This is a genomic window from Streptomyces sp. NPDC002032 (assembly GCF_042890765.1).
Lineage (GTDB): Bacteria > Actinomycetota > Actinomycetes > Streptomycetales > Streptomycetaceae > Streptomyces.
This window is the reverse complement of record NZ_JBIASM010000002.1, coordinates 113205-168172: the sequence shown is the minus strand read 5'-3', so window position 1 is coordinate 168172 and position 54968 is coordinate 113205. Positions and strand designations below refer to the sequence as shown.

59 protein-coding genes (2 of these 59 cut by a window edge) are annotated in these 54968 nt (G+C 72.0%); 24 read left to right on the top strand and 35 right to left on the bottom strand.

Features of this window, described 5'->3' with window-relative positions:
• From ACFYYT_RS04930 to ACFYYT_RS04915, 4 genes are all read right to left on the bottom strand, one after another.
• Nucleotides 1–837: the 5' portion of an AI-2E family transporter gene (locus ACFYYT_RS04930; RefSeq protein ID WP_351820273.1), read on the bottom strand. Its footprint begins 522 nt before the window's first position; only the first 837 of its 1359 coding nucleotides appear in the window; the start codon lies at nucleotides 835–837; the stop codon falls past the left edge of the window.
• A gap of 118 nt (nucleotides 838–955) precedes the next feature.
• Nucleotides 956–1678, bottom strand: a complete 723-nt coding sequence (locus ACFYYT_RS04925) for a transglycosylase SLT domain-containing protein (RefSeq protein ID WP_351820270.1) — start codon at nucleotides 1676–1678, stop codon at nucleotides 956–958.
• A gap of 433 nt (nucleotides 1679–2111) precedes the next feature.
• Nucleotides 2112–3428 (bottom strand): PhoH family protein, encoded by a 1317-nt coding sequence (locus ACFYYT_RS04920; protein WP_351820267.1) that lies wholly within the window; start codon nucleotides 3426–3428, stop codon nucleotides 2112–2114.
• Between the two features lie 317 nt (nucleotides 3429–3745).
• Entirely contained in the window at nucleotides 3746–4507 is a 762-nt protein-coding gene (locus tag ACFYYT_RS04915) for an isoprenyl transferase (protein WP_351820264.1), read from the bottom strand.
• 127 nt (nucleotides 4508–4634) lie between these two features.
• Between ACFYYT_RS04915 and mgrA the strand changes: the two genes are divergently transcribed.
• On the top strand, nucleotides 4635–5672 hold the full coding sequence (mgrA, locus tag ACFYYT_RS04910) for an L-glyceraldehyde 3-phosphate reductase (protein WP_351820261.1): 1038 nt from the start codon (nucleotides 4635–4637) through the stop codon (nucleotides 5670–5672).
• A 133-nt stretch (nucleotides 5673–5805) separates the two neighbouring features.
• Here the strand turns inward: mgrA and ACFYYT_RS04905 are convergent, their stop codons facing one another.
• Nucleotides 5806–6522 (bottom strand): A24 family peptidase, encoded by a 717-nt coding sequence (locus ACFYYT_RS04905; RefSeq protein WP_351820258.1) that lies wholly within the window; start codon nucleotides 6520–6522, stop codon nucleotides 5806–5808.
• A gap of 107 nt (nucleotides 6523–6629) precedes the next feature.
• Between ACFYYT_RS04905 and ACFYYT_RS04900 the strand changes: the two genes are divergently transcribed.
• From ACFYYT_RS04900 to ACFYYT_RS04890, 3 genes are all read left to right on the top strand, one after another.
• Nucleotides 6630–6980 carry a DUF192 domain-containing protein gene (locus ACFYYT_RS04900; protein ID WP_351820255.1) on the top strand — a complete coding sequence of 117 codons (351 nt, stop codon included), beginning with the start codon at nucleotides 6630–6632 and terminating at the stop codon, nucleotides 6978–6980.
• A gap of 126 nt (nucleotides 6981–7106) precedes the next feature.
• Nucleotides 7107–7724 carry an SMI1/KNR4 family protein gene (locus ACFYYT_RS04895; RefSeq protein WP_351820252.1) on the top strand — a complete coding sequence of 206 codons (618 nt, stop codon included), beginning with the start codon at nucleotides 7107–7109 and terminating at the stop codon, nucleotides 7722–7724.
• 295 nt (nucleotides 7725–8019) lie between these two features.
• Nucleotides 8020–9291 carry an extracellular solute-binding protein gene (locus tag ACFYYT_RS04890; RefSeq protein WP_351820318.1) on the top strand — a complete coding sequence of 424 codons (1272 nt, stop codon included), beginning with the start codon at nucleotides 8020–8022 and terminating at the stop codon, nucleotides 9289–9291.
• Between the two features lie 153 nt (nucleotides 9292–9444).
• On the opposite strand, the gene ACFYYT_RS04885 is transcribed toward ACFYYT_RS04890, so the two are convergent.
• From ACFYYT_RS04885 to ACFYYT_RS04870, 4 genes are all read right to left on the bottom strand, one after another.
• A complete protein-coding gene (locus ACFYYT_RS04885; RefSeq protein WP_351820249.1) occupies nucleotides 9445–10077 on the bottom strand; it encodes a hypothetical protein in 633 nt (210 codons plus the stop codon).
• A gap of 170 nt (nucleotides 10078–10247) precedes the next feature.
• Nucleotides 10248–10571: a nuclear transport factor 2 family protein gene (locus ACFYYT_RS04880; RefSeq protein ID WP_351820246.1), complete on the bottom strand. Its 324-nt coding sequence runs from the start codon at nucleotides 10569–10571 to the stop codon at nucleotides 10248–10250.
• 131 nt (nucleotides 10572–10702) lie between these two features.
• Nucleotides 10703–11521: a polysaccharide deacetylase family protein gene (locus ACFYYT_RS04875; RefSeq protein ID WP_351820243.1), complete on the bottom strand. Its 819-nt coding sequence runs from the start codon at nucleotides 11519–11521 to the stop codon at nucleotides 10703–10705.
• 289 nt (nucleotides 11522–11810) lie between these two features.
• The gene (locus ACFYYT_RS04870; protein WP_351820240.1) at nucleotides 11811–13391 is read right to left on the bottom strand and encodes an MDR family MFS transporter; all 1581 of its coding nucleotides are present in this window, start codon (nucleotides 13389–13391) and stop codon (nucleotides 11811–11813) included.
• A gap of 143 nt (nucleotides 13392–13534) precedes the next feature.
• Between ACFYYT_RS04870 and ACFYYT_RS04865 the strand changes: the two genes are divergently transcribed.
• Nucleotides 13535–14125: a helix-turn-helix domain-containing protein gene (locus ACFYYT_RS04865; RefSeq protein ID WP_351820237.1), complete on the top strand. Its 591-nt coding sequence runs from the start codon at nucleotides 13535–13537 to the stop codon at nucleotides 14123–14125.
• Between the two features lie 446 nt (nucleotides 14126–14571).
• Here ACFYYT_RS04865 and ACFYYT_RS04860 read toward each other — a convergent pair whose 3' ends face one another.
• On the bottom strand, nucleotides 14572–15066 hold the full coding sequence (locus ACFYYT_RS04860; protein ID WP_351820234.1) for an ATP-binding protein: 495 nt from the start codon (nucleotides 15064–15066) through the stop codon (nucleotides 14572–14574).
• Nucleotides 15067–15309: 243 nt separating this feature from the next.
• Between ACFYYT_RS04860 and ACFYYT_RS04855 the strand changes: the two genes are divergently transcribed.
• Both ACFYYT_RS04855 and ACFYYT_RS04850 read left to right on the top strand, forming a co-directional pair.
• The gene (locus tag ACFYYT_RS04855; RefSeq protein WP_351820231.1) at nucleotides 15310–16152 is read left to right on the top strand and encodes a helix-turn-helix transcriptional regulator; all 843 of its coding nucleotides are present in this window, start codon (nucleotides 15310–15312) and stop codon (nucleotides 16150–16152) included.
• Between the two features lie 11 nt (nucleotides 16153–16163).
• Nucleotides 16164–16361 carry a hypothetical protein gene (locus ACFYYT_RS04850; protein WP_351820228.1) on the top strand — a complete coding sequence of 66 codons (198 nt, stop codon included), beginning with the start codon at nucleotides 16164–16166 and terminating at the stop codon, nucleotides 16359–16361.
• Here the strand turns inward: ACFYYT_RS04850 and ACFYYT_RS04845 are convergent.
• Together ACFYYT_RS04845 and ACFYYT_RS04840 are read right to left on the bottom strand one after the other, a co-directional pair.
• A complete protein-coding gene (locus ACFYYT_RS04845; RefSeq protein WP_388606948.1) occupies nucleotides 16277–16522 on the bottom strand; it encodes an agmatine deiminase family protein in 246 nt (81 codons plus the stop codon). The genes ACFYYT_RS04850 and ACFYYT_RS04845 overlap by 85 nt on opposite strands.
• 22 nt (nucleotides 16523–16544) lie before the next feature.
• Nucleotides 16545–16952 (bottom strand): nuclear transport factor 2 family protein, encoded by a 408-nt coding sequence (locus ACFYYT_RS04840; RefSeq protein WP_351820225.1) that lies wholly within the window; start codon nucleotides 16950–16952, stop codon nucleotides 16545–16547.
• Nucleotides 16953–17041: 89 nt separating this feature from the next.
• Here ACFYYT_RS04840 and ACFYYT_RS04835 point away from each other — a divergent pair, with 89 nt between their 5' ends.
• Complete coding sequence (locus tag ACFYYT_RS04835) at nucleotides 17042–17578, top strand: TetR/AcrR family transcriptional regulator (RefSeq protein ID WP_351820222.1); 537 nt, start codon at nucleotides 17042–17044, stop codon at nucleotides 17576–17578.
• Here ACFYYT_RS04835 and ACFYYT_RS04830 read toward each other — a convergent pair.
• From ACFYYT_RS04830 to ACFYYT_RS04765, 14 genes are all read right to left on the bottom strand, one after another.
• Nucleotides 17575–18210 (bottom strand): OmpA family protein, encoded by a 636-nt coding sequence (locus ACFYYT_RS04830; protein ID WP_351820219.1) that lies wholly within the window; start codon nucleotides 18208–18210, stop codon nucleotides 17575–17577. The two genes, ACFYYT_RS04835 and ACFYYT_RS04830, sit on opposite strands and share 4 nt — an antisense overlap.
• Nucleotides 18211–18214: 4 nt before the next feature.
• Entirely contained in the window at nucleotides 18215–18814 is a 600-nt protein-coding gene (locus ACFYYT_RS04825) for a hypothetical protein (RefSeq protein ID WP_351820216.1), read from the bottom strand.
• 31 nt (nucleotides 18815–18845) lie between these two features.
• Entirely contained in the window at nucleotides 18846–19511 is a 666-nt protein-coding gene (locus ACFYYT_RS04820) for a pilus assembly protein TadG-related protein (protein WP_351820213.1), read from the bottom strand.
• Nucleotides 19512–19519: 8 nt separating this feature from the next.
• The gene (locus ACFYYT_RS04815; RefSeq protein WP_351820210.1) at nucleotides 19520–19765 is read right to left on the bottom strand and encodes a hypothetical protein; all 246 of its coding nucleotides are present in this window, start codon (nucleotides 19763–19765) and stop codon (nucleotides 19520–19522) included.
• A 110-nt stretch (nucleotides 19766–19875) separates the two neighbouring features.
• A complete protein-coding gene (locus tag ACFYYT_RS04810) occupies nucleotides 19876–20559 on the bottom strand; it encodes a response regulator transcription factor (protein WP_351820208.1) in 684 nt (227 codons plus the stop codon).
• Nucleotides 20559–21668 carry a histidine kinase gene (locus ACFYYT_RS04805; RefSeq protein ID WP_351820205.1) on the bottom strand — a complete coding sequence of 370 codons (1110 nt, stop codon included), beginning with the start codon at nucleotides 21666–21668 and terminating at the stop codon, nucleotides 20559–20561. Before ACFYYT_RS04805 ends, ACFYYT_RS04810 begins: the two co-directional genes overlap by 1 nt.
• A 6-nt stretch (nucleotides 21669–21674) precedes the next feature.
• On the bottom strand, nucleotides 21675–22565 hold the full coding sequence (locus ACFYYT_RS04800) for a DUF5936 domain-containing protein (protein ID WP_351820315.1): 891 nt from the start codon (nucleotides 22563–22565) through the stop codon (nucleotides 21675–21677).
• A gap of 25 nt (nucleotides 22566–22590) precedes the next feature.
• Nucleotides 22591–23529, bottom strand: coding sequence for a type II secretion system F family protein (locus ACFYYT_RS04795; protein ID WP_351820204.1), 939 nt, complete (start codon nucleotides 23527–23529; stop codon nucleotides 22591–22593).
• Nucleotides 23526–24872, bottom strand: coding sequence for a CpaF family protein (locus ACFYYT_RS04790; RefSeq protein WP_351820201.1), 1347 nt, complete (start codon nucleotides 24870–24872; stop codon nucleotides 23526–23528). The genes ACFYYT_RS04795 and ACFYYT_RS04790 overlap by 4 nt, the downstream gene beginning before the upstream one ends.
• Nucleotides 24873–24874: 2 nt before the next feature.
• Complete coding sequence (locus ACFYYT_RS04785; RefSeq protein ID WP_351820199.1) at nucleotides 24875–25240, bottom strand: TadE/TadG family type IV pilus assembly protein; 366 nt, start codon at nucleotides 25238–25240, stop codon at nucleotides 24875–24877.
• 1 nt (nucleotide 25241) lies between these two features.
• Entirely contained in the window at nucleotides 25242–25610 is a 369-nt protein-coding gene (locus ACFYYT_RS04780; protein ID WP_351820196.1) for a TadE family protein, read from the bottom strand.
• A 3-nt stretch (nucleotides 25611–25613) separates the two neighbouring features.
• Nucleotides 25614–26885, bottom strand: a complete 1272-nt coding sequence (locus ACFYYT_RS04775) for an AAA family ATPase (RefSeq protein WP_351820193.1) — start codon at nucleotides 26883–26885, stop codon at nucleotides 25614–25616.
• 7 nt (nucleotides 26886–26892) lie between these two features.
• Nucleotides 26893–27594, bottom strand: a complete 702-nt coding sequence (gene cpaB, locus ACFYYT_RS04770) for a Flp pilus assembly protein CpaB (RefSeq protein ID WP_351820190.1) — start codon at nucleotides 27592–27594, stop codon at nucleotides 26893–26895.
• Between the two features lie 40 nt (nucleotides 27595–27634).
• Nucleotides 27635–28549 (bottom strand): hypothetical protein, encoded by a 915-nt coding sequence (locus ACFYYT_RS04765; protein ID WP_385316867.1) that lies wholly within the window; start codon nucleotides 28547–28549, stop codon nucleotides 27635–27637.
• A 331-nt stretch (nucleotides 28550–28880) separates the two neighbouring features.
• On the opposite strand from ACFYYT_RS04765, the gene ACFYYT_RS04760 reads away from it, so the two are divergent.
• Nucleotides 28881–30578 carry a carbohydrate binding domain-containing protein gene (locus ACFYYT_RS04760; protein WP_351820188.1) on the top strand — a complete coding sequence of 566 codons (1698 nt, stop codon included), beginning with the start codon at nucleotides 28881–28883 and terminating at the stop codon, nucleotides 30576–30578.
• 124 nt (nucleotides 30579–30702) lie between these two features.
• A complete protein-coding gene (locus tag ACFYYT_RS04755; RefSeq protein ID WP_351820185.1) occupies nucleotides 30703–32040 on the top strand; it encodes a M14 family metallopeptidase in 1338 nt (445 codons plus the stop codon).
• 77 nt (nucleotides 32041–32117) lie between these two features.
• On the opposite strand, the gene ACFYYT_RS04750 is transcribed toward ACFYYT_RS04755, so the two are convergent.
• Complete coding sequence (locus tag ACFYYT_RS04750) at nucleotides 32118–32528, bottom strand: RidA family protein (protein WP_351820182.1); 411 nt, start codon at nucleotides 32526–32528, stop codon at nucleotides 32118–32120.
• The gene (locus tag ACFYYT_RS04745) at nucleotides 32525–33337 is read right to left on the bottom strand and encodes an IclR family transcriptional regulator (protein WP_351820179.1); all 813 of its coding nucleotides are present in this window, start codon (nucleotides 33335–33337) and stop codon (nucleotides 32525–32527) included. Before ACFYYT_RS04745 ends, ACFYYT_RS04750 begins: the two co-directional genes overlap by 4 nt.
• Before the next feature lie 162 nt (nucleotides 33338–33499).
• Between ACFYYT_RS04745 and ACFYYT_RS04740 the strand changes: the two genes are divergently transcribed.
• The 5 genes from ACFYYT_RS04740 to ACFYYT_RS04720 all read left to right on the top strand — a co-directional run bounded on the left by ACFYYT_RS04740 (nucleotide 33500) and on the right by ACFYYT_RS04720 (nucleotide 38312).
• Nucleotides 33500–34780: an alanine racemase gene (locus ACFYYT_RS04740; protein ID WP_351820176.1), complete on the top strand. Its 1281-nt coding sequence runs from the start codon at nucleotides 33500–33502 to the stop codon at nucleotides 34778–34780.
• Nucleotides 34781–34782: 2 nt separating this feature from the next.
• Nucleotides 34783–36375 carry a D-aminoacylase gene (locus tag ACFYYT_RS04735; RefSeq protein WP_351820174.1) on the top strand — a complete coding sequence of 531 codons (1593 nt, stop codon included), beginning with the start codon at nucleotides 34783–34785 and terminating at the stop codon, nucleotides 36373–36375.
• A gap of 5 nt (nucleotides 36376–36380) precedes the next feature.
• The gene (locus tag ACFYYT_RS04730; RefSeq protein ID WP_351820171.1) at nucleotides 36381–37394 is read left to right on the top strand and encodes a YdcF family protein; all 1014 of its coding nucleotides are present in this window, start codon (nucleotides 36381–36383) and stop codon (nucleotides 37392–37394) included.
• Nucleotides 37395–37464: 70 nt separating this feature from the next.
• Nucleotides 37465–37650: a hypothetical protein gene (locus tag ACFYYT_RS04725; protein ID WP_351820168.1), complete on the top strand. Its 186-nt coding sequence runs from the start codon at nucleotides 37465–37467 to the stop codon at nucleotides 37648–37650.
• Nucleotides 37651–37841: 191 nt separating this feature from the next.
• On the top strand, nucleotides 37842–38312 hold the full coding sequence (locus tag ACFYYT_RS04720) for a nitroreductase/quinone reductase family protein (RefSeq protein ID WP_351820165.1): 471 nt from the start codon (nucleotides 37842–37844) through the stop codon (nucleotides 38310–38312).
• On the opposite strand, the gene ACFYYT_RS04715 is transcribed toward ACFYYT_RS04720, so the two are convergent.
• The 3 genes from ACFYYT_RS04715 to ACFYYT_RS04705 form a co-directional block, all read right to left on the bottom strand.
• Nucleotides 38309–38728, bottom strand: coding sequence for a hypothetical protein (locus ACFYYT_RS04715; protein ID WP_351820162.1), 420 nt, complete (start codon nucleotides 38726–38728; stop codon nucleotides 38309–38311). The two genes, ACFYYT_RS04720 and ACFYYT_RS04715, sit on opposite strands and share 4 nt — an antisense overlap.
• A 229-nt stretch (nucleotides 38729–38957) precedes the next feature.
• Entirely contained in the window at nucleotides 38958–39548 is a 591-nt protein-coding gene (locus ACFYYT_RS04710) for a GNAT family N-acetyltransferase (protein WP_351820159.1), read from the bottom strand.
• A gap of 36 nt (nucleotides 39549–39584) precedes the next feature.
• Nucleotides 39585–40061, bottom strand: a complete 477-nt coding sequence (locus tag ACFYYT_RS04705) for a macro domain-containing protein (RefSeq protein ID WP_351820156.1) — start codon at nucleotides 40059–40061, stop codon at nucleotides 39585–39587.
• Nucleotides 40062–40572: 511 nt separating this feature from the next.
• Here ACFYYT_RS04705 and ACFYYT_RS04700 point away from each other — a divergent pair.
• From ACFYYT_RS04700 to ACFYYT_RS04685, 4 genes are all read left to right on the top strand, one after another.
• A complete protein-coding gene (locus ACFYYT_RS04700) occupies nucleotides 40573–41262 on the top strand; it encodes a CatB-related O-acetyltransferase (protein WP_351820153.1) in 690 nt (229 codons plus the stop codon).
• 704 nt (nucleotides 41263–41966) lie between these two features.
• The gene (locus ACFYYT_RS04695) at nucleotides 41967–43178 is read left to right on the top strand and encodes a pyridoxal phosphate-dependent aminotransferase (RefSeq protein WP_351820150.1); all 1212 of its coding nucleotides are present in this window, start codon (nucleotides 41967–41969) and stop codon (nucleotides 43176–43178) included.
• A 158-nt stretch (nucleotides 43179–43336) separates the two neighbouring features.
• Complete coding sequence (locus ACFYYT_RS04690; protein ID WP_351820147.1) at nucleotides 43337–43726, top strand: hypothetical protein; 390 nt, start codon at nucleotides 43337–43339, stop codon at nucleotides 43724–43726.
• Between the two features lie 137 nt (nucleotides 43727–43863).
• Nucleotides 43864–44547, top strand: coding sequence for a hypothetical protein (locus ACFYYT_RS04685; RefSeq protein WP_351820144.1), 684 nt, complete (start codon nucleotides 43864–43866; stop codon nucleotides 44545–44547).
• 30 nt (nucleotides 44548–44577) lie between these two features.
• Here ACFYYT_RS04685 and ACFYYT_RS04680 read toward each other — a convergent pair whose 3' ends face one another.
• Nucleotides 44578–44979, bottom strand: coding sequence for a hypothetical protein (locus ACFYYT_RS04680; RefSeq protein WP_351820141.1), 402 nt, complete (start codon nucleotides 44977–44979; stop codon nucleotides 44578–44580).
• 143 nt (nucleotides 44980–45122) lie between these two features.
• Between ACFYYT_RS04680 and ACFYYT_RS04675 the strand changes: the two genes are divergently transcribed.
• The 4 genes from ACFYYT_RS04675 to ACFYYT_RS04660 are packed head-to-tail and all read left to right on the top strand — an operon-like array spanning nucleotide 45123 to nucleotide 49666.
• Nucleotides 45123–46223 (top strand): hypothetical protein, encoded by a 1101-nt coding sequence (locus ACFYYT_RS04675; protein WP_351820138.1) that lies wholly within the window; start codon nucleotides 45123–45125, stop codon nucleotides 46221–46223.
• Nucleotides 46220–47407 (top strand): toxic anion resistance protein, encoded by a 1188-nt coding sequence (locus tag ACFYYT_RS04670; RefSeq protein WP_351820135.1) that lies wholly within the window; start codon nucleotides 46220–46222, stop codon nucleotides 47405–47407. Before ACFYYT_RS04675 ends, ACFYYT_RS04670 begins: the two co-directional genes overlap by 4 nt.
• The gene (locus ACFYYT_RS04665) at nucleotides 47404–49053 is read left to right on the top strand and encodes a substrate-binding and VWA domain-containing protein (protein ID WP_351820132.1); all 1650 of its coding nucleotides are present in this window, start codon (nucleotides 47404–47406) and stop codon (nucleotides 49051–49053) included. The genes ACFYYT_RS04670 and ACFYYT_RS04665 overlap by 4 nt, the downstream gene beginning before the upstream one ends.
• Nucleotides 49040–49666: a hypothetical protein gene (locus tag ACFYYT_RS04660; protein ID WP_351820129.1), complete on the top strand. Its 627-nt coding sequence runs from the start codon at nucleotides 49040–49042 to the stop codon at nucleotides 49664–49666. Before ACFYYT_RS04665 ends, ACFYYT_RS04660 begins: the two co-directional genes overlap by 14 nt.
• Nucleotides 49667–49738: 72 nt before the next feature.
• Here ACFYYT_RS04660 and ACFYYT_RS04655 read toward each other — a convergent pair whose 3' ends face one another.
• Complete coding sequence (locus ACFYYT_RS04655; protein WP_351820126.1) at nucleotides 49739–51580, bottom strand: phosphoenolpyruvate carboxykinase (GTP); 1842 nt, start codon at nucleotides 51578–51580, stop codon at nucleotides 49739–49741.
• Between the two features lie 220 nt (nucleotides 51581–51800).
• On the opposite strand from ACFYYT_RS04655, the gene ACFYYT_RS04650 reads away from it, so the two are divergent.
• Nucleotides 51801–52490: a hemolysin III family protein gene (locus tag ACFYYT_RS04650; RefSeq protein WP_388606938.1), complete on the top strand. Its 690-nt coding sequence runs from the start codon at nucleotides 51801–51803 to the stop codon at nucleotides 52488–52490.
• A gap of 31 nt (nucleotides 52491–52521) precedes the next feature.
• Here the strand turns inward: ACFYYT_RS04650 and ACFYYT_RS04645 are convergent, their stop codons facing one another.
• Both ACFYYT_RS04645 and ACFYYT_RS04640 read right to left on the bottom strand, forming a co-directional pair.
• A complete protein-coding gene (locus ACFYYT_RS04645; protein WP_351820123.1) occupies nucleotides 52522–53745 on the bottom strand; it encodes a GtrA family protein in 1224 nt (407 codons plus the stop codon).
• 152 nt (nucleotides 53746–53897) lie between these two features.
• Nucleotides 53898–54968, bottom strand: the 3' portion of a protein-coding gene (locus ACFYYT_RS04640; protein ID WP_351820120.1) for a thioredoxin domain-containing protein. The gene runs 984 nt beyond the window's last position; the window shows 1071 of its 2055 coding nt (coding positions 985–2055); its start codon lies beyond the right edge, outside the window; it ends in the stop codon at nucleotides 53898–53900.

Below are 54968 nucleotides of genomic sequence, written 5' to 3'. Positions count from 1 at the left end.
CACCGTCCCGCGCACGTACGCGGTCAGCGTGCGCCAGGCGCGCGGGCCGGCGCCGGCCAGGCCCGGGCGGGCGGCGGCCGGGACCAGGCCGAGCACCCAGTGCCAGATGCGCTTGCCGTCGTAGAGCAGGAAGAGCGTGGAGAACATCGCGAGCAGCATGCCCGTCAGCACCTCGACGAGGACCGTCACGCCCTGGAGTCCGGCGGAGGTGATCTCCTCGGTGTTGGTGCCGATCGTCTCGCTGAGGTTCTTCGCGATGTCGTTGATCTGCTTCTCGGTCACATGGAACGGACTGTCCAGTGCCCAGGTCTTCAGCTCGTTGATGCCCTCGCGCAGCCGGTTGGAGAGGTCGTCGAGGTTCTCCATCACCTGCCAGACCACGAACCAGCCCACGAGTCCGATGACGACGAAGCCGAGGATCGCGGTGACGGCGGTGGCCAGTCCGCGCGGCAGCCCGAGCCTGCGCAGCCGGACCACGAAGGGCTGGAGCAGCGCGGTCACCAGCAGGGCGGCGGCGAAGGCGAGGACGACCAGGCGCACTTCGCTGATCACCTTCATCAGCACCCAGAGCATCCCGGCGAGGAGCAGCAGCCGCCAGCTGGCCTCGGCGGCGACGCGCATGCCCCACGGGATGACGGTCACCGGATCGGGCCGGGCGGGCGCCGCCGGGCGCCCGGGCGCCGGTACGGGGGCCCGCTCCTCGGCGGCCGCGACGACGGGCTCCGCGGGGTGTGCGGCGGCCTCCGCCTCGACCTCGGCCCGCCGTTCGTCGAGGCGCGCCTCCATCCGGCTCAGTCTGCTGCCGAGCCGGCCGAGCCAGCCTGCCCTCTTCGCCATGTCGTTCCCTTCCCCCGCCGTACGATCGCCACGCACGACCGTACACGCGCGGAGCCCCGCACCGTAGAACGGTGCGGGGCTCCGGGGGCCGGAGCGGCCGGGGCCGCTTCCGGTACGGCTAGTACCAGCCGTTGGCCTGGTGGAAGCTCCAGGCGCTGCACGGGCTGCCGTAGCGCTCGTTCATGTAGCCCAGGCCCCACTTGATCTGCGTGGCCGGGTTGGTGCGCCAGTCCGAGCCGGCCGAGGCCATCTTGGAACCGGGGAGCGCCTGGACCAGGCCGTAGGCGCCCGAGGAGGAGTTGACCGCCTGGTAGTTCCAGGTGGATTCCTCGTTGATGATGTTGGAGAAGCACTGGAACTGGCCCGACGGGACCAGCTGCTGCGCGATGGCCTTGACCTGGGAGACCGTGTAGGAACCCTGGAGGGGGAAGTCACCGGCGTCGCGGGTGGCGGACCGGCTGGCGACCTCGTCCTTCTGCTCGCGCTCCTTCTTCGCCTTCGCCTCGGCCTCGTCCTTCTTGGCCTGCTCCGCCTTCTCGGCGTCGGCCTTCTTGGACTTGGCGTCCTCGGCGGCCTGGAGGCGCGCCGATTCCTCCGCCGAACGCTTGGCGTCGGTGTCGGCGGCGTGGGCGATGGCGTCGGCCTGCTGCGTCAGGGACGCGCTCTGGACCTGGGCCTGCTCGCCGACCGGAATCTCGGTGAGCAGACTCGCACCGGACGCGGTGGTCTCGAGATCGTTCGAGGAGGCGGCGTCGCCAGTGGCGACGCCGACGACTGCGCCGACGGTGGTGACCGCGGTGGCCGAAGCCACTGCGAACCCCCGGACCGAAATCCGGCTCACACGGTGTCCTTCCAGCAGCGTCCGCAGTGACCGCGCGGCGCGAGAGTGCCCCTCGACACTGGTCTCCGTGGAGGTGCGGTCACTGGAGACACGGGCCCGTGGGCAACTCCCCTGCGGGGGCTGCCACGTGAAACCGGGCGGCATACGGACATCGGCTGTGGAGTTGTGGTGCTGCGCGTATCCCAACGGGAGATACAGGTGTGCCGTATGCGGGGCCTGACGGAAAACAGACTCTGCCGGACCCCGACGCCAGAGGGCAATTCTGCGTTGCGTGGGAAAGGTCACACCTGGTAAGACGCCGCTCTTTTCGGCAAACCCCTGTGCAGCACGGCGCCGCCCGGCTAGGCTCCTGGGCCTTTGCCGGGCGGCGCCAACTCACCTTCCCGCTATGGGGTTTTTGACCCTTTCGGGCCCGGTGGGCGATCGGTGCCGGTCAGAGCGTTTCGAGCATTTCGGTGACCAGCGCGGCGATCGGGGAGCGTTCGGAGCGCGTCAGCGTGACGTGGGCGAAGAGCGGATGCCCCTTCAGCTTCTCAACGACCGCGACCACTCCGTCGTACCGGCCGACCCGCAGGTTGTCCCGCTGGGCCACGTCGTGGGTGAGGACCACCCGCGAGTTGGCCCCGATCCTGGACAGGACGGTCAGCAGGACGTTGCGCTCCAGCGACTGGGCCTCGTCCACGATCACGAAGGCGTCGTGCAGTGAGCGCCCGCGGATGTGCGTGAGCGGCAGGACCTCCAGCATCCCGCGACCCAGCACCTCCTCGATGACCTCGCGCCCGGCCACCGCCGAGAGGGTGTCGAAGACCGCCTGCGCCCAGGGGCTCATCTTCTCGGCGGCGTCGCCCGGCAGGTAGCCGAGGTCCTGCCCGCCCACCGCGTACAGCGGCCGGAAGACCATCACCTTCTGGTGCTGCCTGCGCTCCAGGACGGCCTCCAGGCCCGCGCACAGGGCCAGCGCCGACTTGCCGGTGCCCGCCCGGCCGCCCATCGAGAGGATCCCGATGTCCGGGTCGAGCAGCAGGTCGAGGGCGATGCGCTGCTCGGCGCTGCGGCCGTGCAGTCCGAAGGCCTCGCGGTCGCCCTTCACGAGCCGCACGTTCCCGTCGGGGGTGACCCGGCCCAGGGCCTTGCCGCGCTCGGACTGGATGACCAGTCCGGTGTGCACGGGCAGTTCCGCGGCCTCCGGTACGTAGAGGCGCTCCTCGGAGTAGAGGAGGTCCACCTGCTCCCCGGAGAGGGAGAGCTCGCTCATGCCGGTCCAGCCGGCGCCGGTGATCGCGAGCTCCGCGCGGTACTCCTCCGCCAGCAGCCCCACGGAGGAGGCCTTGATGCGCAGGGGAAGGTCCTTCGAGACGACCGTGACGTCGTAGCCCTCGGCCTGGAGGTTGCGGGCCACCGCGAGGATCCGCGAGTCGTTGTCCCCCAGCCGGAAGCCGGCGGGCAGGACGCCCGGGTCGGAGTGGTTGAGCTCGACGCGCAGCGTGCCGCCCAGATCGCCCAGCGGGATGGGGGCGTCGAGACGTCCGTACCGCACCCGGAAGTCGTCGAGCAGGCGCAGGGCCTGGCGCGCGAAGTAACCGAGTTCGGGATGGTGCCTCTTTGCCTCCAGCTCGGTGATCACCACGATCGGGAGCACGACCTCGTGCTCGTCGAACCGGGAGAACGCGTTGGGGTCTGCCAGCAGGACGCTGGTGTCGAGGACGTAGGTCCGCCTGTCGGGCAGGCGGCGCTTTGTGCTGGTCACCACGGAAGGACGTACCCCCTCGGAAGAGGTCGGGCCATGAAGACCGGACCGGTCATCGGCACCCATGCCAGGGCCGAATTCCGGCCCTCCAATCCGTCCGTGCGAACCGCACGCGCGTCCTGGTGCAAAGGGCCTCCCGGGCGGACGGCCCTGTGCCGTCCGCTGAGATTCGACACCCGTGGATCGGGCGTCGACCTGCCAGGGTTATGCCCTCGAACAAGCGCCGCCATGCCATGGCATATGACGGACGCTCGGTGAATCCCTGGTGAAGGCTTCGCGAGGGGTACGGGAGGGGCCGAGGGGGCGTCAGAACCCCGGGATCAGGTGCCGTAGCGCCGGTGCCGGGCCTCGTAGTCGCGCAGGGCCCGGAGGAAGTCGACCTTGCGGAAGGCCGGCCAGAAGACCTCGCAGAAGTAGTACTCCGAGTGCGCGCTCTGCCACAGCATGAATCCGGACAGCCGCTGCTCGCCGCTGGTGCGGATCACCAGGTCGGGGTCGGGCTGGCCGCGGGTGTAGAGGTGCTCCGCGATGTGGTCGATGTCCAGGACCTCGGCGAGCTCCTCGAAGGAGGTGCCCTTCTCGGCGTGCTCCAGGAGCAGCGAGCGGACCGCGTCCGCGATCTCCTGGCGGCCGCCGTAGCCCACGGCCACGTTGACCAGTATCCCGTCGACGTCGTGCGTGGCCTGCTCGGCCTCCTTGAGCACGGTCTGGGTCCGGGTGGGCAGGATGTCCAGGTTGCCGACGTGGTGGACGCGCCAGCGGCCGTCCTCGGCGAGGCCCCGGACGGTGTTCTCGATGATGTTCAGCAGGGGCCGGAGCTCGACCTCCGGCCGGTCCAGGTTGTCCGTGGAGAGCATCCACAGCGTGACGACCTCGACGTCCGTCTCGGTGCACCAGCCCAGCATCTCGGAGATCTTGTCGGCGCCGGCCTGGTGGCCCTGCTCCGTGGTGCCTCCGGACGCCTTGGCCCAGCGCCGGTTCCCGTCCAGGATGACGCCGATGTGCTTGGGCGACGCGTCATGGTCGAGGCGGCCTTCCACCCGGCGTGCGTAGAGCCTGTACACCAGGTCGCGCAGCTTCACGATCTTCCAGCCCCTCCGTGCGATGCCCCCGTGCGGATTGCGGTCTCCCCCGAGGCCGCCACATTACTGCGCGGCGGGATCCGGTACCCAACTCGGCCGGTCACAAGTCCGTGATAGGGAGGACATCGTGACTGATAACAATCCCTATCGGGCAGAGCCCTCGCGCTACGACTCCATGCAGTACCGGCGCACCGGCCGCAGCGGCCTCAAGCTTCCGGCCATCTCCCTCGGCCTCTGGCACAACTTCGGTGACGACAAGTCCCTGGAGTCCCAGCGGGCCATCCTCCGCCGCGCCTTCGACCTCGGCGTGACCCACTTCGACCTGGCCAACAACTACGGGCCGCCCCCCGGCTCGGCCGAGCTCAACTTCGGCAAGCTCTTCGCGCAGGACTTCGCGCCGTACCGCGAGGAGCTGGTGCTCTCCACCAAGGCCGGGTACCTGATGCACCCCGGCCCGTACGGCGAATGGGGCAGCCGCAAGTACCTCCTCGGCTCGCTCGACGCCTCGCTGAAGCGGATGGGCGTGGACTACGTCGACATCTTCTACTCGCACCGCTTCGACCCCGAGACCCCGCTCGAGGAGACCATGGGCGCGCTCGCGTCCGCCGTCCGGCAGGGCAAGGCGCTCTACGTCGGCGTGTCCTCGTACACGGCGGAGCAGACGGCCGAGGCGGCGCGGATCCTGCGCGAGATGGGGGTGCGGCCGCTGATCCACCAGCCCTCGTACTCCATGATCAACCGCTGGACGGAGGAGGACGGGCTGCTGGACACCCTGGAGGAGGCCGGCATGGGCTGCATCTCCTTCGCGCCGCTCGCGCAGGGCCTGCTGACCGGCAAGTACCTCAAGGGGATCCCGGAGGGCTCGCGGGCCACCCAGGGCAAGTCCCTCAACCCCGACCTGCTCTCCGACGACGTGCTGCGCCGCCTCGCCGGCCTGAACGACATCGCCGTGCGGCGCGGGCAGTCGCTGGCGCAGCTGGCCCTGACCTGGGTGCTGCGCGACGAGCGGATGACCTCCGCGCTGATCGGCGCGTCGAGCGTGAAGCAGCTGGAGGAGAACGTGGCCGCGCTGTCCGGAGCGCCGCTGTCCGAGGAGGAGCTGAGGGAGATCGACTCCTTCGCCGTCTCCACCCCCGGCACCAACATCTGGGCCCAGCGCGGCTGACCTGCGCTTTTGGCCGAGGGGGGCGGAAAACAAAAAACGGGCCGGTCCGTGGGGGGGATACGGACCGGCCCGAGGGGGGGGGGTTCCACCATAACCCTTCGTAAAGCGTGATGCGTGCATCGCCGCGAAACGATTACGCTCCGAATCCGCCCAGCAGCACTCCGGTGAGGGCCCCGGCCGCCATGAAGGGGCCGAAGGCGAACCCCGTCGACCGGGTCGCCCGGCCGCGCAGCACCAGGCCGAGGCCGTACAGGGCCCCGTAGAGCAGGCCCAGGAAGGCCCCGGCGGCCCATACCCCCCACCCGTACCACCCAAGAGCGACCCCCAGGGGGAGCGCCAGCTTGACGTCGCCGAGGCCCATCCCGGCTGGGTTGACCACGAACAGCACCAGGTACGCCGCCCCGAGCGCGCCCCCGCCCAGCAGCGCCGCCCGCCAGGACCCGGCGGCGCCGGGCAGCAGCGCGGCCGCGCCGAGCAGCGCGGCGGTGGCGGCGGCCAGCGGCAGGGTCAGCACGTCGGGCAGCCGGTGCACGGCGAGGTCGACGAGGGCCAGCAGCACGAGGGCCGGGGCGAGCGCGACGAAGGCCGCCGCCTCCGGGCGCGGCCCCACGGCGGCGGCGAGCGCCCCGCAGACGGCCCCCGAGGCCGCCCAGGCCCCGGCGGGCCCGTAGCGGCGCCCCCGGCAGCGGGCGGGGCCGAGCCACCCCGCGATCGGGTGCCCCTCGGGGCACCGCTCCCGCCACGGCTCGCCCGCGTCGACGGACAGCCGGTACGCGGCGCGCGGCAGCCCCAGCAGCCCGGCGGCGGCGCCGTACGCGACGGCGAGGAGGACGATCACGGCGTGGCCCATCCGCCGAAGGTAGACCCCGCCACCCCGCTCCCGCCGGGGGTTCCGGGGGGTTCCCGGGGGCTCCCGGGGGTCGAGGGCCGGGGGGCCGAAGGCCTAGGGTGGCCGCCATGACGCGGTGGGTGGACGGTCAGGGGATCCTCACGGTCGGCGCGGTGGCGGTTCCGCTGGAGGTCGCGGCCTCCTACCGGGCCCGTACGCGCGGCCTGCTGGGGCGGGACGACATCGAGGGGGCGCTGCTGCTGACCCCGGCGGCGAGCGTCCACACCTTCCGGATGCGCTTCCCCATCGACGTGGCCCACCTGGACCGGAGCCTGCGGGTCCGCGCCGTGGTGACCATGCCCCCGGGGCGGCTGGGCCTGCCCCGCCCGCTGTCCCGGCACGTACTGGAGGCGCGGGCGGGCGCGATGGCCGGCTGGGGCCTGCGCCCGGGGATGCTCGTCGGGATCCGGCCGCTGTAGCCGGGCGGGGCGGCCCCGGGGCGGCCGGGCGGGGCCGTCGGTGCGGGGCTCCCGAGGCCGTCCCTAGGTACTGGGGCGCGCGGGCGGTAGGTTGGGGCGGTTGAGCTGGGCGCGCAGGGGAGCGGCATGACGGAGAACGCGCGGATCAAGGCGCTGGAGCAGATCATGCCGGCGACGCACGGCGCCGACGAGGACATCGACTGGCAGGCGGCCGAGGCCGTCTGGGGGACCCGTTTCCCGGCCGACTTCGTGGCGTTCATGGGGCGCTTCGGCGCCGGGTCCATCAACGGCGAGGCCAGCATCCTGCTGCCGCTGCCCAAGCCGGGCCTGCAGTGGGAGCCGGCGGAGATGGCCGAGGAGACGGCCAACGCCCGCCAGGTGTGGGAGGCCGAGGGCGGCCGGGCCGCCTTCGACGTGGACCCGGAGGCGATCGTCGCCTGGGGCGTCACCGGCGGCTCCGACATCCTGTGCTGGCTCACCACCGACCCCGACCCGGACCGGTGGCCGGTCCTCGTCGTCGGGCGGCACACCGCCGACTCCTTCGCGGTGTACCCGTACGGCATGGCCGAATTCCTGCTGCTGCTGTGCTCCGACGAGTTCGACATGAGCCCGGTCGGCATCACGTTCTGGGACGGCGGCCACCTCAGCTTCGTGCACTGGCGCAAGGCGCAGCGCCGCTGGCAGGAGGGTCGCAACCCGGAGACGGGCGAGCCCGACCCCTACGCCGGCGAGTTCGCCGACTAGCCCGGCGCCCCTCCGTACGGCCCCCGCACTCCCCTCAGCCCGTTTCCGGCCGGAAACGGGCTTTTCGGCATGTCTACGCGCGTCCGATTTGTGGATCACATATCGGAAAACACCAGACGGAAATCCCCCACTTGGAGCATTGACCACACCTTCTACCCCCATGCAATCAATCCCCCTGCCCTCGGGAGAGAATTCCGGCCAACGGGCCCACGGTGGGACACCCCGGCCCGGAGCAACCCATAAGTAATAACCGGTCTCAAAAGAAAATCAGGGGTATCCACCCGTGCGACGAAGAATGTTCGGCACGGCCGCCGCGGCGGCCGCGTTCGGCCTGTTGATACCGCTGTCAGGCTGCGGAAGCTCCGGTTCCGGGGCGTCCGGCAGCGGCACGCTGCGCCTGGTCGCGGCCGAATACGGGGACAGTGCGGGCAACAGTTCCAAAACCTTCTGGGACTCGGTGACGAAGGATTTCACCGCCGCCAACCCCGGTATCAAGGTCGAGGTCCAGCTGCTCCCGTGGGCCGACATCGACCGCGAAGTCTCCCGTATGGTCAAGGCCGGCAACGCGCCCGACATGGCCCTCATGGGCTCGTACTCGGACTTCGCGGCGCAGGGCAAGCTGTATTCCGCGGACGAGCTCCTGTCCATCACCGCCGAGTCGAACTTCCTCCAGCCCCTCGCGGAGGCCGGTTCCGTCGGCAACACCCTCTACGGGCTGCCCTTCGTGGCGAGCAGCCGCCTCCTCTTCTACAACGACGCCCTCTTCAAGCAGGCCGGCGTCAGCGCGCCGAAGACCTGGTCGGACCTGAAGGCCGCGGCCAAGGCCCTCAAGGACAAGGGCGTGAAGTTCCCCTACGCGCTGCCGCTGGGCCCCGAGGAGGCCCACGCGGAGGCGCTGATCTGGGAGCTGAGCAACGGCGGCGGCTACGCCGACAGCAGCGGCAACTACGCCCTGGCCTCCGACCAGAACATCGCGACGTTCCGCTGGCTCAAGGACCAGCTGGTGGCCCCCGGTCTGACGGGCCCGACGCCGCCCTCGCAGCTCAACCGCGCGGACGCCTTCGCCGCCTTCCTGCGCGGCGAGGTCGGCATGCTCAACGGCTACCCCTCGCTCGCCCACGAGGCGCGCGCCCGGGGCATCCAGGTGGGCACGGTGTCCATGCCGGTCTCCGACAGCCTCGGCGCGGGCGAGACCCCGCCGACCGTGGGCGTCGCCGACTGGATGATGGGGTTCAAGCAGAACGGCAAGCGCGCCGAGATCGGCAAGTTCCTCGACTTCGTCTACTCGGACAAGAACCTGTCGGCCTTCGCGGACCGCTACCACCTGCTGCCCTCGACGGTCTCGGCCACCCGAACCCCTTCGGGCGGCGGCATCGACAGGAACGACGAGCAGTTCCTGACCGCCCTGCGCGGCGCCCAGCTGTACCCGGTCAACGACCCGTCCTGGGTGATGGTCAGCGACACCATCAAGCGCGGCATCGGCCGGGCCGTGGAGCCCGGCGGCGACCCCAAGGCCATCCTGGAGGAGATGTCCACGAAGGCCGAGCAGGCCGGAAAGAAGCACTGAAGGCCTCCCCTCCCGGGACCTTCGCCTCCCTGCCGCGCCCCATCCCGTACGGCAGGATGACCGTGACGGCCTCGATCCGAGGTCACGGCCCGGTCGCCCGCCGAGCACCCACAAGGTGCCCGGGGCGGCAGGCCTCCCCGCCCGCCCCTCCCGCTAGTGCTGCGTCCCGTGCTCCGAGGAGAACGCCGTGCGGTACTGCTCGCAGCTGGAATCCCAGCGCAGGGTGCCCGTCAGCGTCCCGTAACCGGTGCGGGTGAGCGACCACTCCACCGTGTACTCACCGGTGTCGCAGGCGATCCGCTCTCCCCCAGCGACCTTCTGACGTCCCGTCGCCGGCTGCCCGGACAGCTCCTTGCGCACCTCCCCCGCCTTGGCCCGCCTGCCGTCGCGCAGCACCGCGTGCACCACGATCGGGTGCTTGCCGTCCTTGGTGGTCAGGGCCTTCTTCACGAGCGTCGAGTCGGAGACCGCCCACGCGAACTCGTACGAGGGCTCCCACGCCAGCGTCTTCGGGTCGGGCGCCTGCCGCTCCCACTCCGGCGCGCCCGCGGGGCCGGGCCGGGTCACCGTCTTGTACTGCACCCCCGGGTGGAAGCGGAGCTGCCCCTCCAGCTTGTGCATGTCGTCCTTGGTCCACATCGACTTCATCGCCTTCTCGTCCCCGGACGGGTCCTGGAGGTAGGCCGTGCCCTGGGCGGCGGTGGCGGCGCTCTGCCCGAGGGCGGGGGCCAGGGCCGCGGTGGCGACGGCCGCGAGGCCGAGGGCGAGGGTGCGGGTGCGGTTCATGCCCGGCCCAACGGGCCCTCCCGGCGCGCCGGAACGACGCCGCGCGCGCGTTCACCCGTAAGGAGCGGGTCCGCCGCGCACAGGTGACACCCTCGCGGATCCGGCGGGAATACCATCCCACCGGCTCCGTGGGCTGCCCACGGGGCGGCGCCGCGGCCGCGCGGCCCCGCTCAGGCCTGGCCGGTCTCGAAGCGGCTGACGCGCCCGTCGGGGGTGACGTCGAACCGCCAGGCGGTGCGCATCTCGCCCCAGGTGTCGTTGCGGTAGTCGACGACCAGGGCGCGGCCCCCGTCGGCTTCGGAGGCGACCGCCATGTGGCCGCCGGAGGAGAAGATCTCCCGCTCGGCCCAGTCCGCGACGTCGCGGTCGGAGCCGTCGTCGGACATGGTCGCGCCGGGGGTCAGGACCGCCTGGAAGGCGGCCTTGTCCCCGGCGTTGACGGCCTGGACGAAGGCGCGGACGGCCGGGTCGGTCAGCTGGGCCGGGTCGATCACGGGGGCTCCTGGGGGGTGCGTGCGGACGGCGCCGCGCGGGGACGGCGCTGCGTGCGCGACCAGCGAACACCGCGCGCGGGGCCCGGGCAAGCACCGTCACCCGTTCGTCCCCGCCCGCCCCCGACGGCGCGTCAGGGGGTGGTGCGGACGGGGAAGCCGGTCGGGCGGCCCTGGTCCGCCAGCCAGGACAGCACCTGGTCGAGGGCGGCGACGCTCTGGCTGCGGTCGCCGCCGCCGTCGTGGAAGAGCACCGTCGGGCCGTTGCCGATCTCGCGTTTGACGACGGCGACGATGGCGGCGGTGCCGGGCCTGCCGAAGTCCTTGGTGTCGACGTTCCAGCCCAGCGGGCGCATCCCGTGGGCGGCGGCCAGGCGGCGGCTGTCCGGGGTGAACGCCCCGCCGGGCGCCCGGTAGTACTCGACCTTCGCGCCGCCGCCGGCGGCCTCCTCTATCTGCTTCTTCGCGTCGAGTATCTGCGCCTCCTGGTAGGCGACGGGCTTCTTGTCCATGGCCGTGTCGTGGGAGGTGGTGTGGTCGCAGAGGCGGTGTCCGGCCGCGACGACCTTCTTGACGAGGCCGGGGTGGGCCGCGGCCTGCGGGCCGATCATGCAGAAGGTCGCCTTCACGCCGTGGCGGGCCAGGACGTCGAGGACCTGGGGGGTCCAGCGCGGGTCGGGGCCGTCGTCGATGGTGATGTTGACGGCGTTCCCACCGGATTCGGAGGCGTGGGCGATCGTGTCGGGCAGCCCCGCCGGAGCGGCGGGGGCGCCCGGCCTGCCGTCGTCGCCCGTGGTGTCCCCGCTGCGGCCGGCCGCGCTCTCGGACCGGCGAGGGTGGTCGCCGTCCGTCGACACCAGGGTCGTCACGCCCCAGATGGTCGCCGCGACGGCCGCGGCGCAGGCGCCGACGGCCAACCGGGCCCGGAGGCTCTCCTTCTGCGTAGGCGTCATGTGTCCACTCCCCATCCCGTTGTGCGAGCCCTCTGACGGACAGGACGCCTTCGGACGTGGCGAAGTTCCGCTGAATTGCCCTATAAATTGCAGGTAATAAGGACTTTGGTCCTTAATCGCCCCGGGTACCCCACTCGTACGAACTCATCCCCCCGCCCTCGTCCCGCTCACCCGCCCCCCGCGCCTCACACGGCGCGGGCGCATGCCGAAGGGCCCGGCCCGGGGATCTCTCCCCGGGCCGGGCCCTTCGGTGTGCGTGCCCCCGTACGGTCGCGTACGGGTACGGAACTCAGTGCGCGAGCGAGTCCTGCGGAGCCGGCGCGGCCTTGGCGCCCTCGTCGCCGGCCTGGGCCGGACCGGCGCCCCGCAGCGGGACCTCCTTGACGAACCAGGCGAGCGCGAAGCCCAGTACGGCGATCGACGCACCGAGCAGGAACGCCGAGTGCGTACCGGCGGCCACCGCGTGCTGGTAGGCGTCGCGCACGGCCTCGGGCAGCTTCTGCAGGCTCGCCGCGTCCAGCTGGGCGGAACCGGCGGCCTTGGCGGCCTGCGGGCCGAGCCGCTCCGACATGGTGTCCGTCACCTGGGAGGTGAACAGCGAGCCCATCAGGGCCACGCCGAAGGAACCGCCGAGGGTGCGGAAGAGGGTGGCCGACGAGGAGGCGACGCCCATGTCCTTCATGTCGACGCTGTTCTGCGCGACGAGCATGGTGATCTGCATCAGGAAGCCGAGCCCGGCGCCGAGGACGGCCATGTAGAGGCCGGAGACCAGGCGCGAGGTGCCGGTGTCCATGGAGGCGAGCAGGAAGAGCCCGATGACCATCAGCGCGCCGCCGAGGATCGGGAAGATCTTGTACTTGCCGGTGCTGGTGGTGACGCGGCCCGCGACGAGCGAGATGACCATCATCGAGAGCAGCATCGGCAGGAGCAGCAGGCCCGAGTTGGTGGCGGAGGCGCCCTGCACCGACTGCTGGAAGAGCGGCAGGTAGAGCACGCCGCCGAACATCGCGAAGCCGACCAGGAAGCCGATCACGGACATCAGGGTGAAGTTGCGGCTGCGGAAGATGTGCAGCGGCATGACCGGCTCGGCGGCCCTGGTCTCGACGAAGAGGAAGGCGGCGAGGGAGAGCACGCCGGTGACGATCAGACCGATGATCTCCGCGGAACCCCAGGCGTACTCGGTGCCGCCCCAGGTCGTCACGAGGACGGTCGAGGTGATCGCGACGGTGAGCAGGGCGGCGCCCAGGTAGTCGATCTTCCCCTTGGCCTTCTTCTTGGGAAGGTGCAGCACGGCGGTGACCATCGCGAGGGCGACGGCGCCGAGCGGGAGGTTGATGTAGAAGGCCCAGCGCCAGCCGAGGTGGTCGGTGATGGTGCCGCCGACGAGCGGGCCGCCGATCATGGCGAGGGCCATCACGCCGGCCATCATGCCCTGGTACTTGCCGCGCTCACGGGGCGGGATCAGGTCGCCGATGATCGCCATGACGCCGACCATCAGACCGCCGGCGCCCAGACCCTGGATCGCGCGGAAGCCGATGAGCTGACCCATGTCCTGGGCCATGCCGCTGAGGACGGAGCCGACGAGGAAGATGACGATCGAGGTGAGGAACGAGCCCTTGCGCCCGTACATGTCGCCGATCTTGCCCCAGATCGGGGTGGAGGCGGCGGTCGCCAGCGTGTAGGCGGTGACCACCCAGGAGAGGTGTTCGAGACCACCGAGCTCACCGACGATGGTGGGCATCGCGGTGCCGATGATCATGTTGTCGAGCATGGCCAGCAGCATGGCGATCATGAGCGCCATGAGGACGACGCGGACGCTGCGCGGCTTCACCTCCCCCGCGGTCCCGTCCTTCTTGACTGTCTCGCTCATGTCCACTCCCCTGGCACCCGGCACTTCTTCTTCGTATCCTTCGTGCGGCCGGGCACTTACTTGCCGCCCGGCTAGTTCACTACACTGGGGGAAGGTAGCCCCGTCACTAGCCGGGCGTCAAGTAAGTATTTGTGGGGAGAGTCATGTCCAGCAGCTCCAGCGGCAGCGGCCCGCAGGCCAAGCGCGGGAACACGCGCCAGCGCATCCAGGAGGTCGCTCTGGAGCTCTTCGCCGAGCAGGGGTACGAGAAGACCTCCCTGCGCGAGATCGCGGAACGGCTGGACGTCACGAAGGCGGCGCTCTACTACCACTTCAAGACCAAGGAAGACATCATCATCAGCGTCTTCGAGGACTCGACGCGGCCGATCGACGAGCTGATCGAGTGGGCGCAGGGGCAGCCCCGGACGCTGGAGACCAAGCGCGAGGTGCTGCGCCGCTACAGCGAGGCGATGGCGGCGGGCGCGCAGCTCTACCGCTTCATGCAGGAGAACCAGGCGACGATGCGGGAGCTGAGCATCGGCGAGACCGTCAAGAAGCGGCTCTTCACGCTGGTGGAGCTGCTGCGCACGGAGGAGGGTCCGCTCGCGGACCAGGTGCGGTGCGTGAGCGCCCTGTTCACCCTGCACGCGGGGATGATGTTCCTCCAGCACGTGGAGGGCGACCCGGAGGAGACCCGCCAGGCCGCCCTGGAGGTCGCCACGGACCTCATCACCCGGGCCCACCAGGCGGGGTAGCGACCGCCGGCCCGGGCCCGGACCGAACACCTGCTTCGTGAGGGGATGTTCACCGGGTCGGAGCCTGCGGACCGCTCACCACTTGAGGGGCACTCCGCGCCAGGTCCAGCCGACCGCGAGGACCGTCTCCCGCAGGGGGTCAGTGCGAGATGTTCCCCCACTGCTCTTCGAGCGCCCGCACCTCGCTGATCGACGGAACCAGCCGCATGCGGATCTTGACGGTCAGGTCCAGCTTCGGAACGTGCCGGACCGCCACCAGGTGGCCTTCTCCTTCGGAAAGCCGTGGCGCACCCGGAACAGCGCGTCGGGCTCGTTGAGCGCGAGCGGCGCTTCCCGCACCTCCATCGTGCGCAGGTGTCTGACATCGGCCCGCCCGAGGCCGGGGGCGGCAACCCCGCCGCCGGCCCACTGTTCAACACGGACCCCGTTCCACCAGGGGATTTTCGTCAGCCCAGGAAGTAGCCGACGGCCCCGGCGTGGGGCAGGTGCGCCCAGGTCCGCGTCCCGCCGCCGGGCTCGCGCGACTCCCCGAACCCCCAGGACCCGCCGCAGTCCCGCACGACGGCCGCCATGACGCGCAGCGAGGCCCGCCGCCGGGCCTCGCAGTGGGCGGCGAGCCGGGGGTGCGCGTGGGGGGCGTGGCCGTCGTAGACGCTGAGCCGCAGCGCGTCGTCGCGGTAGCGGACGGCGAGGTAGAGGCTCCGGCCGGGCTCCAAGTGCCAGGTCGCGGCGACGAGTTCCCCGGTGACCTGCGTGGCGGCGGCCGCGAGGGGGTCGAGCCGGTGGGCGTGCAGCACGGACCGTACGGTGCCCCGCGCGATCTGGGCACTGTACGGGGCCCCGGGCACGGTGAGGCTGCACGCGAGCTCATCGGGCGAGGGCGTCTCACCCGCCCCGGAGAGGATCCGGGGCGGCGGGCAGGACGGAAAGGGGACGGGCATCGCGGACTCCCTGAAGTCGAGGTGACGGTGGCGAGTTCGACGCGCACGACGTGCTGACGCGGGGCGGTACGGGAGCGTGGCTCGTCGCCGAGGCCGAAGCATGCTGCGGCGATGCACTTCAACTCCCTTGCGTGAGCGGTGCGTCACCTAACGTAGCTTCGAGCGGGCCTAATTTGGCCCCCTTCTCGGAAGAAATCACCCGCTCGTGGTCAGGCGGGCCCCCGACAGGCCAGACTGCACGGCATGACCGCGAGGACCGCGCCAACGGAACGTCAGAAGAGGCTCGGGTACGAGCTGCGCAGGATGCGCAGCTCGGCCGGCGTCTCTGCCGAGTACGCCGCCGGACTGCTCGGCGTGGACCGGGGAGCCATCTCCGCCATGGAGTCCGGGACGCGCGCCGTCTCCGCCGAACGGCTGCGGACGTTGGCCTGCAACTGCGCGGTGACCGACGAGAAGCACATCGCTGGGCTGACGGCGATGTCCTCGCCCAGCCGTGGCTGGTGGGACCGCTACCGGGGACAGCTCCCGCAGGGCTTCCTGGACATCGCGGAGCTGGAGGCTCACAGCAGCCGCATGCGGGGCGCCTTCCCGGTGCACATGCCGGGCCTGCTCCAGACCTCGGACCACGCGCTCGCCGTGTTCCGGATGGTCATCCCGGCCCTCCCGGAACACGAGGTCGCACTGCGCCTGGCGTTCCGCGCCGAACGACAGCAAGTGCTTGACGGTTCACGCGAGTTCGTCGCCATCGTCCACGAGGCTGCCCTGAGGATGCAGTTCGGCGGGCGCGAGGTGCTCCGGGCCCAGCTGGAACATCTGCTGGACCGGTCGCGGCAGGACAACGTGACCGTACTCGCCCTCCCCTTCGAGGCGGGCGGGTTCCCGGGCGCGGGGCAGACCGTGCTCTACGCGGAGGGCCCGACCACGCAGCTTGACACCGTCCAGGTCGACAACTCGCACGGCCCCGACTTCCTGTACGCCGACGCACAGCTCGCGAAATATCGGGCCCACTTCGACCTGTTGGAACAGTTGGCGCTGTCCGCCGAGGAATCCCGCGCCTTCATCCGCACCATCGCCAGCCAGCTGTGAGAGGAGCCACCATGCCGGACGTGACCTGGGAAGAGCCCTACTGTGGGGAAGGAAACTCCTGCTACAGGATCGGAGTGGACGGGGACGGGAACAGCTACATCGCGGTCGCGGGCGCGGAGGCGGCCTACCTCACCGACTCCACGGAATCGCTCCGCCAGCTGATCCGGGACATCAAGGCCGGCAAGGCCGACCACCTCCTCGCCGACTGATCTTCGCGTCGCGCGTCTGTTCTGGGCGACAGCGAGAGGCCGGCCGGCTGGTCGTGGGTGGAGCAGTGCATGCCGCCGCCGCCCGAGGCCATCGTGTCGATCGCGACCGGCACGACGTCCCGCTCGGGGAAGCGTTCCGCGGCGGCGGGCCGGGAGGACACACCGGCGCCGCCGCAGTCGGCGTCACCCGAGGCGGCGGTCCCCGTAGGCGATCGGGACGTCGTTGATGCTGGCCTCGCGGCGGCTCATCAGGCCGTCGGGGGCGAACTCCCACTGCTCGTTGCCGTGGCTGCGCCACCACTGGCCCTCCGCGTCGTGCCACTCGTACGCGAAGCGGACGGAGATGCGGTTGCCGGTGTACGCCCAGAGCTCCTTGCGGAGCCGGTAGTCGAGCTCGCGCTCCCACTTGTCGGCGAGGAAGGCGCGGATCTCGGCGCGGCCGGTGAGGAAGCGGTCGCGATTGCGCCAGACGGAGTCCTCGGTGTACGCGAGGGCGACCCGTTCGGGGTCGCGGCTGTTCCAGGCGTCCTCGGCGGCCTGCACCTTGGCGCGGGCGGATTCCTCGGTAAAGGGGGGCGTGAGCGTGAGCACGGGCGGTTCCTCTCGACGCGGAGAACGTACGTTCTCAGGGTAGAGAATGATCGTTCTCCGGGCAAGGATCCTGAACTACCCTTCACCCCATGGACGACGAAGAGGCCCGCACCCGGCTCCTGGACACCGCGGAGGCACTGTTCTACGCCGAGGGCATCCAGGCCGTCGGCATGGACCGCATCCGCACGGAGTCGGGCGTCCCGCTCAAGCGGCTCTACCGGCTCTTCCCGGCGAAGGACGCGCTCGTCGCCGCCTACCTGGAGCGCCGTGACCGCCGCTGGATCACCGGCCTGCGGGAGGCGGTGGCGGCCGCCCCGCAGCAGCCCGTGGCAGCCGTCTTCGACTGGCTGGCCGACTGGTTCTCGGAGCCGGACTTCCGCGGCTGCGCCTTCCTGAACGCGTACGGGGAGCTGGGCGCGGGCCCCGCCGCGGTGCTGGACGTCGTACGCCGCCACAAGGCGGAGCTGCGCGCCCTGCTGGCGGAGCTCACGGCCGGCGCCCCCGGACTCGCCGACCAGCTGCTGATCCTGGTCGAGGGCGCGACGGCGGTGGCCGCCCTCACCCCCGGCCCGGCCCCGGCCCACACCGCCCGCGAGGCGGCCCGGATTCTGGTGGGGGCGCTCTAGGGGGCGCTGCGGGGGAAGGTGATCTCGACCCGGCGGTTCTTCTTGCGGCCCTCTTCGGTGCTGTTGTCGGCGATCGGGTAGTCCTCGCTGTAGCCGCGGACGTCGTAGGTGACGCCCGCGGCGGTCACGGTCTTGGCGAGCTCCGCCTGCACGGCGTCGGCGCGCTGCTTGCTGAGCTCCTTGCCGTGCTCGTAGCTGCCCTGGTCGTCGGTGAAGCCGAAGACGCGGACGCGGGTGGCCTTCTGGGTGTTGATCTCCTGCCCGATGGCCTGGATGCGGGCGGCGGCCTGCGCGTTGAAGACGGCGCTGTTCTCGGGGAACAGCACCTCGGACTGGAGCGCCATCATGACGGTCTGATTCGTCTCCTGCCGCCGCTGCTCCCCGCCGAGGTCCTCGACGACCTCGGCGATGTCGAGGACCTTGACCGGAGCGAGGGTCCCGCCTTGGGGGATCTTCAGTCCGGGTGCGTTGGAGTCGATGGCGACGGGCGCGGCGGCGGACGGCTCGGTGCCGGGCGGCACGGAGGGCGGCACGTCATCGGCGTGGGCGGCGGCCGCGCCGATGAAGTGGACCCCGGCGATGACCAGCCCGACGACGGCTGTGGCGGCGGTGGTGCGGTGGCGTTTTGTCATGGCGTCACCCAGAGATCTTGACGGTTGCCGAAGCGAAGGTGGGGAGGCTGAACTCGACCTCGGTCGTGGAGGCAGGCGGAGCGGGGAACTGGGCGAAGATCGGGACCGTCGCGCCCGCGGCGATACCTACCACGCCAGTGGTACACAGGCACCGGCCGTCCGTGTCCCGAAGCACGTAGTACCGCTTCTTGCCCACCTTGTCCACGAGCGTCGCACCCGCGACGGACTCACCGCTGCCGCTGAGATCCCGCTCGCTGCCGCGCCACGCGGACGTCTTGACGAACTGCTGGCTGGTCGGGTTCTTGATCTGGCCGTTGATCGTCACGAATCCACCCGCCTCGCGGGTCACCGAATTGATCACCAGAATGATGCCGCTCTCGCCGTTCAAGGTTGCGAGGACTTGCGTCGGCGTCGGACTGCTCCCACCAGCCGACGGGGTTGAAGCTGAAGACCCCCCTTGGGGCTGCGCCGTCGAAGTGCCCTGCACATCCTTCGCCTTCGACTTCTCGTCGCCGCCACCACAACCGGCCAACGTAAGGGCCAGGACCGCCGCGATCGATGCGACCGCTCCCCGGCGGACCTTCACCGTGTGCCGAATGCTCATGTAAGCCGCTTCCTTGTCTCTCATTTCGCTGTCACTCGACCAGTCGCACTTTGAACAAGGACCGCGACAGGTTACGCAGAGATCCGGGGTGCAACGGGTCGATTTCAATGGACTTCCCGCCCTTGCACAGCAGCTTGACCCGACCCGGCTCGGCCGAGGCGCTCGGTGCGGGTGAGGCCGTGGCACCGGGGGTGGCAGTGGCTCCGGGCAGAGCCGTCGCGCTGGGGGTGGTGGTGACCGAACCCAGGGTGCACAAGGACTCGACGACCGCCGAGGCACGGGCCTCACCATGCATTCCATCGGTTCCGGGGATCACGGATTTGCCCACCGTCCGGTTCGTCGTGACCGCCACGTCGAAGCGGGGAAGCGACGGCTGGCACGTGGCCACCGCATCGTTCTTGGCGGCGAAGTCGTCTGCGGCGGCACAGGCCCCCGCGCCGTCGAGAAAGGCCCCCGTCAGGAGATCCGCCCAGTCCTTCGGCTTCAACGCGGCCAGATCCAGAGCGGCCAGACCCTTCTCTCCCGCCTCCCGTGCGGCGGCCAGAGCGGCAGCATCGGCAGCACCCTGGGCATCGCTTCGGGTGACGGAGGCCTGTCCGACGACGAAGAAGACGAACGCGGCGAAGAGCAGACCCGTCACCGCCACGATGTAGAGGGGAAACGCCTGCCCCCGGTCACCCGTCTCCCTGTCGCCCACGTGGAGCCTCAGCCGGCCTTGATGAGCCCGACCTGCTCCTTGATCTTGTCGACGATCGACTGGCCGATACCGGTACCGATCATCGCTCCGATGATCACCACGACCACCAGGATGATGCCCAGGTACTCGAACGCGGTCTGACCCCGGTCGGGGTTCGCGTAGCGCTTGCGGAGGCGGGTTACCGTCGTGTCCGTCCAGTCGTTCAGGCGGAGCTTCGCTTCTACAGATGCCTTCAGCAGCCTGTTCTGCGACATGGGGGTTCCCTCCAGGGCTGGTGCCGCTGTTGATTTGCGGACGGTACGCCGCGTTACCGGTCGTCACCAAGGGTCCCGGGGCCCAAATACGGACCCATTGCGCTCTCCGTCTACCCATGGCCGGTCACTCCTGGACGGGCTGTTCCCAGCCAGCGGGCTATCGCCTCGCTGCGGGTGGTGCTGTGGAGTTTCGCGAAGATGCGGTTGATGTGGTTCTTGACCGTCTTCTCGCTGATGAAGCAGGCGGCGGCGATCTGCTGGTTGCTCATGCCGGACGCGATCAGATCCATGATCTCCACCTCCCGCGAACTCAACCCGAAGACAACGGAGTTGTGCACCCGCTCCGTAGACTGTGCCACAGAACGTTGCTGTTGCGAAGAGGACCGGAGCTCCGAGAGGAGGGCGTTCGCCGCCGTCGGGGTGAAGTGGGCGTGGCCGGCGTGGGTGTCGCGGACCGCGCGCAGCAGGTCGTCCGGGGTGAATTCGCCGTGGACGAGGTAGCCGCCCGCGCCCAGCAGGAGCGCTTCGCGGATGGTGCCCGCCTCCGCGCTGTACGTCAGCATCAGCACCGGGGCCAACCGCACCAGGTGCGGGAGCGCCGAGATGCCGTCGACGCCCGGCATGCGGACGTCCAGCAGGATCACGTCCGGGGTGTGGAGCCGGGTCAGGTGGAGGGCCTCGCGGCCGTCCCGGGCTTCCGCGACGACCGCGAGGTCGGCCGTGGTGGAGAGCAGGGTGGCCAGCCCGGCCCGGACGACCGGGTTGTCGTCGGCGATCAGGACGCGGACCGGCATCACGGACCCCCCAGGGGCAGGGTGAGGCTGACCCGGGTGCCGGGGTGGCCCGGGCGGGGGCCCAGTCGCAGCTCGGCGCCGATCGCGGCCGCGCGCTCCCGCATGCCGAGCAGCCCGAAGCGGCCCGGCGGCAGTTCCGGGGGGAGGCCCCCGCCGTCGTCCTCGACCGTGAGGGTCAGCGAGCGGGCGGCGGCGCACACCGACACCGCCACCCGGGAGCCGGCCGCGTGCCGCCGGGCGTTGTCCACCGCCTCCCCGGCGATGGAGAGGAGGTGGTGGGTCACCGAGGGCGGCAGGGGCGGGGGCTCGCCCGTCGTGCGGAGCTCGGCGTCCAGTCCGCGCAGCCCGGGGAGCAGCCCGGGGGACGGGGCCCGGAGTTCCGTCAGCAGGGCCCGGGACTCCGCCGACGCCCGCCGGGCCGCGTCCGCCAGCAGCCCCGCCTGGCCGCGGACCGCCGCCGGGTCGGGCATCCGGGTGAGGGCCTCGGCGGCCAGCGCCAGCCCGTGCAGGGTCTTGGACACCGAGTCGTGCATCTCCCGGGCCAGCCGCTCCCGCTCGGCCCGCACCGCCTCCGCCGCCGCCAGGCTCCGTACGGCCGCCCCGAAGCGCAGCAGCAGTTCCCGCAGCCCGGATCCGGCCGCCCCCGCCACCACGCACAGCAGGCACAGCACGAAGCCGCCGCCGAGCGCGGCCACCGCCACCGCCTGCGCGGCCGCGTACACCGCCGAGCCCCGCCATCCGTAGACCAGTCCGGCCAGCAGCGGGGTGCACAGGCAGACCAGTCCGACGGGGGACGTCGGGGTGGCCACGACCAGGAGCAGCCCGCTCAGGAGCATGTCCACCGCCAGCAGCCAGCGGTGGCGCAGCAGCAGCGGCCCGAAGCGCTCCCAGTCGCGGAAGAGGGCGTAGGACAGCATGAAGGTGGCCAGCAGGGCGCCGGACACCAGGTACGTGGGCCCCCCGGGTGCGGTCCGGCCCAGGGAGAACGGGGCGCCGAGCCCGAGCATCACCAGCCGGAAGGCCATGACCTGCCGGCACAGGGACTGCAGGGCGTTCGCCTGGACCGCGAGGGAGGGGGCGGGAGGAGCCGGTGGGCACAGTGCGGTCATGGCGGCTCACCCACCTCCCAGCAGGGCGCCGAAGTCGACGTTGGCCCCGTAGACGAAGCCGCAGACGAGCAGGATCAGGGTGCCGGGGAGCATGAACACGGTCACGGCGAAGGTGGCCTTCGGGACGGCCCGGGCCGCGCGGCGGCGGGCGTTCTGGGCGTCGGTGCGGCGCATGTCCTCGGCGATGGCGATGAGGGTCTCCACGATCGGGGAGCCCAGTTCCTCGCCCTGCTGGAGGGCGGTGACGAACTGGGCGACCTGCTCGGAGTCGTTGCGCCTGCGCAGCTCGTCGAAGGCCTGGCGGCGGCTGACGCCCATGTCCATCTGCTGCAGGGTGATGCGGACCTCGTCCGACCAGGGGCCCTCGTACTTGCCGGCCACCCGTTCCAGCGCCTGCCGGAAGCCGAGGCCGGCGCTCACCACGACCGCCAGGACGTCGAGGAAGTCGGGGAGCGTGCGTTCGATGTGGTCCCGGCGCACCCGGATCGCCGACCACAGGCCGAACTCGATCCAGAACAGCCCGAAGGCGACCATGAGCAGGGCGAAGACGAGCCGGCCGTTCATCAGCATCGCCAGGGCCCCGAGCCCGCCCAGGAACCCGTACACCGCGCGCCGGGCGGCGTACCGGTCGATGGTCAGGCCGGCCGGGTTGCCCGCCATGTCGATCTGGCGGCGTTTGCGGGCGACCTGCTTGGGGCCCATCAGGCGCAGGACGAGCGGCGCCCACCGGATGCCGAGCCGGTCCACGACGGAACCGACGGCGGTGGTGCGGGTGGCGCCGACCTCCAGGGCCAGGGCCAGGTCGGTGGGGAGTTTGACGTCCGCGCGGTAGAGGCGGATGCCGTGGAGGGCGCCGAAGACGGACAGCGCCACGGCCAGCGCGAGGAGGAAGGGCAGGTACGCGGTCATCTCGTCGCCCCCCTCACACGTCGATCTTCGAGAGCCGGCGGATGAGGACGAAGCCCAGCGCGAACAGCCCCAGCGACACGATCACCGCCACCTGCCCCACGAACGCCCCGGTCATCCGGTCCAGCGCCCCCGGCATCATCGCGTTCACCAGCAGCAGCGAGCCCAGCCCGATGACGGGCACCAGGTACGCCGTCACCGTCACCTGCGAGAGCTGCGTACGGATCTCGCGGCGGGTCTCCTTGCGCTGTTCCAGGGTGACGGTGAGGTTGCGCAGGCTGCCCACGATGGCGCCGCCCGCGCGGGCGGAGAGCACGAGGGTGGAGACGAGGACGACCAGTTCGCGGGACGGGAGCCGCTCCACGATCTCGCCGAGGGCCTCCTCGATGGAGTGGCCGACGGCGAGCCGGTCCGCGACCCGGGCCAGTTCCTCGCCGGCCGGGGCCTCCAGTTCCTCGGCCGCCATGCCGATGGCGGTGCGCAGGGCGAGCCCGGCCTGGGTGGCGTTGGCCAGGATGCGCGCGAGCTCGGGGAGCTGGTTGATGAACCGCTCGGTGCGCCGGGCGCGCTGCCAGTTCAGGAAGGCGTTGGCGGCCCACAGGCCGATCAGCCCGGACACCGGCCCGAAGAAGGGGGCCAGCAGGGAGGCGCAGACCAGCCAGGTCCCGGCGACGGCCAGCAGCATGTAGACCAGGAACTCGCCGGGGGTGAGGTCGAGTCCCGTGGTGGCCAGTTTCAGTTCGATGCGGCGGCCCGGCGCGGTGCCGCGCAGCCGGCGGTCCACGCCCCGGAAGCGGCGCCTGCGCCCGGCCGGCGGGGGTGCGCCGGTCGCGGAGAGCCGTTCGATGAGCGCGGCGCGCTGCGCGAGCCCGGACGCGTACGCGTGCACCCCGAGGGCCGTGAACAGCCCGGCGAGCAGGGTCGCGCCGAGGGTGAGGAGGACGAGGTGGGTCACAGGACGGTCCGGGAGGTCAGCGGGTCGAGGAGGTCGTCGGGCGGGGCCACGCCGAAGGCCTGGGGGATCGGCTGGCTGGTCATGTACAGGCGCTCGGCGACCCGGCGCGGCAGCGGGGCGTACCCGAAGTAGCCGTGGACGCGCCCGTCGGGCCCCATGGGCTGGGCGACGAAGCGGCAGACGGTGGTGATGCGGAAGGGCTCGCGGCCGTGGGATTCGAGGATGGAGATCTCCGTGATGCGGCGCGAGCCGTCGCCGAAGCGGGTGAGCTGCACGATGACGTTGACGGCGCTGTTGATCTGGTCCTGGAGCGCCTCGAAGGGGATCTCCACCTCCGACATGGAGGCGAGGGTCTGGAGCCGGGTCAGGGCGTCGGCGGAGCTGTTGGCGTGCACGGTGGCCAGGGAGCCGTCGTGGCCGGTGGACATCGCCTGGAGCATGTCGAGGGTCTCGCCGCCGCGGACCTCGCCGACGATGATGCGGTCGGGGCGCATGCGCAGGGAGTTGCGTACGAGGTCGCGGATGGTGATCTGGCCCTTGCCCTCGACGTTCGCCGGGCGGGATTCCAGGCGGATCACGTGCGCCTGCTGGAGCTGGAGCTCGGCGGAGTCCTCGATGGTGATGATGCGTTCGCCCTCCGGGATCAGCCCGGACAGGGCGTTGAGGAGGGTGGTCTTCCCGGTGCCGGTGGCCCCGGACACGATGACGTTCATCTTCGCCTGGACCAGCCCGGACAGCAGCAGGAGCATCTGCTCGTCCAGGGAGCCGAGGGCGATCATCTCGGGCAGGGTGAAGGCGCGCGGGAAGCGGCGGATGGTGAGGGTCGCGCCGGTCAGGGAGAGCGGCGGAATGATGACGTTGACGCGCTCGCCGCTGGGCAGCCGCGCGTCGACCATCGGATTGGCCTCGTCCACACGGCGGTTGACGGTGGACACGATGCGCTCGATGGTCTGCATCAGCTGCTCGTGCGAGGCGAAGCGGAGCGGGAGCTGCTCCACCCGTCCGGAGCGCTCGACGTAGATCTGGTCCGGGCCGTTGACCATGATTTCGGAGATGGAGGCGTCTTCGAGGAGCGGTTCGAGCACACCGAGCCCGAGCGCCTCGTCGACGACCCGGCGGATCAGCTGGGCGCGCTCGGCGGTGGACAGGACCGGGCCCTCGCGGCTGATGATGTGCCCGAGTACGCGCTCCAGGCGCGCCCGGCGCTCGGCGGGCGCGAGCGCGGACATCTCGGCGAGGTCGATCTCCTCCAGCAGCTTGGCCCGGTACGAGGAGACGAGACGGCCGTCCTCGCGGGGGCTGTGGCGGTCGTCGGGGGTGCTGACCCGGGAACGCAGGCTCATGCTCAGGGTCCCTTCGGGTCGTCGTTGGGCATGACGGCGGTGGCCGTGGCGTCCGCGATGTCGAGGCCCGGGATGATGGAGTTGACCTTGATGGTCACGGTCGCGGTGATCGCGTCCCCGCCGCCGGGCACGGAGACGGTCGCGGGAAGACCCGACCGGATCGCGGCGAGCCCCGCGGCCTCGCCCCGGCCCCGGTGCTGTGCCTCCACCCGCGCCGCCGTCCGTGCCGCGGTGTCCGCCTGTTCGTGGACGTACGCGATCCAGCCCAGCTGGATCCCACACAGCGCGACGAACAGCAGGATGGGGATGAAGCCGATGTACTCCAGGGCCACTTGGCCCCGGTCGGAGCGGATGCGACGCCGTCTCATGTCACTCCCCCCGTTCCATCGCCGCGCCGGCCGTGCCGCCGATCCCGCCGAAGCCGAGCCCCGGGAAGAGGACGGGGATCTGGAGCGTGACCGTCGCCTTGTACACGTCACCTTCCCGGTGGCAGTCGGGGATACCCATGCGCCAGCTGCTCCCGATGTACTTGGCCGCCGCGGTCGCGCACTCCCCGTCCCCCTTCACCGCCCCCGCCCGGGCCCCCTCGTCCGCCGCGTTGCCCGCCAGGGAGAAGGCGTAGCCGATCAGTACGCACTCCCACACCGCCGCGACGAGCAGCAGGATCAGCGGGACCATGCCGACGAACTCGACGGCCACCTGACCCCGGTCCCGGCGTACCGATCCGCGCCCGGTCACCGCTCAGCCCTCCCGGCCGCGCCGCAGCCGGGCCACCGGGCCGGCCGCGCGGACCGCCAGGGCCGAGCCGCCGGCGGCGGGCGCCGGGGCCGTCGCGTCGCCGGGGGCGGCGAGCAGGCCGAGTTCCGCGGCCAGGGTCCACAGGGCCTGCTTGACCGTCGAGCGGTTGTCGAGGTCCTGCACCCGGCCCGCGTCCACGACCGCCTGGAGCTCCTTGAAGGCGGCGGGCACCGGGGTGCGGGTGGGCCGGGTCTTGGTGATCTTCTCGATGAGGGAGGGCTGGATCTCGGTGTGCTTGCTCCAGCGGTTGACCACCATCGTGGTGTCCTCGGCCTTGCGCACCTGGAGCCGTTCCCACATCCGGACCATCCGCTTGGCCGCCCGTACGCAGACCACGTCCGGGGTGGTGACCAGGACGGCCACGTCGGCGAGTTCCACGGCGGTGGCGTTGGCGCCCGTCACCTGGGTGCCGCAGTCGATGACGACGAGCTCGTAGCGGGCGCGCAGGGCGCCGATGACGTGCCGGGCGGCCCGTTCGTCGACCTCCTCGCCCCGTTCGCCCTCCGCCGGGGCCAGCAGCAGGGCCAGGCCCGTGCGGTCCTCGTAGACGGCGTCCTGGAGGACCCGCGGGGAGATGTCCTGGATGCCGGCGAGGTCGGCGATGGAGCGGCGGAACTGCACGTCGAGGTACGAGCCCACGTCCCCGGCCTGGAGGTCGAGGTCCACCAGGGCCGTGCGCCGGCCCGCCGCGGCGGCGGCCAGCGCGAACTGGACGGCGGTGAAGGTGGTGCCGACGCCCCCCTTGGCCCCGGTGACGGTGACCACCCGGCCGCCCGGGCCGGCCGGCACCTCGGGGCCGCGGCCCAGGTGGCGGCGTACGCCCGCGGACCACTGGGCGGCGGCCTGGACGCGGGCGGCGAGCTCCTCGTAGCCCAGCGGCAGCCCGATCAGGCCGCGTGCCCCGGAGTCCATGGCGGCGGAGAAGAGGGCGGGGCCGGCATCGGAGGAGATCAGCACCACGCCCACCGCGGGGAAGCGCAGGGCGACTTCGCGGACCAGCTCCAGGGCGGGGACGGGCCCGATCCGCTCGTGGACGAGGACCACCTCGGGGAGCTCGTCGAGGGAGTCGGCGGCGAGCCGGCCCAGGGTGTCGAGGAGGGCGGTGGAGTCGGGGACGGGAGCGGCGGGCTCGGCGTCCGGGAGCTGGCTGAGCAGCGCCACGATGGAGCGGGCGGCGTCCGGGTCGCCGGCCGCGGGGAGGATTCGGGTGGTCATCCGGGCCTCACTTGTCCCCGTCGAGGGTGTACGTGCGCTCGCCCGGGCCGGGGGCCGAGTCGGTGCCGGGGGCCACGAGGGCCAGGCGCACGTGCTCGGCGAAGGACTCGGCGTACGCGACGCGCTGGGTGTCCTTGGTGTTGAGGGCGAAGGTGATCGGGACCGCCTCGGCGGGTCCCTTCTTGTCGCTGTCCTTGTCGAGCGGGGTGAGCTTGCCGACGTTCAGGACGCGGGCGTTGGAGACGATGATGACCGAGCGGGCGGGGTCGGTGTCCTTGGCGCCCTTGAAGGTGGCGAGGATGTTGACCTTGGCACCGGAGGTGATCTTGCCGGCCACGCCCGTCGCCGCGTCGATCATGATGGCGATCTCCTGCTCCCCGGGCTGGAGCCTGGGCTGGTCGACGTACATGTCGCTCTGGAGCAGCGAGCCGCGCTTGAGGGTGGTGAGCGCGATCTTCCCCTGGAGGGCGCCGAGGTCGCTGACGGCGGTGTCGGAGAGCCACCGCTTGGGGACCTTGACCTGTTCGAACTGGCCCGCCGTGAGCGGGCTGTACGGGGCGATGTCGCCCTTGACCCGGTAGGCGACGACCTCGGCCCCGACCTTGGAGTTGACGTCGCCGATCACCACGAGGACCCCGGCGAAGGCCGCGAGGGCGCACAGGACCGACAGCAGGAGCAGGATGACGCCGCGGCGCTGGCGTGAGTTCATGAGCCGTACTACCTCGCCGTTCTTCGTTCGTTCGGGCCGGTCAGGTTCTGGAGCGGGTACGGGTGCCGGTGCGGGCGGGGTCCTCGGGCGGGGGTGCGGCCAGCGGCGCGGCGCAGAACCCGCAGCGGTCGCCGATGAGTTCCAGGCCGCACCAGCGGCATTCCTCGCGGCGTACGGAGGCCACCAGCTGGTAGAGGACGGAGACGTCCGGGATCGCGGCGGCGAACTCGACGAGCTTCGGGGTCGCCCACCAGCCGGCCGAGTCGGCGGGCAGCGGGTTCTCCATGACGCCCTGCACCTGCCAGGCGGGGGCCAGTTCGGCGGTCACCCAGTCGGAGGAGAGCGTTCCGCGCGCGAAGGTGAGGTGCGTGGCGAAGCCGGGTCCCGGCGGCAGGACCCCCTGCGCCCCGGCCGCGGCCGGGCCGGCGGAGCCGAGCTTCGCCAGGTGCGGCCGGGGGTGGGCGAGGACGGCGAACTGGGCGCTCGGTGACCAGGACCGGGCGTGGGCCTTCAGTCCGACGGGCACCCGGTCCAGCTTGGCGACGGTGCCCAGCAGGGCGCCCGCGTAGATGTAGTGGGACAGCAGCCGGGCAGCGGAGGCGATGACTCCGGGGCTGAAGTCGCAGACGGTGAGCTGGCGCAGCTGACGGACCAGCACGGCGGTTCCCAGCGGCGGGAGATCGACGTCGAGGAGCGCGATCCGGTCGGTTTCCAGGATGGCCCGTACGGTGTGCAGCCGGCGCACGGTGGCGGCGGGCAGCCAGGGCGGGACGACGGCCACGAGGTGGCCGTGGCGTTCCAGCAGGGCGGTGGTCTCGGCGAGCGCGGCCTCCAGGCCGGCCTCGCCGGGCGGGTGCAGGACGGCGGCGCCGGGGGTGTGCCGGTCGGGGGCGGGCAGCACCAGGTCGGCACTGGTGACAGCGATGGCGGTCGGCACGCGGATCCCCCCGTTCACCCGGTACGCGGCGCCGGTTCGCGTGGCCGTCACGTACGCGCACAACATGCGCGACCGCAAACGATCGACGCCCTTCCCCCTTGCCCCAGCACCATATCCGCGTCGCCGCCGACGGGGCAGGGCCTTGGTGATTCCCGTACCGGCGGCACGTGTCACAGGTGGCCGGAAACCCGGACAACAAGGATCGGTTGCCCGAACATTTCAAGCCACTTCGCAAAGACCCTTGACACGAGGATTGGTCTGGACCAACTTGGCCGCACCGGCAATTCGTCGCGGGGGATCCCCACTCCCCCTCGTCCCGCTCTCCCCTTCCTCCCCCCACGGAGCCCACGTGAACCGCATACGCTCCCTCGCCCTGCTGGGCGCCGCCACCCTCGCCGCGGGCGGCCTGACCGCCTTCGCCGCGGGCACCGCCCAGGCCGCCGACATCAACGTCGTCCGCAACGGCGGCTTCGAGTCCGGCCTCGCCAACTGGTCCTGTACCGGGGGCAGCGGCGCCGTCGTCTCCTCCCCCGTCTACGCCGGCGCCGGCGCCCTGCGCGCCACCCCGGCGGGCTCGGACAACGCGCAGTGCGCCCAGACCGTCACGGTCAAGCCGCATTCGACGTACACGCTGAGCACCCAGGTGCAGGGCAGCTACGTCTACCTCGGCGCGACCGGCACCGGCACCCAGGACGTCTCCACCTGGACCCCCGGCTCCGGCAGCGGCTGGCAGAAGCTGTCGACCACCTTCACCACCGGCCCGAGCACCACCCAGGTCACCGTCTGGACCCACGGCTGGTACGGCCAGCCCGCCTACCTCGTCGACGAGTTCAGCGTCTTCGGCCCGGACGGGGGCGGCGGCACCGACCCCGGCCCGAGCGTGCCCGGCGCGCCCTCCGGGGCCGCCGTTTCCGGCCAGAGCGCGAACGGGCTCACCCTTTCGTGGAACGCGGTCAGCGGGGCCACCGGCTACTACGTGTATCAGGACGGGGTGCGCGTGCGGACCGTCTCCGGCGCCTCCGCCCAGATCACCGGCCTGACCGCGGCCACCTCGTACTCCTTCCAGGTGAGCGCGTACAACGCAGCGGGCGAGGGGCCCAAGTCGGCCCCGGTCACCGGCACCACGACCGGCGGCGGCGGGAACCCCGACCCGAACCCCTCGGTGCCCAAGCACGCGCTGACCGGCTACTGGCAGAACTTCAACAACGGCGCGACCGTCCAGAAGATCTCCGACGTCTCGTCCCAGTACGACATCATCGCGGTCTCCTTCGCCGACGCCACCACCACGCCCGGCGCCATCACCTTCAACCTGGACTCGGCGGGCCTCGGCGGTTACACCGTCGCCCAGTTCAAGGCGGACGTCGCGGCGAAGAAGGCGGCCGGCAAGTCCGTCATCCTCTCCATCGGCGGCGAGAAGGGCACCATCTCGGTGAACGACTCCGCCTCCGCGAACAACCTGGCGAACTCCGCGTACGCGCTGATGCAGGAGTACGGCTTCAGCGGCATCGACATCGACCTGGAGAACGGCCTCAACCCGACGTACATGACGCAGGCGCTGCGCGCGCTGGCGGCGAAGGCGGGCCCCTCGTTCGTCCTGACCATGGCTCCGCAGACGATCGACATGCAGTCCACCCAGGGCGGCTACTTCAAGACGGCGCTGGCGGTCAAGGACATCCTGACCGTGGTCAACATGCAGTACTACAACAGCGGCGCGATGAACGGCTGTGACGGCAAGGTCTACTCCCAGGGCTCGGTGGACTTCCTGACCGCGCTGGCCTGCATCCAGCTGGAGGGCGGCCTGGACCCCTCGCAGGTGGGCATCGGTGTCCCGGCCTCCCCCAGCGGCGCGGGCAGCGGCTACGTCTCCCCGACGATCGTCAACAACGCCCTGGACTGCCTGGCCCGGGGCACGGGCTGCGGCTCCTTCAAGCCGTCGAAGACCTACCCGGGGCTGCGCGGCGCGATGACCTGGTCGACCAACTGGGACGCCAAGGCGGGTAGCGCCTGGTCCAACGCGGTGGGTCCCAAGGTCCACGCCCTCCCGTAGGCGGTAGGTGTGGGGGTGGCTGATTCGGTCCTGCGCGCGGCAGCGGGTTCTTGACCGGAACATGCCATGAGAGCACGCTGTGCGCGTCCGCACGGCTACCCCCACCCTCCACCCAGGAGAACGCATGCGGCTCCACAACCGCAGGAGGGCCGCCGTCACGGCGGCCCTCCTGGCACTCGCACTCGGCGCACCCACCTACGGCATGAGCGCGACGGCTGCACCGCCCCCGACCCCGTCGACCGCCACGCAGGACGAGGCGCTCGTCCAGTACGAGATCCAGGGCCCGTCCACGGCCGCCGAGCGCACCGCCCTGCTCAGCGCCGGCGTCTCCATCGACGAGGTGGACGCCCGCTCGGTCGTGGTCAGCGCCGATCCCGCGCAGGCCAGGACGCTGCGGGCGCGCGGCTACACCCTGACCGCCCTGCCCGGCCCGCCGGACCGCTCCGAGCGCGGCATCGGGGCGCGGCCGATGGACTTCCCGTCGGCGGACTCGAACTACCACAACTACGCCGAGGCGAACGCGGAGATCGACCAGCGCATCGCCCAGTACCCCGGGATCATGAGCAAGCAGGTCATCGGGAAGTCCTACGAGGGCCGCAACCTCTACGCCATCAAGATCAGCGACAACGTCGCCACCGACGAGGCCGAGCCCGAGGTGCTGTTCACCGCCCACCAGCACGCCCGTGAGCACCTCACGGTGGAGATGGCCCTCTACCTGATCAAGGAGCTCGGCTCCAAGTACGGCAACGAGGCCCGCGTCACCAACATGGTCAACAGCCGCGAGATCTGGATCATCCCGGACCTCAACCCGGACGGCGGCGAGTACGACATCGCGACCGGCTCCTACCGCTCCTGGCGCAAGAACCGGCAGCCCAACAGCGGCTCCTCGTACGCCGGGACCGACCTCAACCGCAACTGGGACTACAAGTGGGGCTGCTGCGGCGGCTCCAGCTCCAGCAAGAGCTCCGAGACCTACCGCGGGCCCGCCGCCGCCTCCGCGCCCGAGGTCAAGGTGGTCTCCGACTTCGTGCGCAGCCGCGTCGTCGGGGGCAAGCAGCAGATCAAGGCCGCCATCGACTTCCACACGTACAGCCAGCTGGTCCTGTGGCCCTTCGGCTGGACCTACAACGACACCGCGCCCGGCATGACCGCCGACGACCTCGCCGCCTACAAGAAGATCGGCACCGGCATGGCGGCCAGCAACGGCTACACGCCCGAGCAGTCCAGCGACCTGTACATCACCGACGGCACGATCGACGACTGGCTGTGGGGCAACCAGAAGGTCTTCGCCTACACCTTCGAGATGTACCCCTCCGACTCCGGCGGCGGGGGCGGCTTCTACCCGCCCGACGAGGTGATCGACCGCGAGACGGCCCGCAACAAGGAGGCCGTGCTCCAGCTCCTGGAGAACGCGGACTGCATGTACCGCTCCATCGGCAAGGAAGCCCAGTACTGCTCGTAGTCCACTGCCGCCCGTGGTCCGCGCGTGACGCGCGGGGCGGGGTGCCCCACCGCCAGGGGGGCGCCCCTCCCGCACGCTCAGCCCAGGACGGCGAGCGCGTCGATCTCGATCAGCAGGCCGGCCGGGAGACCGACGTAGACCGTGGTGCGCGCGGCGGGGGCCTCCTTGAGGCCCTGCTCCTCGAAGTAGGCGTTGTAGATCTCGTTCATCTCGGCGAAGTGGCCGGTATCGGTCAGGTAGACGCGGATCATCATCACGTCGTCCCAGCCCGCGCCACCCGCCTCCAGGACGGAGCGGACGTTCTCCAGCGTCTGGAGGGTCTGCTCGCGCAGCGTCGGCCCGGCGGGCGTCGGCGGCTGCCCCTCGACGTGCGGGAGGAAGCCGACCTGGCCGGCGACCTGGAGGATGTTGCCCTTGCGCACGCCGTGCGAGAACTTCGCGGGCGGCGCGGTGTGGGTGTCGGGGGTGATGGCGGTCTTCTCGCTCACGAAAGTTCCTCGTCTTCGGGGTCTGCGTCTTCGGGATCTGCTGCGGGCGGATCCGGGTGCGGATCCGCCTCGGTACCGGAGTACTCACGGCTGATGATGTCGGCAGTGCGGCGCACCAGGGGCAGCAGTTCGAGCAGTTCTCCGGCGCCGATCACCACACCGGGCGCGGAGACGGACATCGCGGCGACCACCCGCCCGCCGGGCCCGCGCACCGGGGCGCCCACACAGTTCAGCGCCTCCTCGTGCCCGCCCAGATCGGCGGCCCAGCCCTGTTCCCGTACGAGGGCCAGCTCGCGCAGGAACGCCTCGGCGTCCGGGGTCGAGCGGGAGGTGTAGCGGGGGTAGTCGATCCGCCCTGCCAGGGCTCGCCGGTCCGCCTCGGGCAGGTCGGCCAGCAGGAGCTTGGCGACGGCGGCGACGGTCAGCGGGACGGGCTTGCCGATGCGGGAGTACATGCGGACCGGATAGCGGCTGTCGACCTTGTCCACGTAGACCACCTCGTCGTCCTGGTGCAGGGCGAGGTGGACGGTGTGGCCGGTCTCCCGGTTCAGCTCGACCAGGTGCGGGTGGGCCACGTCGCGGACGTCGAGGTTCTCCACCGCCTCGGCCGCGAGCGCGAACAGCCCCGCCCCGAGCCGGTAGCGGCCGTCCGGCTGCCGGTAGGCGAGACCGTGCGCCTGGAGGGTCCGCAGCAGGCGCAGGGCCGTGCTCTTGTGCACGCCGAGACCTTCGGCCACCTCGCCCAGGCCCGCCGGGCCCCGGGCCAGCGCGGGCAGGATCCGCAGCGCCCGTTCCACCGACTGGCTCATGCCGCCCTCCGTCCGCTCGTCGACCGTACGCGTACGCGCACTGCTGCCCGCTCGGCGCGGAACCGGGCACCGTTGACCCGTCGTCATCCGGGATGTTAGACACCAGGAGCACCACCCGCAACGAGCGTTGCGCATCACGCAACGTCACGAGGAGGAACCCGCATGGCCAGCGACGCAGTCCGACGGCTCGCCGACGAACCGGTCGACCACCGGTTCAAGGGGCTCCCCCCGGACGCCGAGGCCGCCGGCCTCACCGTCGGCAAGCTCGCCGCCCAGGCCCGCGACCTGTACACCGGCGGGTTCACCACCCCGGTCCTGACCCTCGACGCGGACGCCCTCGAACACAACCTCGCCGCGCTGGGCGAGTACGCCCGCCGCCACGACCTGGCCTTCGCCCCGCACGGCAAGACCTGCATGGCCCCCCAGCTCTTCGAGCGCCAGCTGGCACACGGCGCCTGGGGCATCACCGCCGCCGTCCCCCACCAGGCCCGCGTCTACCGCGCCTTCGGGATCCAGCGGATCTTCCTCGCCAACGAGCTCGTCGACCCCGCCGCCCTGCACTGGGTGGCCGCCGAACTCGCCGCCGACCCCGGCTTCCGCTTCGTCTGCTACGTCGATTCCGTGCGCGGCGTCCGCCTCATGGACGCGGCCCTGCAAGGCCGCGGCGCCGTCCTGGACGTGGTGGTCGAACTCGGCGCCGGCGAAGGCGCCCGCACCGGAGCCCGCACCGACGAGGACTGCCGCGCCGTCGCCGACGCCGTCGCCGACGCCGCCACCCTGCGCCTGGCGGGCATCGCCGGCTACGAGGCCGAGGTGCCCGGCGCCGGCCCGGACAGCGTCCACGCCTACCTGCGCCGCCTCACCTCCCTCGCCGCCGAGTTCGACGCCGCGGGCCGCTTCGCCCCCGACCTGCCGGAGATCGTCGTCAGCGCGGGCGGCTCCGCCTGGTTCGACGCCGTCGCCGACGTCTTCGGCGCGCTCCCCGAACTGTCCCGCCCGGTCCTGAAGCTGCTGCGCTCCGGCGCGTACGTCTCGCACGACCACGGCTGGTACAGCGGTCTGACGCCCTTCAACCGGATCCCCGAGGAGGGCGGCCTGCGCCCCGCCTTCCGGCTGTGGACCCAGGTCGTCTCCCGCCCCTCCCCCACCCAGGCCTTCGTCAACGCCGGCAAGCGCGACATCGCCTACGACCTCGGGCTGCCCGAGGCCGAACTCGTCCGCGACGCCCTCACCGGCGAACAGCGCCCCGCCGCCGGCGTCCGCGTCGTCAAGCTCTCCGACCAGCACGCCTGGCTGGAGACCGACTCCGCCGACGACGTCCAGGTCGGCGACTGGGTGGCGCTCGGCATGTCCCACCCCTGCACCATCTTCGAGAAGTGGCCGCTGATCCCGCTGGTGCAGGCCGACGGCACCGTCACCGACTACGTCCGCACCTTCTTCTAGCCGTGGACCTCGTCATCCGGGGCGCCCGCGTCGCCGACGGCACCGGCAGCCCCTCCCGCACGGCCGACGTCGCCGTCCACCAGGGCCGCATCGCCGCCATCGGCCGGATCCCGGGCGGCGGACGCCACACACTCGACGCCCGGGGGCTGGTCCTGGCCCCCGGGTTCATCGACATGCACGCCCACAGCGACCTCGCGCTGCTCCGCGACCCGGACCACAGCGCGAAGGCCGCCCAGGGCGTGACCCTCGAAGTCCTGGGCCAGGACGGCCTCTCCTACGCCCCCGCCGACGCGCCCACCCTCGCCGGGGTGCGCACGGCCATCGCCGGCTGGAACGGCCCCGGCGACGACGTCGACTTCGACTGGCACACCGTCGGCGGCTACCTCGACCGCCTCGACCACGGCTTCGACGGCCAGGGCATCGCCGTCAACGCCGCGTACCTCGTCCCGCAGGGCACCGTCCGCGCCCTCGCCCTCGGCTGGGACGACCGCCCCGCCACCCCCGCCGAACTCGACCGGATGCGCCGGCTCGTCGCCGAGGGCCTGGAACAGGGCGCCGTCGGCATGTCCTCCGGCCTCACCTACACCCCCGGCATGTACGCCTCAGGGTCCGAACTCACCGCACTGTGCCGGGTCGTGGCCGCGTACGGCGGCTACTACTGCCCGCACCACCGCTCGTACGGCCGCGGCGCGCTCGGCGCCTACGCCGAGATGCTCGCCCTGACCCGCGAGGCGGGCTGCGCCCTCCACCTCGCCCACGCCACCATGAACTTCGGCGAGAACGAGGGCCGGGCCGGCGAACTCCTGGACCTCCTCGACACCGCCCTGGCCGACGGCGCCGACCTCACCCTCGACAGCTACCCCTACACCCCGGGCTGCACCACCCTCGTCGCCCTGCTGCCCAGCTGGGCGGGCGAAGGCGGCCCGGAAGCGGTCCTGGCCCGGCTGCGCGACGACGCCACCGCCGAGCGGATCCGCCACGCCCTGGAGGTGGAGGGCGCCGACGGCTGCCACGGGGTGCCGGTGGACTGGTCCACGATCGAGGTGTCCGGCACCACCTCCCCCGCGTACGCCCGCCACATCGGCACCCGCCTGGACGGCTGGGACACCGCCCGGCGGCTGCTGCTCGGGGACCGGCTCGGCCCGACCGTCCTCCAGCACGTCGGCCACGAGGACAACGTCCGCACGATCATGCGCCACCGGGCCCACACCGGCGGCTCCGACGGCATCCTGCACGGCGCGAAACCGCACCCCCGCGCGTACGGCACCTTCCCGCACTACCTCGGCCGCTACGTCCGCGAGCTGGGCGTGCTCTCCCTGGAGGAGTGCGTGGCCCACCTCACCGGCCGCCCGGCGGCCCGGCTGCGCCTGCCGGACCGGGGCCTGGTCCGCGAGGGCCACCGCGCCGACCTCGTCCTCTTCGACCCGGACACGGTCGCCGCCGGATCCACCTACGCCCGCCCGCGCGCCCTGCCCACCGGCATCCCGTACGTACTGATCGACGGACGCTTCGTCATCCGCGACGGCCGCCGCACCGACGTCCTGGCGGGCCGCTCCGTGCGGCGGACGCCCGTGTCCGCCGGGCCCATACGATGAACCGCATGGTCGCCGCCTTCCTCCTCCCCGCCCTGCTGTTCCTCGCCCTGTGCGTGAGCGCCTGGAAGGACCGCCGCCGCTTCCGCAACGCGGTACTGCTCGGCCTGACCTCCCTGACCCTCTCCTTCGCCCTGCTCCTCCAGCTGACGGCGCTCCCCCACTGGGCGGCCCTGTCCGTGCTGGTCCTCGTCCTCACCCTGCCCACGGCCTGCGTCCTGGCGGTCGGCGGCTTCCTCGTCGCCAACGGCGTGACCATGGTCCGCAAGGAGGGCGCCCACCCGCCCACCCTGCTGTCGCTGCTCGCGGGCCTGGGCATCTTCGCGATGACCGCCCTGCTGATCACGGTCCCGTGGTTCGGCTCCACCCTCCTGAACGGCATCGCGGGCACCCTCACCCTGGTCGTCGCGTACGTCGCCTTCCTGTTCCTGTGCTTCCTCGGCTACGCCTTCCTCTACGGCCGGATCAAGGTCCGCGGCGACGTCGACCACGTGGTCCTGCTGGGCTCGGGCCTGATCGGCGGCGAGCGGGTACCGCCCCTGCTGGCCTCCCGCCTGCGCAAGGGCCAGGAGATCTACGCGGCCCAGCTGGCCCGCGGCTCCCGCCCGCCGCTGCTGCTCCCCTCGGGCGGGAAGGGCAGCGACGAGAAGGTCCCCGAGGCCCGGGCGATGGCGGACTGGCTGATCGCCGCGGGGGTCCCGGCAGAACACATCGTGCTGGAGGACCGCTCCACCACCACCGAGGAGAACATGCTCTTCTCGCGGGAGATCATGGAAGCGGCCGACCCGGGCTACCGGTGCGTGGTGGTCACCAACAACTTCCACGCCTTCCGGGCCGCGATGATGGCCCGCAAGGCCGGGGTCAACGGCCAGGTCGTGGGCTCGCCGACCGCCCGCTATTTCCTGCCCAGCGCCACCCTGCGCGAGTTCGTCGCGGTGTTCTGGGAGCACCGCACGGTCAACCTCTGGATCTGCGGAGTCCTGGTCGCCCTGGGCGCCGCGGCCACCCTCGCCGCCGCCTGACGCCGTCCGAGGTGCGTTCTTGGGGCCGGGGCCGGACGATGGGGGCCTGAGGGACACCGAGGAGGTACCGATGGACAGTGAAGCGGACCAGCAGCCCACCCGCTCGGACCGGCTCTTCACGGGCGGCGAGCGGCCGTACGACCCCGAGGACCTGGTGATGGCGACCGGACACGACCCGACTCCGGAGCGGGTCGAGAAGGCACGCAGGCTGATGGAGAAGGAGGGCCCCCAGGTCATCGAGCGGTACCTGCCGTAAGGACCGCCCGTGGGCCCTGCCGACGATCCCGGCCCGGGGCGGCGCCGCCCCGGGCCGGAGGCGTGGGCGTGGGTGGGGGCGGGGGTGTGGGTGTGGGCGTGGGGGTGGGGTAGGCGCGGGAGCGGTCCGGAACAGAATCGGCGGGGGATCGTTAGGCGTCCGGGGGCAGCGCCACGGAGGTCAGAGGTCAGATGAACAGCGTCGCCGTCACCGTCGACTGGGACCACCCCACGGACCCGCACCCCGGTCCGCGTCTCGAACACGTCCGCACCTACGTCGCCAGCGGCGGCGCCGACGGCCACCTGTGGCACGGCGTCCCCACCCTCCTGCTGACCACCCTCGACCGGGCCACCGGCCGCACCGTGCGCACCCCCCTGATCTACGGGGAGGACGTCGGCCGCCACCTCGTCGTGGCCGCCGCCTCGGGCGCCCCGCACCACCCGGCCTGGTACCTGAACCTCACCGCCCACCCGGAGGTCCGCCTCCAGGTGGGCGCCGACGTATTCGCGGCCCGGGCGCGCACGGCGACCCCGGCCGAGCGGGAGACGTACTGGGAGGCGATGACGGCCCTGTGGCCGCTCTTCGACGACCACCAGGCCGCGGCGTGGCCGCGGGAGATCCCGCTGGTGATCATCGAGGGTGAACGGGTGGGCAGCCCCTAACGGGCCGGGGGCTGGTCGTCCACGGGCTGGCCCTTGACGGGCTGCGCCTCGGCGGACTCGGCCTCGACCGGCTGGTCGAAGCGGACGGAGCGCACCAGGAGCCGGTCGCTCGCCTGCCGGCCGTGGGGCTTGAGCCGCCATTCGCGGCCGTCGCAGTTGGTGTCGGAGTAGACGGTCACCCAGGCGTCGGTCTCGTTGTGCGGGGCGAAGCCGGGAGCGAACTCGTAGGAGTCCACGCCGTAGAGGTTGATGCACTTGTCGCTGCGCGGGTCCGGCAGGGTGACGGTCAGCTCCCGGTCGAAGTCGTCCCGGTACTTGTAGTGGAAATCGCCGGTGGTGGCCAGCGCCGAGCCCGACATCGACAGGGTCAGCGCGAAGGCGCCCAGGGCGGCGGCGACGGCGTTGCGGAGCTTCATGCGGGGGTGGATCCCTTCCGGAGACGATCAAGACGGTCAAGACGATCCAGGGGTCACTGCGGGGCCGACCCTAGGAGGGTTCGTTTTGCCGAATCGATCCGCCTCGGGAGGCCGCCACCGCGCGTCCCCGCATCACCACCCGTTCGGGCCAGCCCTGTCACCAACCGGGCGGCGGAAGCGGGCCGTTGGACCCGGTACGGGGAGGTGTGGTGCGGGGAGGAGTACCCCCCTAGACGGCGTCCTCGGCCCCGGCCCCGGGAGCCTGTGGGGCGACGGGGGCCGCCACCGCCGTGTAGGTCCGGCCGTCGACGGCGTACTCCCCGAGCGGGACCATGCCGAAGGCGTCCACGTGCACCTTCCACGAGGGCGCGTTCCCCGACTCGATGAAGGCCACCAGCAGTTCGGCCCGCCCCGCCGCCGCGCCGAGGGCCCGCGCGAACAGCCCCCGGGCCACCCCGTGCCCGCGGAACCCCGCGTCGACCACGACCGGCCCGTACAGCAGCCACGGCACCCCGCTCAGCGGCCGCCCCCGCCACAGCAGGACGTCCTGCGCCCGCAGCAGCCCGAGCACCGCCGCAGGCGGGTCGCCCATGTCCCGGGCCACCGACAGCGCGAGCAGGCCGGCGACCCGCCCCTGACCGGCGTCGGCCACGAGCAGCTCCCGGTCCCGCGCCATACCGCGCAGGGCCCCGACCCCGAAGGTGCCCTGGACGAAGCCCTGGGCGGCCCGCTGCGCCTCGGTCAGGGCATCGTGGTGGTTGGCGGCGAACAGGCGCGCCATGGCGGGCGCGTCGGCCTCGGCGGCGTATCGGTAGCGCATGGCGCCGATGCTGCCACGCCGTACCGGCCGGGCGCCTCAGTCACGGTCGTAGACCGTCACCTCCACGTCCCGGGCGCACAGGGCGCCGACGATCAGCGGCTCCATGCGCGACCACTTACCGCCCGCCAGCCCGCAGCCGATCCGGGGCATGTGCACGCTGGCCCCGAGCTCGACGGCACGGTCGGCCACGGTGGTGAGGCAGCGCCCGACGGCGTCGTACCGGATCGGCACCCCGGCGCTGCCGGTGCGTATCCCGCGCTGACCCACCATGTTGGCCACCCACACGTCCGGACGCACCCGCACCACCTGTACGGCCCCGAGCCCGAAGTCGTTCCCGTTCCTCCCCCGGTGCCAGGCCCGGAATTCCGCCTCCGGCTCGGGCCACCGCCGCGACACGGCGAGGACGAAGCCCTTCCCCCAGCCCCCGATGTCGTTGCAGACGTGCGCGATCAGCTTCGGCCCCTTGGCCTGCGGACTCGTGGCATCCCCGGCGATGATCCTGAGCGGCTTCATACCGGCCACGCTAGGCGAGGGCGCTGACAGGGGGCGGGGTTGGGGGTGCCGGTTGCAAGGCTGGGTGGGGCCGGGGGTGGGCGGTGCACCCCGGAGGGGGCCGGAGGGGTGCTGGGGGCTGCCCGTCAGTCCACTGTCCTTCCGCGTCGGGCCGGTCCCTCAAGGGCGCTCCTTCGTCGCGTCGCTTCGCGATGGCCTTCGGCCACCCTTGACCGACCGTCCCGCCACGAAACGCCAAAGACTGCCGGGAAGCCCCCAGGGAAACGGCAGGGGGACAGGTCATGCCCGGGCCCGCCAGAGATGCACGAGGGGCCGGGCCCTGCCAGACCACACGAGACAGCGACACGACGAGCCAGACCCACCACCCCACGAGCCGGCACAGCAGGTCGTGACGTCCTCCTCGCTGCTCAGTGGCCGCAGGCCGTCCGTGGATACGGCTTCCTGGCTACTGACGTCATGAGACGGCGATCGGGTCGGTCATGGGGGGACGTGGGGGCTAGTTTGGGTGACCATGAATCAGTTGCCTGCGGATCCGATGGTGTTGCACCCCATTCCCGGCCAGCCGCGCGTGGTGCTGCTCAAGCCTCTGGTCACGTCCGGGCTGATCGAGGTCGGGGAGTACTCGTACTACGACGATCCGGACGATCCCACCGCCTTCGAGACCCGCAACGTCCTGTACCACTACGGGCCGGAGAAGCTGGTCATCGGGAAGTTCTGCGCGCTCGGCGCCGGCGTGCGGTTCCTCATGAACGGGGCCAACCACCGGATGGACGGGCCGTCCACCTTCCCGTTCCCCATCATGGGCGGATCGTGGGCCGCGCACTTCGACCTGATCACCGGACTGCCGGGGCGGGGCGACACCGTCGTCGGCAACGACGTCTGGTTCGGGTACGGCACGACGGTGATGCCCGGTGTGCGCATCGGTCACGGGGCGGTCATCGGCTCCGGGGCCGTCGTCGTCGACGACGTACCCGACTACGGCATCGTCGGCGGCAACCCGGCACGGCTCCTCCGGACCCGCTACGAGGACGCCGACATCGCCCGCCTGCTGCGCATCGCCTGGTGGGACTGGCCGGTCGAGCGGATCAGCGCGCACCTGCGCGTGATCATGTCGGGCACGGTCGACGAGCTGGAGGCGGTCGCGTCAGGCGTTGGTGTTCAGGAAGCCGATGACCACGGCGCCCCACCAGCAGAGCTGTGAGACCAAGGCGGTCGCTCCGCCCCAGAGCAGGAGCCGACTGCCGACCGCTCGGCGGGCCCCTTCGAGGCGCCGGCCCATGCCCCCCTGCCCCGCCACCGTCCCCCAGAAAGCCGTATCCACGGCCAACCTGCGGCCACTGAGCAGCGAGGAGGGCGTCACGACCTGCTGTGCCGGCTCGTGGGGTGGTGGGTCTGGCTCGTCGTGTCGCTGTCTCGTGTGGTCTGGCAGGGCCCGGCCCCTCGTGCATCTCTGGCGGGCCCGGGCATGACCTGTCCCCCCTGCCGTTTCCCTGGGGGCTTCCCGGCAGTCTTTGGCGTTTCGTGGCGGGACGGTCGGTCAAGGGTGGCCGAAGGCCATCGCGAAGCGACGCGACGAAGGAGCGCCCTTGAGGGACCGGCCCGACACGGAAGGACAGTGGACTGACGGGCAGCCCCCAGCACCCCTCCGGCCCCCTCCAGGGTGCACCGCCCACCCCCGGCCCCACCCAGCCTTGCAACCGGCACCACCCCCAAGGTGACGAGCGCAACACTCCCGTCTCGCCACCTCACGTTCCCCGATTCCGCAGGTCTCGTCCCCGGCGGGCCGCCGTTTCCAAGGGTGGGCGGGGCCGCTACCCACCCATCGCGCGAACCGGGGCATTTCGCACCCCCATGTCCGTCCGAAATGGCGGAGCGGGCGGCGCGCGGGGCCCGTAAGCTCCCGTCATGCAGGTGATCCAGTCAACGAAGCTCGCCAATGTCTGCTACGAGATCCGCGGCCCCGTCCTCGAAGAGGCGATGCGGCTCGAAGCGGCAGGTCATCGCATCCTCAAGCTCAACACCGGCAACCCCGCGGCCTTCGGCTTCGAGTGCCCGCCGGAGATCCTTGAGGACATGCTGCGCAACCTGGGCAACGCCCACGGTTACGGGGACGCGAAGGGCCTGCTCTCGGCGCGCCGCGCGGTCATGCAGCACTACCAGACCAAGGGCATCGAGCTGGACGTCGAGGACATCTACCTCGGCAACGGCGTCTCCGAGCTGATCCAGATGTCGATGCAGGCGCTGCTCGACGACGGCGACGAGGTGCTGGTCCCCGCTCCGGACTATCCCCTGTGGACCGCCTCGGTGAGCCTCGCCGGGGGCACCGCCGTGCACTACCGCTGCGACGAGCAGTCCGACTGGATGCCGGACCTCGCCGACATCGAGCGCAAGATCACGGACCGCACCCGCGCGATGGTGATCATCAACCCGAACAACCCGACCGGCGCCGTCTACGACGACGAGATGCTCCGCGGGCTCACGGACATCGCCCGCCGTCACAACCTGGTCGTCTGCTCGGACGAGATCTACGACCGGATCCTCTACGACGGCACCACGCACACCAACACCGCCGCCATCGCGCCCGACCTGCTGACGCTCACCTTCAACGGCCTGTCGAAGAACTACCGCGTCGCCGGGTTCCGGGCCGGCTGGATGGCCGTCTGCGGCCCGAAGAAGCACGCCGCCTCCTACATCGAGGGCCTGACGATCCTCGCGAACATGCGCCTGTGCGCGAACATGCCCTCGCAGCACGCCGTCGCCACCGCGCTCGGCGGCCGGCAGTCGATCGAGGACCTGGTCCTGCCGGGCGGGCGGATCCTGGAGCAGCGCAACGTCGCGTACGACCTGCTGACCCAGATCCCGGGCGTGACGTGCGTGAAGCCGAAGGGCGCCCTGTACGCCTTCCCGCGGCTCGACCCGTCCGTCTACAAGATCAAGGACGACCGTCAGATGGTCCTCGACCTGCTGCGGGCCGAGAAGATCATGGTGGTGCACGGTACGGGCTTCAACTGGCCCGATCCCGACCACTTCCGGATCGTGACCCTGCCCAACGCGAAGGACCTGGCGGACGCCGTGACGCGGATCGGGAACTTCCTCGACGGGTACGGGCAGCCGTAGGGACGCGGGCCCGGGCGCCGGGGCGGGTGCCCGGACGCCGGTGCCGTCCGGCGCCGGCGGAGCCCCGGGGCCTCCACCCGCATTCCACCAGGATTCAACTCAACTTTAGACCGGTTCCAATGTAGGATGGGTCTCCTGACCACGCAGGAGGCCTCCTCATGTACGAGCCGATCCGCTCCAAGCCGGTCGTCCACCGCGAGGGCGTCCGCCACGACTACCCGCACCGCAGCCGTGCCGAGGCGCTGGACATCCAGCTCGCCGGGCACCTCTCGGCCCTCCTCGCCCTGACCGACGAGCTCGGGCTGGACGACGCCGCGGAGCAGATCGCCGCCCAGGTGACGCGCCTGCGCGGAGCCCGCCCGGCGCGCGCGGCGGGCCGCTCCGAGGAGGACCCGGCCGTCCTGCACCGCCGCGCCCACGACCTGGCCGCCCGCGCCCTGCTCGTCGCCGCCTCCCGCGCCGACACCACCGCCGCGATCCTCGCCGCCGGGCGCATGGACGCCCACGCCGCCGCCCTCGACTCCGTCGACCTGGCCGGCGCCCACTGACGGCCCCGGTCCGGGGCCGCGGAGGCTCCGGACCGGGTGCCATGAACCTCCTGGCCGTATCGCGGAGTTGCTATCGTCTGCGACACCACCGGTCCGCCGCTCCTTCCGGTGGGCCGATCGGGGAGTCAGGGAGAACCGTGCAGGATCCGTCGCACCAGCCGCCGCAGCCGACTTCGCCGCCGTACGTGCAGCCTGCCGCTCCGGGACCCTCGCGGGTCAAGCTCTGGGCGGCCGGGGCCGCCGTGGTGAGTGCCATCGCCGGCGTGGCCAGTGCCGTCGCCGCCTTCTCCGACCACACGGCACCGCCGGCAGCGGTAGCGCCCCCCACGTCGGCGACGGTCGGCGCGCCGCCCCCGCAGAGCCCGGCGGGCATCGCCGCGAGCCCGGGGACCGGTGCCGCGGCAGGCGCCGGAAGTGCCGGAGGTTCGGGCAGCCCGGGAGCCGCCGCGAGCGTGCGCTGGTCGGGCACGGTGGTGCTCGGGCTGGAGGGCCTCGACCTCTCGCAGGTGCCGCCGCGCCAGAAGGAGGGCACCCTCATCCGGCCTGCGGCCGGGCGCAACGGTTCGAGCTCGATGGAGGTGCTGGGCACCGCCGCGCTCTGGCCGGACGCCGGCTCGGAGCCGACGGCCCAGGGCTGCAAGGACCTGCTGGCCACCCAGTCGCGCAAGTCGGTCGTCGTCGCCGAGGGCGACAGCGTGTGCCTCGTCAACGAGAACTCCCCGATCGCCGTCCTGAAGGTCACGGCGACCAAGTACGAAGAGGGCTCGTACGGGCTGATCGAGGGCCGGCTCACCACCTGGAACCTGCGCGCCGACAGGTGAGCGCGGCGGTCCGGCCCCTCGCCCCGCCGCTCAGCCCGCCTCCACTCCCGCCACCCCGCACCACGGCGTCGTGCCCAGGGGCCAGGGCGGGCCGATGGCCTCGGCGTAGGACGGGGCGGCCGGGGTGAGGCCCGGGACGCGGACCAGGGACTGGGACGTACGGGTGCCCGGGCCCGGGGTCCGCCGGTCGCGGAACTCGACCGTGATCACGTACGAGCCCTCCCCGCGCTCCCCCACGGTCGCCTCCACCGTCGCCGCCACCCGGTGGCTGGCCGGGTCCACGCGGCAGGACGTCACGCGTACGTCCGGCCGCGGCCGGGGCGCCGACGCTCCTGCGCTGGCCCATACGTAGAGGCCCAGCGGGGCGAACACCAGCAATCCCGCCAGCCCCATCAAGCCGACCAGCCAGCCCTGCCACTTCAACGCGCTCACGCCCATGGCACGATCCTCCCGGGCCCCCGCCCGGCCCACCAGCACCCACGGGCCCACACAGCATTTCGAAGTGGGACCGCCTGGACACCCCGCGTTCATGCGAACCGCCGCGGAATGTGGGTTTCCGCGAGCACGCTGCCCTCGTGAGACGCAACCTGGGAATCGCTCTGGCGGTCCTCCTGATCGGCGGCGTGATCGCCGTCATCTTCTTCGGGGGACCAGGAGCCGCAGGCACGCCAACGACGAGCGTGCGCGGCGTCATCGGGTCGGAGAAGTCGGAATTCTTCCGCGACCCCGACGTCGGCAAAGCCCTTGCCGCCAAGGGCTTCACCGTGAAGACCGAAACCTCGGGATCCTGGGCCATGGACCAACTGGCCCTCAAGGATTACGACTTCGCCTTCCCCGGCAGCAGTGAACCGGCGCAGGAGATCGAAGCCGCGGCCGGTGTGAAGGGCGCGCAGACGGCCAAGCCCTTCTTCTCCCCGCTCGTCGTGATCGCCCGGGCCAACGCGGCCAAGGTGCTGGCCGACGGCGGGCTCGTGAAGATGTCCGGGAAGAACTCCGGCACCCTCCTGATGGGCCCCTACCTGAAGGCCGCCGGCGAGGACCGCACCTGGCAGCAGCTGCCCGGTTCGGCGGCCTACCCCGAGCTGACCGGGACGGTGTTCATCAAGACCACCGACCCCACCACCTCCAACTCGGGCGCCCTCTTCATCGCCGCGACCTCCAACATCGCCAACAGCGGCACCGTCGTCTCCGACGATGCCGGGATCGCCCGCACCACGCCCCTGCTGCGCAAGCTGATCTCGGTACAGGGCGCCCTGGAACCCAGCACCGACGACCCCTTCCGCGCCTTCATCAGCGGCAGCGGCGAACCGCTGATCCTCGCCTACGAGTCGCAGGTCGCCTCGCTCCTGATCCAGAAGCAGGCGGGCGGCGGGACGGACGACATGGTGGTGCTCTATCCGGACACCACCGTCAACTCCCCCCACACCTTCGTGCCGCTCGACGACAAGGCGCGCGAGCTGGGCACCCTGCTCGCCACCGACCCCAGGCTGCGCGAGCTGGCCGTACGGCACGGGTTCCGGCCGCAGGAGGGGGTCGCCGAGTTCACCGCGGCGACCGCGCCGTACGCCGGATACCTCAACCCGGGGCTGACCGGCATCCGCCAGGTCGGCGCACCGACCGTCAAGGTGCTGATGGCGCTGGCCGCCCGCGCCAAGGGACAGGGGGACACGCCGTGACACCCACACCGCCCGAGGACGCTCCGCTCGTCCTCACCCCGCCGGAGCCCGTGGCCCCCGTCCGCCGCGAACAGGCCGCCGGGCTCGTCCCGCTGGCGGACGGGGTGCGCGAGGAGATGGCGCGGCGGGCCGGGGAGTACGTGGGACAGCTGGCCGGGACCGACGTCCGCTCGCCCGAGTTCGCCGCCCGGATCGGCGAGATCTCCGGGCTGGGCGCGGCCGACGTGCGCGGCGCCGCGCAGCAGTCCAACCGGATGCTGGAGCGGGCCGTGCGCTCGCTCGGCGCGGGCGGGGCCGGTGACGCGCAGGCCCGGGTCGCGGGTTCGCTCGTCGAGCTGCGGCGCACCGTCGAGGACCTCGATCCCCGGGACGCTCCCGCCAAGGGGCTCGGCAGGCTGTTCTCGAAGCTGCCGGGCGGCAGCCGGCTGCGGGACCACGTGGCGAGGTACGCCTCCTCGCAGGCCACTTTGAACCGGATCGTCGGCGCGCTGCGCGGGGGCCAGGACGAACTGCGGCGCGACAACGCGGCGCTGCACACCGAGCGGGCCCGGCTGTGGGAGACCATGGGCAGGCTCCAGGAGTACGCGGTCCTGACCGAGGCCCTGGACGCGGCCGTCGGGCAGCGGATCGCCGAGACGGAGCTCACCGATCCGGGAGCGGCGGACGCGATGCGCGCGGACGTGCTGTTCCCGGTGCGGCAGAAGCACCAGGACCTGCTGACGCAGCTGGCGGTGTGCGCGCAGGGCTATCTGGCGATGGACGTGGTGCGGCGCAACAACGACGAGCTGATCAGGGGTGTGGACCGGGCGGCGACGACCACGGTGTCGGCGCTGCGGATCGCGGTGATGCTGGCGTCGGCGCTGGACGGCCAGCGCGCCGTGATCGAGCAGGTCGACGCGCTGACGGGGACGACGCAGGAGCTGATCCGGGGGAACGCGCAGATGCTGTCCACGCAGAGCGGGGAGATCCAGCGGATCGCCGCGGACCCGGCGGTGGGGGCCGAGACGCTGCGGACGGCCTTCGCGCAGATCTACGAGACCTTGGACGCGATCGACACCTTCAAGGTGCAGGCCACCGAGAACATGGCGGCGACCGTGGAGTCCCTGACCGGTGAGCTCCAGGCGGCTTCGGCCCACCTGGCCCGGACGCGGAACGCGAGCGCCCTGGAAGGCGGGGAGCGATGAGCGGGCGTACGGTGCGCACGGCGCGGGCGGGCCGGAGGCTGGCGGCGGCCGTGGCCCTGGCGGCGACGCTGCTGGGGGCGGCGGCCTGTACCTCGCAGGAGCCCTCGTCGGCCTCGGAAGGTTCGGGCGGTTCCGGCGGGCCGAAGCCGCAGGAGTACAAGGAGGGCCGGCTGCGGGTGCTGGCGTCCAGCGAGCTCTCCGACATGGAGCCGGTCCTGAAGGCGGCGAAGGCGGCCACGGGCGTGTCGGTGGACTTCACCTGGTCGGGGACGCTGGACGCGGCGGAGCAGGTGGCCTCGGGGAAGGCGGACGGGAAGTACGACGCGGTCTGGCTGTCGTCCAACGACTACCTGCGGCTGCGCCCGGAGGCGGCGCCGAAGCTCGCGAACGAGACTCCGGTGATGTCCTCGCCGGTCGCGGTCGCGGTGAAGCCGGAGGCGGTCGCCCGGCTGGGGTGGAACCCGCGGGAGGTGACCTGGTCGGCGGTCGAGGAGGCCGTCGCCGCCGGGAAGCTGACGTACGGGATGACGGATCCGGTGCACTCCAACTCCGGTTTCTCGGCGCTCGTCTCGGTGGCCTCCGGGCTGTCGGGGGCGCAGTCGGCGCTGACCGACGCCGACGTGGCCGCGGCGCGGCCGCGGCTGCGGGAGTTCTTCAAGGGGCAGAAGCTGACGTCGGGTTCCTCGGGCTGGCTGGTGACGGCGTACGCGAAGCGCGGCGACGTGGACGCGCTGGTGAACTACGAGTCGGTGCTGCTGTCGATGAACGCCGGGGCCAAGGCCCCGCTGACGGTGATCCGGCCGAAGGACGGGGTGGTGACGGCGCACTATCCGCTGACGTTGCTGACCTCGGCCCCGGCCGGGGCGCGGGAGTCGGGCCGGCTGCTGACGGAGTACCTGCGGGGGGACGCGGCGCAGAAGGCCATCACGGAGAAGACGCTGCGGCGGCCGGTGGCGGCCGGGGTGGCTCCGGCGGCCGGTCTGGACGGGGAGAAGCGGCGGGAGCTGCCGTTCCCGGGGACGCGGTCGGTGGCGGACGGGCTGCTGGCCTCCTACGAGAACGAGCTGCGCCGGCCCTCGCGGACGGTGTACGTGCTGGACACCTCGGGGTCGATGGCGGAGCAGAACCGGATCGGGCGGCTGAAGTCGGCGCTCACCGAGCTGACGGGGAGCGGCGGTTCGGGAACGGGTGAGCGATTCAGGGACCGCGAGGAGGTGACTCTGCTGCCCTTCGGTGACAAGGTGAAGCAGGTGCTGACGCACGTCGTCGAGCCGGGGGCTCCGGGGGCTGCCCTGGACGCGATCCGTGGTGACGTGAATTCCCTCCGCCCGGAGGGGGGCACGGCCGTGTACGGCAGCCTGGAGGCCGCGTACCAGCACCTGGGGCAGGGGAACGCCGACGCGTTCACCTCGATCGTGCTCATGACGGACGGGCAGAGCGGGGACAAGGTGCAGGATTTCGATTCCTTCTACGCGGGGCTGCCCGAGGGGCAGAAGCACACTCCCGTCTTCGCGGTGCTGTTCGGGGATTCGGACCGCAAGGAACTGGCGCACATCACGGAACTGACGGGCGGCCGCCTCTTCGACGCCACCGACGGCAACGGCTCGCTGGACGGGGCCTTCGAGGAGATCCGTGGCTACCAGTAGCGCGCCCGCCGGGCTGCGGCGGCTGCGGGCCTATCTGGAATCGGGCAAGAACCTGGCGGGCTGCGTGTGCGGGCTGGCCGGGCTGGGGCTGACCCTGGCCGGGGTGGCGGGCGCGTACTGGCCGGCGGTGGTCGCGGGCCTGTACGGGGCGGGCGCGCTGATCGCCCCGCCGGAGCGGGTGGACGCCCCGCACTTCCCGGAACCGGCCGAGCAGTTGGGCGTCGTACGGGAGGACCTGGGGCGGCTGCGCGCGTACGTGGCGGAGGTGGAGCTGCCCGCGGCGGCCGGGGCCCGGCTGACCGAGTTGCTGGAGCTGTACGCGGCGCTGCTGGACCCGGGGTGGGTGGCGGACGTGCTGGCCACCGAGCCGGAGGCGGTGCACAGGCTGTCGCGGGCGATCCGGCTGGACGTGCCGGAGTGCGTGGACACGTACAGCAGGACGCGGTGGTGGACGCGGCTGACGCCGGGGGGCGAGTCGCCGGAGCGGCACCTGGAGCGGCAGCTGGCGCTGTTGCTGGAGGAGGCGGAACGCGTGACGGCGGACCTCCGTGAAACGGAGGCCCGCCGTCAGCAGACGCACACGACCTATTTGGAAGGTCGCAGAGAGTCCTAGGTCGGGGACTCCCGCGTCAGCCCTGCGGCCGGGGACAGCCGGCCGCGGTTCTGGGGGGGGGTGGGGCCGGGGCTAGCCCAGGCGCTCGACGAGCGCGTGGTACTGGTCCCACAGCTCCTTGGGGGTGTGGTCGCCGTAGGTGTTCAGGTGCTCGGGGACCAGGGCGGCCTCCTCGCGCCAGACCTCCTTGTCGACGGTGAGGAGGAAGTCGAGGTCCTCGGCCGGGAGGTCGAGGCCGTCGAGGTCGAGGGAGTCCTTGGTCGGCAGGACGCCGATGGGGGTCAGGGCGCCGTCGGCGGTGCCGTCGAGGCGGCCGACGATCCACTTCAGGACGCGGCTGTTCTCGCCGAAGCCGGGCCACACGAACTTGCCCGCGTCGTTCTTGCGGAACCAGTTCACGTAGTAGATCTTCGGGAGCTTGGCCTGGTCCTTGCCCTTGGCCACGTCGACCCAGTGACCCATGTAGTCGCCCATGTTGTAGCCGCAGAACGGCAGCATGGCGAAGGGGTCGCGACGCAGCTCGCCGACCTTGCCCTCGGCGGCGGCGGTCTTCTCGGAGGCGATGTTCGAGCCGATGAAGACGCCGTGGTTCCAGTCGAAGGACTCGGTGACCAGCGGCACGGCGGAGGCGCGGCGGCCGCCGAAGAGGATCGCGGAGATCGGGACGCCCTTGGGGTCCTCCCACTCCGGGGCGATCGTCGGGCACTGCGAGGCCGGGACGGCGAAGCGGGCGTTGGGGTGGGCGGCCGGGGTCCCCGACTCCGGGGTCCAGGCGTTGCCCTTCCAGTCGATGAGGTGCGCGGGCGCCTCTTCGGTCATGCCCTCCCACCAGACGTCGGAGCCGTCCGGGGTGAGCGCGACGTTGGTGAAGACGGTGTTGGCGTACATGGTCTTCATGGCGTTGGCGTTGGTGTGCTCGCCGGTGCCGGGGGCGACGCCGAAGAAGCCGGCCTCGGGGTTGATCGCGTAGAGACGGCCGTCCTCGCCGAACCGCATCCAGGCGATGTCGTCGCCGACGGTCTCGACGGTCCAGCCCGGGATGGTGGGCTCCAGCATGGCGAGGTTGGTCTTGCCGCAGGCGCTCGGGAACGCGGCGGCGATGTACTTGGCGGCCTCGGCCCCGCCTTCGGCCTGCGGCGGGGTGAGCTTGAGGATCAGCATGTGCTCGGCGAGCCAGCCCTCGTCGCGGGCCATGACGGAGGCGATGCGCAGGGCGTAGCACTTCTTGCCGAGCAGGGCGTTGCCGCCGTAGCCGGAGCCGTAGGACCAGATCTCGCGGCTCTCGGGGAAGTGCGAGATGTATTTGGTGGTGTTGCAGGGCCACGGCACGTCGGCCTGGCCCTCGGCGAGCGGAGCGCCGAGGGTGTGGACGGCCTTGACGAAGAAGCCGTCGGTGCCGAGTTCGTCGAGGACGGCCTTGCCCATGCGGGTCATGGTGCGCATGGCGACCGCGACGTAGGCGGAGTCGGTGATCTCGACGCCGATCGCGGAGAGCTCGGAGCCGAGGGGGCCCATGCAGAAGGGGACGACGTACATCGTCCGGCCCTTCATCGAGCCGCGGAAGATACCTTCCTGCCCGGCGAAGAGCTCCTTCATCTCGGAAGGGGCCTTCCAGTGGTTGGTCGGGCCCGCGTCCTCTTCCTTCTCGGAGCAGATGAAGGTCCGGTCCTCGACGCGCGCGACGTCGGAGGGGTCGGAGGCGGCGTAGTACGAGTTCGGGCGCGTCTTCTCGTCGAGCTTCTTGAAGGTGCCCTTGGAGACGAGCTCCTCGCACAGGCGCTCGTACTCGTCCTCGGAGCCGTCGCACCAGACGACGCGGTCCGGCTGGGTGAGGGCTGCGATCTCGTCCACCCAGGCGGTCAGTTCCCGGTGGGTGGTCGGGACGGAAGTGGGAGCCGCGTTGTCGCGCGCCACGATTGCTCCTTGTTGAGGGGTTTGTTTGGTGTTTGCCCCGTGGGGGCTGCGACCCGGACGCTTCGCGCTCCGCTCATCCGGTGCCGACCGCACTCATCTGATCATCCGGTGGATGTGCGCATATGTCCAGAGGGCCTCTCACGTGAGCATCGCCACGTCCGTCAATCTTCCGTAAAGAGGACCAACGGAAACCTACGGGCCCGTAGGTAGCATGTGGACCATGACTTCTGACGCCGTTGACATAGCGGCCTCACCGGCACCGCCGGGGGCGGAGACCGAGGCCAAGCCCCTGATGCGCGGCTGGCTGCACACCGGAATGTTCCCCGCCGTGGTGATCGCGGGCCTCGCGCTGATGGCCTTCACCGACTCCACCCGGGCCCGCGTGGCCTGCGGGGTCTACGTCCTCACCGCCTGCCTGCTCTTCGGCGTCAGCGCCGTCTACCACCGCGGTACGTGGGGGCCGCGCGGGGAAGCGATCCTGCGGCGGCTCGACCACGCCAACATCTTCCTGATCATCGCGGGCACCTACACCCCGCTCACCGTCCTGCTGTTGCCCGACTCCACCGGGCGGAACCTGCTGTGGGCGGTGTGGATCGCGGCCGCGGCCGGCATCGCCTTCCGCGTCTTCTGGGTCGGCGCGCCGCGCTGGCTCTACACGCCCTGCTACATCGCGATGGGCTGGGCCGCCGTCTTCTTCCTGCCCGACTTCCTGCGCACCGGCGGCATCGTCGTCCTGGTGCTGGTGATCGTCGGCGGGCTGCTCTACAGCGTGGGCGGTGTGATCTACGGCATCAAGCGCCCCAACCCCTCGCCCCGCTTCTTCGGGTTCCACGAGGTCTTCCACTCGCTGACGCTGGCGGCCTTCGTGGCCCACTACGTCGGCATCTCGCTCGCCGCCTACCAGCACTGAGCCGCGGTTCCGGTTTCCGGGGCCGCGCGGTTCAGCTCCTGGGGGCGGCCGCCGCCCGCGGGCCGCGCGGCAGGTAGACGAGGGCCTCGGTGGCGGCGAAGCGCAGCACGAAGGTGGTGACGAGCGCGAGCGCCGTCGCGGGCAGGACGCCGAGGCCGAGGTGGGCGACGAACAGCGCGATGAGCGGGATCCGCAGCAGCAGATCGGCGTTGGCGAGGAGCGCGAAGCGCCCGACGCGGTCCGCCCAGTGGCGGTGGTGGCGGCGTTCGCGGAAGAGCAGGGCCTCGATCAGCAGGAAATTCCACACCACCCCGGCCTGGTTGGCGAGGACCTCGGCCGCCAGGTAGTGCACCCCGGCGTGCGTGAGCAGCCACAGGGCCAGCAGGTTCGGGGCGAAGCCGGAGAGCCCGACCAGGCCGAAGCCGATCATGCGGGCGAGCGGGCTCGCCGAGCGCAGGACCGCCAGCTGCGCGAGGAGGCGCAGCCCGTCGCGGGCGCGGGAGCCGGACTCCCCCGCCGGACGGTCCGGGACGGCGCAGGGGACCTCGGCGGTCTTCGCGGGGCGACAGCGGACGGCCAGCTCCAGCAGGATCCAGCGGCCGATGGGCTGGGGGGCGGCGGCGGCGGCGTGGGGAGCGTGCGCGCCGGTGGGGGTGGCGATGCCACCGGCGCCACCGGCGCCACTGCCCGCGCCGAGCGCGCCGAGCGCCGCGCGGCGCACCGCGAAGCAGCCGCTCAGCGGGTCGCCGATGCCGCGCAGGGCGCGCGGGAACAGGCCCTTGGCCAGCCAGACGGCACCGCGCGAGGCGCCCACGGCGCGGCGGGAGGCGACGACCAGGTCGGCGCCGGTGCGGACACCCTCGCCGACCAGGTCGGGAACCAGCCGGGCCGGGCGCTGCCGAGCGGTGTCCATGACGACGATCCACTCGGTCCCGGCCCGCCCGACCCCTTCGGCGACGGCCCGGCCGAGGCCCCCCTCGGCGGGAGACCGGTGCAGGACGGACACCGCTAAGGGGCAGTCCGCGGCCGCCTCCTCGATCACGGCCGGGATGCCGTCGGGGGAGCCGTCGGCGAAGAGCACCGCACAGGGCGGACCGGCGGGCAGGGCCGAGCGCAGCCCGCCCAGCAACTCCCTTACGTACGCGCCCTCGCCGGAGGTCGGGATGATCACGGTGATGCCGCCGGGGGCGGAAGCCGGCGCCTCGGCGGCTTGCGGGCGGTCCAGGGCGCGCGGGGGCCACAGGTCCTCGCTCATGGTGGTTCAGCTCCCACTCTCGCGGTCGGTGCGACGGGGTCGCCCTGTAGAACCGGCCGGCGCCCGCTGCGGGTGCAACGCCGCGGTGAACAGCGTCGAGCCAAAGCGCGTCGCCGGCGAGGACGCCGGTGTTCGGGGGCCGGCCCCCGGCGTCAGGGGCGGTCCGGGCCCAACTGGCGTTCCAGTTCGCCCGGTTCCGTCGTCGGGCGCGCGCAGACGAAGTGCCGGCACACGTACGCCGTGGGCAGGCCGTCCACCGGCTCGCGCCCGGCCAGGAGGGGGAACTCCGCCCCGGTCCCGTCCGCGCCGAGCGCCGGCCCGGCCGCCACCACCGCGCCGGGAGCCGTCCCCAGCAGCGCGGTCCGGTGCAGTACGGCCAGCGCCGGATCCTCCGGACGCCCGACGACGGCCACCTCGCGCGGCCCGTCCACCAGCGCCTCCGCCACCGCCAGGCCGTGCCCGATGAAGCGCGGGGCGCGCGGCCCGAGGGCCTGCACCACCCCCAGCGCCCGCTCCGCCGCCGTGCGGTGGGGCTCCGAGCCGGTGTGGGCGGCGTACGAGAGGAGCGCCCCCGCGGCGGCCGTCCAGCCGGACGGGGCGGCCGTGTCGGTGGGGTCCTGCGGCCGCCTGATCAGCTGCTCGGCGTCGTGCGCGGTGTCGTAGAGCGAGCCGTCCTCGGCGGCGAAGCGGGCCAGGACCAGGTCCACCAGGAACCCCGCGAACTCCAGCCACACCCCCTCACCGGTGACGGAGGCCAGCGTGATGAACCCCTCGGCGACGTCGCCGTAGTCCTCCAGCACCCCGGCGTGCGGGCCGACCCTGCCGTCCCGGCTGGTGCGGGCCAGCCGGGCGGCGCCGTCCATGTGGACCCGTACGAGGAGGTCGGCGGCCTCGGTGGCCCGCTCGACGAGGTCCGGGCGGTCGAAGTACGCCCCGCACTCGGCGAGCGCCGCGACGGCCAGCCCGTTCCAGGCGGCGACGATCTTGTCGTCCCGGCCGGGCGCGGGCCGCTGTGCCCGTGCGGCCAGCAGCCTCTCCTTGATCCCGGCGACCCGCTCGGCGTCCGGGGCGGGCCCGTCCTTCGGCAGTTGCAGCACCGACGTGCCGTGCTCGAAGGTGCCCTCCTCGGTCACCCCGAAGTACGCCTGCGCCAGGGCCCCGTCGTCCTCGCCGAGCACCTCGGCGAACTGCGCGGGCGTCCAGGCGTAGTAGGCCCCCTCGAC

Coding starts and splice junctions, on each gene's coding strand:
- ACFYYT_RS04875 (WP_351820243.1), bottom strand. CDS start 11,521: ATGACGCCTACGCAGAAGGAGAGCCTCCGGGCCCGGTTGGCCGTCGGC.
- ACFYYT_RS04855 (WP_351820231.1), top strand. CDS start 15,310: ATGACCGCGAGGACCGCGCCAACGGAACGTCAGAAGAGGCTCGGGTAC.
- ACFYYT_RS04865 (WP_351820237.1), top strand. CDS start 13,535: ATGTCCAGCAGCTCCAGCGGCAGCGGCCCGCAGGCCAAGCGCGGGAAC.
- ACFYYT_RS04725 (WP_351820168.1), top strand. CDS start 37,465: ATGGACAGTGAAGCGGACCAGCAGCCCACCCGCTCGGACCGGCTCTTC.
- ACFYYT_RS04870 (WP_351820240.1), bottom strand. CDS start 13,391: ATGAGCGAGACAGTCAAGAAGGACGGGACCGCGGGGGAGGTGAAGCCG.
- ACFYYT_RS04690 (WP_351820147.1), top strand. CDS start 43,337: ATGTACGAGCCGATCCGCTCCAAGCCGGTCGTCCACCGCGAGGGCGTC.
- ACFYYT_RS04730 (WP_351820171.1), top strand. CDS start 36,381: ATGGTCGCCGCCTTCCTCCTCCCCGCCCTGCTGTTCCTCGCCCTGTGC.
- ACFYYT_RS04805 (WP_351820205.1), bottom strand. CDS start 21,668: ATGACCGCACTGTGCCCACCGGCTCCTCCCGCCCCCTCCCTCGCGGTC.
- ACFYYT_RS04710 (WP_351820159.1), bottom strand. CDS start 39,548: ATGCGCTACCGATACGCCGCCGAGGCCGACGCGCCCGCCATGGCGCGC.
- ACFYYT_RS04810 (WP_351820208.1), bottom strand. CDS start 20,559: ATGCCGGTCCGCGTCCTGATCGCCGACGACAACCCGGTCGTCCGGGCC.
- ACFYYT_RS04705 (WP_351820156.1), bottom strand. CDS start 40,061: ATGAAGCCGCTCAGGATCATCGCCGGGGATGCCACGAGTCCGCAGGCC.
- ACFYYT_RS04720 (WP_351820165.1), top strand. CDS start 37,842: ATGAACAGCGTCGCCGTCACCGTCGACTGGGACCACCCCACGGACCCG.
- ACFYYT_RS04650 (WP_388606938.1), top strand. CDS start 51,801: ATGACTTCTGACGCCGTTGACATAGCGGCCTCACCGGCACCGCCGGGG.
- ACFYYT_RS04860 (WP_351820234.1), bottom strand. CDS start 15,066: ATGCCCGTCCCCTTTCCGTCCTGCCCGCCGCCCCGGATCCTCTCCGGG.
- ACFYYT_RS04830 (WP_351820219.1), bottom strand. CDS start 18,210: ATGACAAAACGCCACCGCACCACCGCCGCCACAGCCGTCGTCGGGCTG.
- ACFYYT_RS04815 (WP_351820210.1), bottom strand. CDS start 19,765: ATGTCGCAGAACAGGCTGCTGAAGGCATCTGTAGAAGCGAAGCTCCGC.
- ACFYYT_RS04745 (WP_351820179.1), bottom strand. CDS start 33,337: ATGAGCCAGTCGGTGGAACGGGCGCTGCGGATCCTGCCCGCGCTGGCC.
- ACFYYT_RS04755 (WP_351820185.1), top strand. CDS start 30,703: ATGCGGCTCCACAACCGCAGGAGGGCCGCCGTCACGGCGGCCCTCCTG.
- ACFYYT_RS04885 (WP_351820249.1), bottom strand. CDS start 10,077: ATGAACCGCACCCGCACCCTCGCCCTCGGCCTCGCGGCCGTCGCCACC.
- ACFYYT_RS04835 (WP_351820222.1), top strand. CDS start 17,042: ATGGACGACGAAGAGGCCCGCACCCGGCTCCTGGACACCGCGGAGGCA.
- ACFYYT_RS04890 (WP_351820318.1), top strand. CDS start 8,020: ATGTTCGGCACGGCCGCCGCGGCGGCCGCGTTCGGCCTGTTGATACCG.
- ACFYYT_RS04695 (WP_351820150.1), top strand. CDS start 41,967: ATGCAGGTGATCCAGTCAACGAAGCTCGCCAATGTCTGCTACGAGATC.
- ACFYYT_RS04775 (WP_351820193.1), bottom strand. CDS start 26,885: ATGACCACCCGAATCCTCCCCGCGGCCGGCGACCCGGACGCCGCCCGC.
- ACFYYT_RS04895 (WP_351820252.1), top strand. CDS start 7,107: ATGACGGAGAACGCGCGGATCAAGGCGCTGGAGCAGATCATGCCGGCG.
- ACFYYT_RS04700 (WP_351820153.1), top strand. CDS start 40,573: ATGAATCAGTTGCCTGCGGATCCGATGGTGTTGCACCCCATTCCCGGC.
- ACFYYT_RS04645 (WP_351820123.1), bottom strand. CDS start 53,745: ATGAGCGAGGACCTGTGGCCCCCGCGCGCCCTGGACCGCCCGCAAGCC.
- ACFYYT_RS04665 (WP_351820132.1), top strand. CDS start 47,404: ATGAGCGGGCGTACGGTGCGCACGGCGCGGGCGGGCCGGAGGCTGGCG.
- ACFYYT_RS04850 (WP_351820228.1), top strand. CDS start 16,164: ATGCCGGACGTGACCTGGGAAGAGCCCTACTGTGGGGAAGGAAACTCC.
- ACFYYT_RS04740 (WP_351820176.1), top strand. CDS start 33,500: ATGGCCAGCGACGCAGTCCGACGGCTCGCCGACGAACCGGTCGACCAC.
- ACFYYT_RS04900 (WP_351820255.1), top strand. CDS start 6,630: ATGACGCGGTGGGTGGACGGTCAGGGGATCCTCACGGTCGGCGCGGTG.
- ACFYYT_RS04905 (WP_351820258.1), bottom strand. CDS start 6,522: ATGGGCCACGCCGTGATCGTCCTCCTCGCCGTCGCGTACGGCGCCGCC.
- ACFYYT_RS04785 (WP_351820199.1), bottom strand. CDS start 25,240: ATGAGACGGCGTCGCATCCGCTCCGACCGGGGCCAAGTGGCCCTGGAG.
- ACFYYT_RS04790 (WP_351820201.1), bottom strand. CDS start 24,872: ATGAGCCTGCGTTCCCGGGTCAGCACCCCCGACGACCGCCACAGCCCC.
- ACFYYT_RS04825 (WP_351820216.1), bottom strand. CDS start 18,814: ATGAGCATTCGGCACACGGTGAAGGTCCGCCGGGGAGCGGTCGCATCG.
- cpaB (WP_351820190.1), bottom strand. CDS start 27,594: ATGAACTCACGCCAGCGCCGCGGCGTCATCCTGCTCCTGCTGTCGGTC.
- ACFYYT_RS04715 (WP_351820162.1), bottom strand. CDS start 38,728: ATGAAGCTCCGCAACGCCGTCGCCGCCGCCCTGGGCGCCTTCGCGCTG.